Origin of the sequence: Janthinobacterium sp. KBS0711 (genome assembly GCF_000988085.1) — a bacterium.
Lineage (GTDB): Bacteria > Pseudomonadota > Gammaproteobacteria > Burkholderiales > Burkholderiaceae_D > Janthinobacterium > Janthinobacterium lividum_E.
Map to the genome: position 1 here is coordinate 112,350 of NZ_LBCO01000011.1, position 57,012 is coordinate 169,361.

General features: G+C 63.4%; 54 protein-coding genes (2 of these 54 running past the window's edge). 23 read left to right on the forward strand and 31 right to left on the reverse strand.

Annotated elements, in window-relative coordinates:
- The 8 genes from VM94_RS06890 to queE all read right to left on the reverse strand — a co-directional run.
- Positions 1-150: the 5' portion of a DUF418 domain-containing protein gene (locus tag VM94_RS06890; RefSeq protein WP_052755591.1), read on the reverse strand. The gene continues 993 nt to the left of window position 1, outside the view; the window shows 150 of its 1,143 coding nt (coding positions 1-150); it begins with the start codon at positions 148-150; its stop codon lies off the left edge, out of view.
- A gap of 41 nt (positions 151-191) precedes the next feature.
- Entirely contained in the window at positions 192-1,109 is a 918-nt protein-coding gene (gene ldcA, locus VM94_RS06895) for a muramoyltetrapeptide carboxypeptidase (RefSeq protein ID WP_046682798.1), read from the reverse strand.
- 32 nt (positions 1,110-1,141) lie between these two features.
- On the reverse strand, positions 1,142-2,059 hold the full coding sequence (locus tag VM94_RS06900; RefSeq protein ID WP_046682799.1) for an alpha/beta fold hydrolase: 918 nt from the start codon (positions 2,057-2,059) through the stop codon (positions 1,142-1,144).
- Between the two features lie 153 nt (positions 2,060-2,212).
- Positions 2,213-3,370, reverse strand: a complete 1,158-nt coding sequence (locus VM94_RS06905; protein ID WP_046682800.1) for a hemin-degrading factor — start codon at positions 3,368-3,370, stop codon at positions 2,213-2,215.
- Between the two features lie 61 nt (positions 3,371-3,431).
- Positions 3,432-5,795, reverse strand: coding sequence for a TonB-dependent hemoglobin/transferrin/lactoferrin family receptor (locus tag VM94_RS06910; RefSeq protein WP_046682801.1), 2,364 nt, complete (start codon positions 5,793-5,795; stop codon positions 3,432-3,434).
- 202 nt (positions 5,796-5,997) lie between these two features.
- Positions 5,998-6,507: a tRNA adenosine(34) deaminase TadA gene (tadA, locus tag VM94_RS06915; protein ID WP_046682802.1), complete on the reverse strand. Its 510-nt coding sequence runs from the start codon at positions 6,505-6,507 to the stop codon at positions 5,998-6,000.
- The gene (gene queD, locus VM94_RS06920) at positions 6,500-6,946 is read right to left on the reverse strand and encodes a 6-carboxytetrahydropterin synthase QueD (protein ID WP_034755997.1); all 447 of its coding nucleotides are present in this window, start codon (positions 6,944-6,946) and stop codon (positions 6,500-6,502) included. Before queD ends, tadA begins: the two co-directional genes overlap by 8 nt.
- A gap of 9 nt (positions 6,947-6,955) precedes the next feature.
- The gene (queE, locus tag VM94_RS06925; RefSeq protein WP_034785949.1) at positions 6,956-7,591 is read right to left on the reverse strand and encodes a 7-carboxy-7-deazaguanine synthase; all 636 of its coding nucleotides are present in this window, start codon (positions 7,589-7,591) and stop codon (positions 6,956-6,958) included.
- Between the two features lie 289 nt (positions 7,592-7,880).
- Here queE and VM94_RS06930 point away from each other — a divergent pair, with 289 nt between their 5' ends.
- The 4 genes from VM94_RS06930 (at position 7,881) to VM94_RS06945 (ending at position 16,373) form a co-directional block, all read left to right on the forward strand.
- Positions 7,881-8,780: a sensor histidine kinase gene (locus VM94_RS06930; protein ID WP_052755592.1), complete on the forward strand. Its 900-nt coding sequence runs from the start codon at positions 7,881-7,883 to the stop codon at positions 8,778-8,780.
- 89 nt (positions 8,781-8,869) lie between these two features.
- Entirely contained in the window at positions 8,870-9,856 is a 987-nt protein-coding gene (locus VM94_RS06935; protein WP_046683084.1) for a sensor domain-containing diguanylate cyclase, read from the forward strand.
- Between the two features lie 157 nt (positions 9,857-10,013).
- Complete coding sequence (locus VM94_RS06940) at positions 10,014-12,878, forward strand: M16 family metallopeptidase (RefSeq protein ID WP_046682803.1); 2,865 nt, start codon at positions 10,014-10,016, stop codon at positions 12,876-12,878.
- A 645-nt stretch (positions 12,879-13,523) separates the two neighbouring features.
- A complete protein-coding gene (locus VM94_RS06945; RefSeq protein WP_160309277.1) occupies positions 13,524-16,373 on the forward strand; it encodes a TonB-dependent receptor in 2,850 nt (949 codons plus the stop codon).
- Positions 16,374-16,426: 53 nt separating this feature from the next.
- Here the strand turns inward: VM94_RS06945 and VM94_RS06950 are convergent, their stop codons facing one another.
- Together VM94_RS06950 and VM94_RS06955 are read right to left on the reverse strand one after the other, a co-directional pair.
- Positions 16,427-16,681, reverse strand: a complete 255-nt coding sequence (locus tag VM94_RS06950) for a hypothetical protein (protein ID WP_046682805.1) — start codon at positions 16,679-16,681, stop codon at positions 16,427-16,429.
- A 21-nt stretch (positions 16,682-16,702) separates the two neighbouring features.
- Entirely contained in the window at positions 16,703-17,488 is a 786-nt protein-coding gene (locus VM94_RS06955) for a DNA/RNA non-specific endonuclease (protein WP_046682806.1), read from the reverse strand.
- A 217-nt stretch (positions 17,489-17,705) separates the two neighbouring features.
- Between VM94_RS06955 and VM94_RS06960 the strand changes: the two genes are divergently transcribed.
- Positions 17,706-18,233: an SRPBCC family protein gene (locus VM94_RS06960; protein WP_046682807.1), complete on the forward strand. Its 528-nt coding sequence runs from the start codon at positions 17,706-17,708 to the stop codon at positions 18,231-18,233.
- A 77-nt stretch (positions 18,234-18,310) separates the two neighbouring features.
- On the opposite strand, the gene VM94_RS06965 is transcribed toward VM94_RS06960, so the two are convergent.
- The 6 genes from VM94_RS06965 to VM94_RS06990 all read right to left on the reverse strand — a co-directional run bounded on the left by VM94_RS06965 (position 18,311) and on the right by VM94_RS06990 (position 25,494).
- A complete protein-coding gene (locus VM94_RS06965) occupies positions 18,311-19,324 on the reverse strand; it encodes a response regulator (protein ID WP_046682808.1) in 1,014 nt (337 codons plus the stop codon).
- Entirely contained in the window at positions 19,317-20,414 is a 1,098-nt protein-coding gene (locus VM94_RS06970; RefSeq protein ID WP_046682809.1) for a hybrid sensor histidine kinase/response regulator, read from the reverse strand. The genes VM94_RS06965 and VM94_RS06970 overlap by 8 nt, the downstream gene beginning before the upstream one ends.
- A gap of 1 nt (position 20,415) precedes the next feature.
- Positions 20,416-21,759 carry a sensor histidine kinase gene (locus VM94_RS06975; protein WP_046682810.1) on the reverse strand — a complete coding sequence of 448 codons (1,344 nt, stop codon included), beginning with the start codon at positions 21,757-21,759 and terminating at the stop codon, positions 20,416-20,418.
- Positions 21,759-23,153: a class I SAM-dependent methyltransferase gene (locus VM94_RS06980; protein WP_046682811.1), complete on the reverse strand. Its 1,395-nt coding sequence runs from the start codon at positions 23,151-23,153 to the stop codon at positions 21,759-21,761. Before VM94_RS06980 ends, VM94_RS06975 begins: the two co-directional genes overlap by 1 nt.
- A gap of 413 nt (positions 23,154-23,566) precedes the next feature.
- The gene (locus tag VM94_RS06985) at positions 23,567-24,592 is read right to left on the reverse strand and encodes an AraC family transcriptional regulator (RefSeq protein WP_046682812.1); all 1,026 of its coding nucleotides are present in this window, start codon (positions 24,590-24,592) and stop codon (positions 23,567-23,569) included.
- Positions 24,592-25,494: a GGDEF domain-containing protein gene (locus VM94_RS06990; protein ID WP_046682813.1), complete on the reverse strand. Its 903-nt coding sequence runs from the start codon at positions 25,492-25,494 to the stop codon at positions 24,592-24,594. The genes VM94_RS06985 and VM94_RS06990 overlap by 1 nt, the downstream gene beginning before the upstream one ends.
- A gap of 306 nt (positions 25,495-25,800) precedes the next feature.
- On the opposite strand from VM94_RS06990, the gene VM94_RS06995 reads away from it, so the two are divergent.
- Both VM94_RS06995 and VM94_RS07000 read left to right on the forward strand, forming a co-directional pair.
- Entirely contained in the window at positions 25,801-28,338 is a 2,538-nt protein-coding gene (locus VM94_RS06995; RefSeq protein WP_046682814.1) for a TonB-dependent receptor, read from the forward strand.
- A gap of 11 nt (positions 28,339-28,349) precedes the next feature.
- The gene (locus VM94_RS07000) at positions 28,350-30,215 is read left to right on the forward strand and encodes a phytase (protein WP_052755657.1); all 1,866 of its coding nucleotides are present in this window, start codon (positions 28,350-28,352) and stop codon (positions 30,213-30,215) included.
- A gap of 60 nt (positions 30,216-30,275) precedes the next feature.
- On the opposite strand, the gene VM94_RS07005 is transcribed toward VM94_RS07000, so the two are convergent.
- Together VM94_RS07005 and VM94_RS07010 are read right to left on the reverse strand one after the other, a co-directional pair.
- Positions 30,276-30,692: a hypothetical protein gene (locus VM94_RS07005; RefSeq protein WP_046682815.1), complete on the reverse strand. Its 417-nt coding sequence runs from the start codon at positions 30,690-30,692 to the stop codon at positions 30,276-30,278.
- An 82-nt stretch (positions 30,693-30,774) separates the two neighbouring features.
- A complete protein-coding gene (locus VM94_RS07010) occupies positions 30,775-31,260 on the reverse strand; it encodes a hypothetical protein (protein ID WP_046682816.1) in 486 nt (161 codons plus the stop codon).
- 213 nt (positions 31,261-31,473) lie between these two features.
- Here VM94_RS07010 and VM94_RS07015 point away from each other — a divergent pair, with 213 nt between their 5' ends.
- Both VM94_RS07015 and VM94_RS07020 read left to right on the forward strand, forming a co-directional pair.
- Positions 31,474-32,352 (forward strand): EamA family transporter, encoded by an 879-nt coding sequence (locus tag VM94_RS07015; RefSeq protein ID WP_046682817.1) that lies wholly within the window; start codon positions 31,474-31,476, stop codon positions 32,350-32,352.
- A 129-nt stretch (positions 32,353-32,481) separates the two neighbouring features.
- Positions 32,482-32,889: a c-type cytochrome gene (locus VM94_RS07020; RefSeq protein WP_082127602.1), complete on the forward strand. Its 408-nt coding sequence runs from the start codon at positions 32,482-32,484 to the stop codon at positions 32,887-32,889.
- 87 nt (positions 32,890-32,976) lie between these two features.
- On the opposite strand, the gene VM94_RS07025 is transcribed toward VM94_RS07020, so the two are convergent.
- The 4 genes from VM94_RS07025 to VM94_RS07040 form a co-directional block, all read right to left on the reverse strand.
- Positions 32,977-33,327: a hypothetical protein gene (locus tag VM94_RS07025; RefSeq protein WP_046682818.1), complete on the reverse strand. Its 351-nt coding sequence runs from the start codon at positions 33,325-33,327 to the stop codon at positions 32,977-32,979.
- 12 nt (positions 33,328-33,339) lie between these two features.
- Positions 33,340-33,603, reverse strand: a complete 264-nt coding sequence (locus VM94_RS07030) for a DUF378 domain-containing protein (RefSeq protein ID WP_051991725.1) — start codon at positions 33,601-33,603, stop codon at positions 33,340-33,342.
- A 176-nt stretch (positions 33,604-33,779) separates the two neighbouring features.
- Positions 33,780-34,310, reverse strand: a complete 531-nt coding sequence (locus tag VM94_RS07035) for a GNAT family N-acetyltransferase (RefSeq protein WP_046682819.1) — start codon at positions 34,308-34,310, stop codon at positions 33,780-33,782.
- Positions 34,311-34,317: 7 nt separating this feature from the next.
- Positions 34,318-34,890, reverse strand: coding sequence for a helix-turn-helix domain-containing protein (locus VM94_RS07040; protein ID WP_046682820.1), 573 nt, complete (start codon positions 34,888-34,890; stop codon positions 34,318-34,320).
- Between the two features lie 116 nt (positions 34,891-35,006).
- On the opposite strand from VM94_RS07040, the gene VM94_RS07045 reads away from it, so the two are divergent.
- Complete coding sequence (locus VM94_RS07045; RefSeq protein ID WP_046682821.1) at positions 35,007-36,095, forward strand: flavodoxin family protein; 1,089 nt, start codon at positions 35,007-35,009, stop codon at positions 36,093-36,095.
- Between the two features lie 12 nt (positions 36,096-36,107).
- On the opposite strand, the gene VM94_RS07050 is transcribed toward VM94_RS07045, so the two are convergent.
- Positions 36,108-37,010: a LysR family transcriptional regulator gene (locus VM94_RS07050; RefSeq protein WP_046682822.1), complete on the reverse strand. Its 903-nt coding sequence runs from the start codon at positions 37,008-37,010 to the stop codon at positions 36,108-36,110.
- Between the two features lie 107 nt (positions 37,011-37,117).
- Here VM94_RS07050 and VM94_RS07055 point away from each other — a divergent pair, with 107 nt between their 5' ends.
- Together VM94_RS07055 and VM94_RS07060 are read left to right on the forward strand one after the other, a co-directional pair.
- Positions 37,118-38,194, forward strand: coding sequence for a YeiH family protein (locus tag VM94_RS07055; RefSeq protein WP_046682823.1), 1,077 nt, complete (start codon positions 37,118-37,120; stop codon positions 38,192-38,194).
- Between the two features lie 106 nt (positions 38,195-38,300).
- A complete protein-coding gene (locus tag VM94_RS07060) occupies positions 38,301-38,942 on the forward strand; it encodes a LysE family translocator (RefSeq protein ID WP_034755914.1) in 642 nt (213 codons plus the stop codon).
- On the opposite strand, the gene VM94_RS07065 is transcribed toward VM94_RS07060, so the two are convergent.
- Positions 38,943-39,704, reverse strand: coding sequence for an alpha/beta fold hydrolase (locus tag VM94_RS07065; RefSeq protein WP_046682824.1), 762 nt, complete (start codon positions 39,702-39,704; stop codon positions 38,943-38,945).
- An 86-nt stretch (positions 39,705-39,790) separates the two neighbouring features.
- Between VM94_RS07065 and VM94_RS07070 the strand changes: the two genes are divergently transcribed.
- A complete protein-coding gene (locus VM94_RS07070; RefSeq protein WP_046682825.1) occupies positions 39,791-40,549 on the forward strand; it encodes an AraC family transcriptional regulator in 759 nt (252 codons plus the stop codon).
- Here the strand turns inward: VM94_RS07070 and VM94_RS07075 are convergent.
- The 7 genes from VM94_RS07075 to VM94_RS07105 all read right to left on the reverse strand — a co-directional run bounded on the left by VM94_RS07075 (position 40,546) and on the right by VM94_RS07105 (position 45,762).
- Positions 40,546-41,187: a CatA-like O-acetyltransferase gene (locus tag VM94_RS07075; RefSeq protein WP_046683087.1), complete on the reverse strand. Its 642-nt coding sequence runs from the start codon at positions 41,185-41,187 to the stop codon at positions 40,546-40,548. The genes VM94_RS07070 and VM94_RS07075 overlap by 4 nt on opposite strands.
- 37 nt (positions 41,188-41,224) lie before the next feature.
- On the reverse strand, positions 41,225-41,773 hold the full coding sequence (locus VM94_RS07080; protein WP_046682826.1) for a DUF6714 family protein: 549 nt from the start codon (positions 41,771-41,773) through the stop codon (positions 41,225-41,227).
- Positions 41,774-41,834: 61 nt separating this feature from the next.
- Positions 41,835-43,055 carry an MFS transporter gene (locus VM94_RS07085; RefSeq protein ID WP_046682827.1) on the reverse strand — a complete coding sequence of 407 codons (1,221 nt, stop codon included), beginning with the start codon at positions 43,053-43,055 and terminating at the stop codon, positions 41,835-41,837.
- Between the two features lie 167 nt (positions 43,056-43,222).
- Entirely contained in the window at positions 43,223-43,495 is a 273-nt protein-coding gene (locus tag VM94_RS07090; protein ID WP_046682828.1) for a pentapeptide MXKDX repeat protein, read from the reverse strand.
- Between the two features lie 83 nt (positions 43,496-43,578).
- Entirely contained in the window at positions 43,579-44,310 is a 732-nt protein-coding gene (locus VM94_RS07095; RefSeq protein ID WP_409929627.1) for a molybdopterin-dependent oxidoreductase, read from the reverse strand.
- A gap of 49 nt (positions 44,311-44,359) precedes the next feature.
- A complete protein-coding gene (locus VM94_RS07100) occupies positions 44,360-44,956 on the reverse strand; it encodes a cytochrome b/b6 domain-containing protein (protein ID WP_046682830.1) in 597 nt (198 codons plus the stop codon).
- Entirely contained in the window at positions 44,956-45,762 is an 807-nt protein-coding gene (locus VM94_RS07105) for a DUF1223 domain-containing protein (protein ID WP_235432866.1), read from the reverse strand. The genes VM94_RS07100 and VM94_RS07105 overlap by 1 nt, the downstream gene beginning before the upstream one ends.
- A gap of 144 nt (positions 45,763-45,906) precedes the next feature.
- Here VM94_RS07105 and VM94_RS07110 point away from each other — a divergent pair, with 144 nt between their 5' ends.
- From VM94_RS07110 to VM94_RS07155, 10 genes are all read left to right on the forward strand, one after another.
- Positions 45,907-46,503, forward strand: a complete 597-nt coding sequence (locus tag VM94_RS07110; RefSeq protein WP_046682831.1) for a sigma-70 family RNA polymerase sigma factor — start codon at positions 45,907-45,909, stop codon at positions 46,501-46,503.
- Complete coding sequence (locus tag VM94_RS07115; RefSeq protein WP_046682832.1) at positions 46,500-47,147, forward strand: NrsF family protein; 648 nt, start codon at positions 46,500-46,502, stop codon at positions 47,145-47,147. The genes VM94_RS07110 and VM94_RS07115 overlap by 4 nt, the downstream gene beginning before the upstream one ends.
- 375 nt (positions 47,148-47,522) lie before the next feature.
- The gene (locus VM94_RS07120) at positions 47,523-49,022 is read left to right on the forward strand and encodes a DUF4331 domain-containing protein (protein ID WP_046682833.1); all 1,500 of its coding nucleotides are present in this window, start codon (positions 47,523-47,525) and stop codon (positions 49,020-49,022) included.
- Positions 49,023-49,035: 13 nt separating this feature from the next.
- Entirely contained in the window at positions 49,036-49,281 is a 246-nt protein-coding gene (locus VM94_RS07125; protein ID WP_046682834.1) for a hypothetical protein, read from the forward strand.
- 66 nt (positions 49,282-49,347) lie between these two features.
- Positions 49,348-50,559, forward strand: a complete 1,212-nt coding sequence (locus VM94_RS07130) for a hypothetical protein (RefSeq protein ID WP_046682835.1) — start codon at positions 49,348-49,350, stop codon at positions 50,557-50,559.
- A complete protein-coding gene (locus tag VM94_RS07135) occupies positions 50,556-51,674 on the forward strand; it encodes a HupE/UreJ family protein (RefSeq protein WP_046682836.1) in 1,119 nt (372 codons plus the stop codon). Before VM94_RS07130 ends, VM94_RS07135 begins: the two co-directional genes overlap by 4 nt.
- Before the next feature lie 128 nt (positions 51,675-51,802).
- Positions 51,803-52,312, forward strand: coding sequence for a sigma-70 family RNA polymerase sigma factor (locus VM94_RS07140; protein WP_046682837.1), 510 nt, complete (start codon positions 51,803-51,805; stop codon positions 52,310-52,312).
- The gene (locus VM94_RS07145; protein ID WP_046682838.1) at positions 52,309-53,295 is read left to right on the forward strand and encodes a FecR domain-containing protein; all 987 of its coding nucleotides are present in this window, start codon (positions 52,309-52,311) and stop codon (positions 53,293-53,295) included. Before VM94_RS07140 ends, VM94_RS07145 begins: the two co-directional genes overlap by 4 nt.
- Before the next feature lie 94 nt (positions 53,296-53,389).
- Positions 53,390-55,858, forward strand: a complete 2,469-nt coding sequence (locus tag VM94_RS07150; RefSeq protein WP_046682839.1) for a TonB-dependent siderophore receptor — start codon at positions 53,390-53,392, stop codon at positions 55,856-55,858.
- Positions 55,858-57,012, forward strand: the 5' portion of a protein-coding gene (locus VM94_RS07155; RefSeq protein ID WP_046682840.1) for a PepSY-associated TM helix domain-containing protein. 45 nt of this gene lie beyond the right edge of the window; the window shows 1,155 of its 1,200 coding nt (coding positions 1-1,155); its start codon is at positions 55,858-55,860; its stop codon lies off the right edge, out of view. The genes VM94_RS07150 and VM94_RS07155 overlap by 1 nt, the downstream gene beginning before the upstream one ends.

A 57,012-nucleotide genomic window follows, 5' to 3' on the forward strand; every position in this document is an offset into this window, starting at 1 on the left:
TTGCGCCAGCGCCGCCACACCAAAAATGACGAGCTGGTCCAGCACGGGCGGCTGGGCCGGCAAGGTGCCGTAGCGCAGGGACAAGGTGCCCCAGGCAAAGCCCCAGATATTCACCAGCAAAATGCCAAACACGGCGATGCCGCGCAGCACGTCGAGCTGCAGCAGCCTGCCGGGCTTGGCGCTAATGGCGTTCAGGGGCGCGCCAGGGTCGGGTAATCGGTTACCTGCAGGCTGAAGCCGGACGCATCCGATTGCAACCGCGCATGGCCGCCGAACGGCAAGGTGACACGGCGGCGGATATGGCCGAATTCCAAGCCCGTCAGCACGGGCACGGGCAGGCGTTCACGCACGTAGGCCAGCATGGCATCGAAATCGTAGCCGTTATCCATGGGACTCAATTTATAGGCGGAAAAATCGCCAAGCACCACGGCTTGCTGACGCTGAAACACGCCCGCATGCAGCAATTGCAGCAGCATGCGTTCGACCCGGTACGGGTGTTCGTTGACGTCTTCCAGGAACAAAATGCCGCCATCGATCTGGGGGAAATACGGCGTACCGAGCAGGTGGACCAGCATGGCCAGGTTGCCGCCCCACAGCTTGCCTTGCATCTCGACCTGCGGGTTGCCCGCCGCCGTGCCCGTGACCGTGTGCGTGGGGCCGGCCAGGCACGACCACAGCTGATCGAGCGTAAACTGCTCGGGCTCATCGCGGATGAAATCGTCGCAGATCATGGGGCCGGCAAAGCTGGCGCGGCCCGTTTTCGCCAGCAAGCCCATGTGGAAGGCCGTGAAGTCGCTGTAGCCGACAAACAGTTTGCCGCTGTCCGCCATGGCAGTAAAGTCGATCTCGGGCAGGATGCGGCTGATGCCGTAGCTGCCGCGCAAGGCGATCACCACCTGCACGTCCGGATCGGCAGCGGCCGCGTTCAGCTGCGCCAGGCGGCCCGCATCCGTGCCGCCGAAGCGCTGGAATGTGTGTTCCGGGTCGTAGTAATTGTGGACGGTGGCGCCTTGCGCCTGCAAGCGGGCGATGCCGCGCTCCAAAGCCGCCGCGTCGGGCGCATAACCGCCCGGCGCAACGATGGCGATGCCAATCTCAGGTGTCTTCAAAATGCCCGTGCCTTCAAAAGTTGTGGGCGCGCCTAGGCTGGCTGGGAGCGCATCTGGGGCGCCATCTTACCTTGCAGATGCACATCGATCAAGGCAAGCAGGCGCTCGATCAGCTGGGGCGGCATGTCGTGCCCCATGCCTTCGATCACCTCGAGCCGGGCGCCCGGGATCAGCGCCGCCGTATCGATGCCGCAGGCGACGGGGATCAGGGGATCGGCCGCGCCATGGATCACCAGCGCCGGGCAACTGATGCTCGGCAACAAGGTTGTGCGCTCGCCCGAGGCGGCGATGGCCACCATCTGCCGCGCCACGCCTTCCGGGCAACTGCCCCGCTGCAACGCCGCTTCGATGCGCTGGTACAGCAGTTTTTCCGACACGGGATAGGCGGGACTGCCGATGACGCGCACGGTGGCCGCCATGTGCGCCATCAATTCGGCGCGGCTGGCGTTGCGTTTCGGGCGTTGCAACAAGGCGTTGCGCGCGGCCCGCGTGGGGCCGGGCAAGCCGCGCCGGCCGCTGCTCGACATGATGGACGTCAAGCTGAGCACCTGTTGCGGCGCGCGCGCCGCCATCACTTGCGCGATCATGCCGCCCATCGACACGCCGATCACGTGCGCCTGGGCAATGCGCAGGGCCGCCAGCAAGCCGAGCGCGTCGTCAGCCATGTCATTGAGGGTGTAGGAAGTTTTCAGGGGCCAGCCCAGCAGGTTTTTCACGTAGGCCAGCGGCAGATACGGTTTGCCCGCCTGCGCCATCTTGCTTGACAGGCCGCTGTCGCGGTTGTCGAAACGTAGCACCCGAAACCCTTGTTCGACGATGCCTTCGACAAAGTCCGCCGGCCAGGCAATCAGTTGCATGCCCAGGCCCATGACGAGCAGCACGCACGGATCGTTGGGGTCGCCGTGGCTTTCATAAGCTATGTTGAGGCCGTTCGCCATGATGGTTGCCATGATTGCCTCTTTTCCAGGAACCAGCACGCAGGCACGATCGCTGCGGCCTTGCAACCAGCATACCACTATTGTGCTTCAGACATGAGACCGGCACGCGGCACTCACACTGAAGTGTTGCCGCGCCGGTACGGCGCGCGGCAACTGTGCTGCAACTTACTTGGCCTTAGGCAAGGAATCGGCCAAATCCACCCACGCTTGCGGCTGCGGTTTACCGCGCTCGCGCACGCCGAAGAAGGAGACCACTTGCGTGCCGTCCTTGTCGAAGAATTCAACGGAAGTCACACCGCCACGCTTGACGACCCAGCCGCTGCGCAGGGCCGTGTCGCGGATGTGCAGGTTGAAGTCCGGGTCCAGCACGTTGAAGAAGCCGCCTGCGGCCATGGTTTTCTCGATCTTGCCGCTGTAGATCTGCGTCAAGCCGTCATTGCCCAGGAACACCATGATGGCGACCTTGTCCTTGGCCGCGTTTTCCAGCAGGGTGCGCAGCGCTTCAGGCGTCACGCGCTCGACCACGCCGGCCGGCGCAAGGCGCAAGGCCTGTTCGCGCGACAGATGGAATTCACGCATGATTTGCGCAAACTGGTGCACGTCCGTCATGTCTTTCCAGGCCAGCTGGAATTCCTTGACGTCGATCTCGGCGTCCGGCTTTTCAGCGGCCTTGGGCGCCACGGCCAGCACGTTCAAATCCGCGCTTTGCTGGGGCATGCGGAACGTCGCCACCAGCTTGTCGTAGACGGCCACGCCCGGCTCGTTGCGCAGGTAGATCTTGTGCACGGCCGTGCCGTTGGCGTCAAAAAATTGCAGGCTGCGCGTCGGCTTGCCATCGCGGCCCGCCTGTTCCACGGCAAACGCGTATTTCCAGTTTTCAAAGTGGAAACGCAGGTCGATCTGGCCGCCCAGGTAGCCGCCCGCGATATTGCGCTGGCGCGCTTGCGTTTCCGGATCCTGCTTGGCGTCGGCCTGTTCCGACTTGTCGCCCGCCTGCTTGAACTTGCTGGCGACGCCCGTCGTTTCGATGACGCCGTTTTCATTGCGCGTGATCGCTTGCACGATGCCCAGGTCCAGCGCGGCGCGCATGATTTCGCGCGGCTGGTTGCCGTCGGCCTGCAGGCGCGTGACGCCCTTGCCGATATTGGTTGCCAGCAATTGCGCTTCGGACACACCCAGCGCGCGCGCCGCGTCGCGGATCTGCAGCTTCGGCTGTTCCGTGCGCAAGGTGGACCAGCGTTCCGCCAAAGTGGCTGGGGCCGCGCTTGCGTTTGCGATCAGCAGGCTGCCTAGCAGGGATAGAACGAGTTTGGATAACTTCATAGAGAGACCATTCAATCAAACATGGAAAAAAAGAGGGGCAAGCACCCCTCCCCGGTAAAACCTAGAAATTGACGCTGAGGCTGGCGGCCACATTACGGCCCGGCTTGGCGTAACGCTCGATCTCGGCGCGGCTGGCGGCCGTGGTGCCGGCGGCCAGGCTGCGCGAGGCGGCGTAATCCCAGTACTTGCGATCCGTCAAGTTATAAACGCCCACGACGATCTTCGCGTTCTTGTGCACGTTCCAATAGGTCGACAAGTCGAAGATGGTGTACGACGGCACGCTAAACAAAGGCCCGGCATCGCCGATCAGCAGGTTTTCCGGCGCCTGTTTGGCGCCCGCATGCACGGCCGTCAGCGCCAGGCCGAACAGCTGGTTCGCATGATCGTAGCCGAAGGTCAAGGCCGACTTGGCCGGCGCCACCGAGTTCAGGCCGCCGCTCTCGCCCGTCTGCGTATTGAAGGAACGGCCCTTGGCCACGCCGGTCGCCAGGTCCACGTGGTAGCCCTGCATGGCCGGCGCCCAGGCGCCCAGTTCCGCGCGCAGGGTCAGCTCGGCGCCCCAGGTGCGGGCATTGCCGATGTTTTCCGGGCGGAACAAACCACGCGTGATGGTCGGGTAGTTCACCGGATCATCTTTTTGCATCACATAGTCGACCATGTCCGTATATTCCGTCTGGTACACGGAGGCGTGCATGCTCAAGCCCTTGACGACGTCGCCTTTCAGGCCCAGCTCATACGCCTTGCTGGTTTCCTTGCGCAGGTTGGCATTGCCAAGTACGGCATAGCCCTGCCCCGTGCCCGTATAGCTGAAGGAGTCGTAGGTGCCGGTGCGCTCGGCCGCCGTCGGCAGGCGCGTGCCGCGCGTGAAGGTGGCGTAGGCGTTCATCTGCGGCAGCACTTCCACGGACAGGCTCAGGCTCGGCGTGAAATACGTGTCGCTTTCTTTGCGCACTTCCCTGGCCGCGTTCGGCACGGCGATCGCATAGGTTTGCAGGTTTTTCGGCTCGTTCTTGCGGTAATCGGCACGCAAGCCCGGTGTCAGCACGGCTTTCTTGCCGGCCAAATTGAAACTGAGATCGTCGCGCACGTACAGGGCCAGCTTGGTCGTGTCCATGTCGGCCATGCGGTTCTTGTTGGTGATTTGATGCTGGCCCGTGGCAACGATGACACGGTCTTCACGCCACGGACGGCGCGTTTTCAGCTGTTCCAGTTGCACGCCGTACAGCAGCGCGTTGTCCGCATTGAGCTGCTTGAACGCTTCCGAGCTCAAGCCGATGCTGTCGTTCTTGAAGCTGGTGTCGATGGTACGCTGTGCCGGGCTGCCAAACGTGTAGAGGCCTTGCGTCTGGTCTTCGGTTTTCGCATTCTGCAGATACACTTTCGACGTCAGGCGGTCGAACAGGGCGAAATCCTTGAGCACCACGTCGTGGCCCAGGCTGACGCGCGTGCGCTTGGTGGTGGAATCTTGCTGCACGCCGGTCGGATAATACGTGCTGACCTTGCTGCGCAGATCGCGCTTGTTCTTGCGCTCGAACATGTCGACCGTCAAGTCCAGCTTCTGCTCGCCAGGCAAGGTCCACACCAGCTTGGACAGCAAGGCGTTCGAACGCCAGTCGTCAGGATTGGGCGGCGTGGTGCCGCGGCTGTCCATCTGCTCGCCATCGCGGTGCACGTACACGGCCAGGCCTTGCAAGCTGGCGCCGATCCTGGCGGCGCCCGTCAAGGTGTGCGCATTGCTGCGGTCGGCCGTGGCGCGGCCGTATTTGTAGGCCACGTAATGGTCTTGCCCCTCGCCCAGGTAATCCTCGGGCGACTTGGTGACGAAGGCCACGCCGCCGCCCAGGCCAGGGCTGGCGCCGCTGACGGCTGTCGTGCCCGAATCGATGCGCACTTCGCGGAAGGTTTCAGGATCGAAATAGTCACGCCCCGTGCCGAAGGCGTTGAGGGTATTGGCATCGGGCTTGGGCGCCGCGTCGGGCAGGGAAATGCCATCGACATCGAGGCTGACCCGGTTGCCTTCCAGGCCGCGGATGTTGTAGCCCGTATTGCCAGAGCCATCCCACACGCTGCCGCTGCCCGAGGCCGCCGCTGGCGCGCTGATCAAGGGCAAATAGCGCACGATGCCGCCCATCTCGGTGACATTGCGGCGTTCCAGATCTTCCGCCGTCACAACCGTCCTGGTGCCGGCGCGGCGCGCATAATCCTGCTGGGCGTTGACGACGATTTCCGGGAAGACTGGCAGCTTGGCCGGCTCTTGCGCCGCCACGCCCGCATTGATGGCGGCAGTTTGTGCGGCAGCAGGCAGCAAGGGCGCCGCGAACAAGCCCAGCAAGGCCGCACGCAGCACCAGGTTATGGCGGCGGCCAGGCAAATGAGCTGGGGATACGACAGTTGCAGCGGTGCGCTGCGGAAGCACAGTAGTCATGATGATCCGGTCTAAGAGTAAAGGCTGGCTCTTGAACCCGGATCGATAACGATGCGCAAGGGAAGTTTGCTGGCGAAAACAATACTGTAACACGAATCATTCTCATTTGAGAATGACAAATGGTCTAGACAGATGTTATTTCGCAACAATTATAAAAAATGCCAGCCAGGATGGCTGGCATGGCTGACATCTTGGGTTGATGTCAGGCTGGCGGATTGGCCAGCTTGCGCGCTTCCGCCTGGGCGCGGCGGCGCTCGGCAAAGAACCGCTTGAGAAAAGCGCCGCACTCATCGGCCAGCACGCCGCCGACGATGGCCGTCTGGTGGTTCAGCGCCGGCTGTTCGAACAGGTTCAGCACGGAACCGCAGGCGCCCGTCTTCGGATCACCCGCGCCGTACACGACGCGCGTCAGGCGCGCATGCAGCATGGCGCCCGAACACATCACGCACGGCTCCAGGGTCACGTACAGCTCGCAGCCGGGCAAGCGGTAGTTGCCCAGCTTTTCGGCGGCCGCGCGCAGCGCCATCACTTCCGCGTGCGCCGTGGGGTCGTGGCGGCCGATGGGCTGGTTGTAGCCGACGGCGATGACTTCGCCATCCTTGACGACGACGGCGCCAACGGGCACTTCACCCAGGTCCCACGCGTGCTGGGCCTGCTCCAGGGCCAGCCGCATGTAGCGCGCGTCCTGCGCGCCAGCGTGCGTTTCAGTCATCGGTCACTTCTGCCCAGCAATTTGGCGTTTCATGCAGCACCAGTTTATGCAGGTGCAAGCCCGTGCCGAAATGGTCGGTAAACGCGGCCTTGAGGATGTCGAAGGCGATGCGCGCCAGGTTTTCCACGGTCGGGATGCGGTCGATGACGACGGTCTTATGGTCGGGCAGGCTGGCCAGGAAGTCGCGCACGGCCGTGTCTTTTTCATAGACGAGGAAGGCGTGGTCCCAGACGTCGACCAGGTGCTGCTTGGCCAGGGTTTTCACGTCGGAAAAGTCCATGATCATGCCATTGTCGGAATTACCTTCCGCTTCGATGACCTTGCCGACCAGGGTGATTTCCACCGTGTAGCGGTGGCCGTGCAGGTTGCGGCACTGGCTTTTGTGGTCGGGAATGCGGTGGCCCGCGTCGAATTCGAGCTTGCGTGTGATAGTCAGCATATTGTTTTGTTAAGGTATTTGCAGGAGTTTATGGGTTTGCAGGCTCAGCTTCCACTTCGGGTTGCTTTTGCACGTTTCGATGGCCAGCTTCATGTTGTGCGCGGCCAGGGGGCCATCCATCGCCTGCACGAAGAAGTTCTCGAAGTCCAGTTGTTCGTAGGCGGCAAGGTCTTGCTGGAACTGGGGAATCACCACCTTGATTTCATTGCCTTTGTGGACGACCAGTGTCGAGCCCATCTTCGGGCTGACGCAGATCCAGTCCACGCCGGCCGGCACGGGCAAGGTACCGTTGGTTTCGATGGCGATGGTAAAGCCGACCGCGTGCATGGCGTCGATCAGGGCCGTGTCCAGCTGCAGCAGCGGCTCGCCGCCCGTAAACACCACGTATTTGCTCGGCGCGTAGCTGGCTGGCCACAGGCTGTCGATCAGCGCGGCCAGTTCCTGCGGCGTCTTGAACTTGCCGCCCAGTTCGCCGTCCGTGCCGACGAAATCCGTGTCGCAGAACTGGCACACGGCCGTGGCGCGGTCGCTTTCGCGGCCCGTCCACAGATTGCAGCCGGAAAAGCGGCAAAACACGGCCGGACGGCCCGCGTGCGCACCTTCGCCCTGCAGGGTGTAAAAAATCTCTTTGATGCTATAAGTCACTGTATTTCCTAAGAGCTGGCTGGCGTCATCGCGCAGGGCGTACGCACCGGTGCCGGCGCACAGCGCCGTCACCGCAAAAGCCGATTGACAACCCTCTATTATATGCCGCCATGACACTTCCCGTGCAAATGCCGTGCCCGCCACCTGGCCATGCGGCGGTAAAGGACCGGAAAGCCACAGAGAAAGACGTAACTGCGCGGCTTTTGCGTTTAGACAATATAAATAGCCTCGAGTTAATATATTTTCCGTAATAACATTGCCTGTTGGAAAACATTTAGGGAGCGAGGAAATGATGCAACGCTGGCTACGCCTGCCGTACCGCCTGAGCATTCTGGCCTGCCTGGCGGCCGCTGCACTCGCTTCCCTGCACGTCGGATACGCGGCCGGGCCGATGCTGCCAGCCGGCGCACCCTCCCCCTTGATGCTGGTTTGCGCCATCCTGCTCGGCGCGCTGGCGCTGCTGCTGTGGCGCCAGCACCGTCTGGCGCTGCGCCTGGAGGCGTTGGAACAGCTGCGAGAAGAGGCAGAGCAGGTGCGCCTGAGCAGCGGCCAACAACAGGCGCGCGAACAGGAACGCCTGCGCATCGGGCGCGACATCCACGATGACCTGGGCCAGCATCTGCTGACCCTGAAAATCGACCTGTCCATGCTGCAAACCAGCACGCATGGCGCGGCCCCCCAGCTGGCGCAACAGCTGGCCGTGATCGCGCGCAATGTCGACCTGACCATCGCGGCGCTGCGCTGCGTCATCCATGACCTGCGCCCGCCGGCCCTCGACGCCGGCCTGCAAGCAGCCTGCGAAGTACTGCTGGCCGACTTTGCGCGCACCACCGGCATCGGCTGCGGCTGCGACTACCGGCTCGACGCCGACGCCAGCCGCGCGCATGGCACCTTGCTGTACCACGTGGTGCAGGAAGCGCTGGCAAACATCGCCCGCCATGCACGCGCCACGCATGTCCAGCTGTGCCTGCAGCAAACGGGCGCCACCGTCGCTTGCAGCATCAGCGACGATGGCATCGGGCTGTCGGGTTCGCCGCCGCGCCTCGGTTGCGGCCTGTCCGGCATGCATGAGCGCGTGGCTGCCGCCGGCGGCAGCCTGCACATCGACAGCCGCAGCGGCGCCGGCACCACCTTGCGCGTATCGCTTCCCCTGCCGGTCTGCCACGACGAAGCAATGGTCCATCACTGAAAATATTGCTCAATATCAACACCATCGCTACCCCACGCTGCATCATGGCCAACGAGCCAGCCCCATTCACGCCCAAGAAGGATGCTTTCATGCCGGATAGCCACGCACATGCCAGCGCATCGCCGTATGGTGAAGCCCAGGGTTTCGCCGTCAAGATGATGGAATTGCTGGTCGTGCCCACTTTTGTACTCGACGTGCATGGCAGGGTGATGATCTGGAACCGCGCCTGCGAGCAGTTGACGGGGGTGCCGGCGGCCGAAGTACTGGGCGCGAGCGAGCCGGGCCGCTGCTTTTACAACGACGAGCGCCCCACCCTGGCCGACCTGCTGCTGGCCGGACGCGGCGGCGACATGCGCGTCCTGCATACGCAGCAGCAATACCGCAGCAGCACGGGCAGCAATCTGTGCGCGGAAAACTGGTGCGACATGCCGCGCACGGGACGGCGGCGCTACCTGGCCGTCGATGCCAGCCCCATCTACGGCAATCACGGCGAGCTGATCGCCGTCGTCGAAACCCTGCGCGACATGACGGACGAAAAGCGCGCGCACGTGGAGCTCGAACGCCTGGCCACGCGCGATGGCCTGACGGGGCTGGCCAACCGGCGCTGCTTCGACGACACCATCCTGGCCGAGTGGCAGCGCGCCCAGCGGCAGGAGCAGCCGTTGTCGCTGCTGATGGTCGACGTCGACAACTTCAAGGAATACAACGACAACCACGGCCACCAGGGCGGCGACCTGTGCCTGCGCAAGGTGGCCGGCGCCGTGGCCAGCGAAATGCGCGCCAACGACCTGGTGGCGCGCTACGGCGGCGAAGAGTTTGCCGTCATCCTGCCGAACCAGTCGCTCAAGGGCGCGGCCATCGTGGCCGAGCGCATCCGCCAGCGCGTCGAGCGGCTGCAACTGCCGCGCAAGCGTGCCGACGGCGCCTGCGTCACCGTCAGCATCGGCGCCGCCACCGCCCTGCCCGGCCCCGGCACGGAACTGGGGCAATTGATCCATACGGCCGACTGCGCCCTGTACCGCGCCAAGCACCTGGGCCGCAACCGCATCAGCTTGCCGGAAACGACGCTGACCTGACCACCCGCCGCTGCGGCACGCCATGCTCGTCCTGACGGGGCCGCCCCTTCCTGCCAAAACGCCTTGCCCCTATGCAGGGCGGCACGAATCTTCTATGCTGCGGCGTTGCACTTTCCACATGCCCAAAAAAAGAAGGAGCCCCCCCGTGTCAAGAATCATGCCCGTTTTATTACCCGCTTTCGCCCTGGCCCTGTCGGCCATGGCCTCGTCGAACCTGGGCGCCGCGCCCGTCAAACCGGCTGCTACCCACAGCGCCGCCGCCAGCAAGGCCGATCTGCTGCCATTCAAGGCAACGGAAAAGACCCTGCCCAATGGCTTGAAGATCATCATCGTGCCGACCGGTTTCCCGAACCTCGTCTCCTTGCAGATTCCCGTGCAGACGGGTTCGCGCAATGAAGTCGAGCCGGGCAAGTCCGGCTTCGCCCATTTCTTCGAGCACATGATGTTCCGCGGCACCAAGGCGTACCCGCCCGAAAAATACCAGGAAGTCATCACCCGCGCCGGCGCGCGCCAGAACGCGTATACGAGCGACGACCTGACCAATTACCACACGACGTTTGCCAAGCAGGACCTGGAAACCGTGCTGAAGGTGGAAGCGGACCGCTTCCAGCACCTCGACTATGCGGATGACGCGTTCAAGACGGAGTCGCGGGCCGTGCTGGGCGAGTACAACAAGAACAGCGCCAATCCCGTCTCGAAACTGTTCGAAGTGATGCGCGACAGCGCCTACACGACGCATACCTACAAGCACACGACGATGGGTTTCATCCAGGACATCGAAGACATGCCGAACCAGTACGCGTATTCGAAGATCTTCTTCGACCGCTGGTACCGTCCCGAGCGCACCACCATCATCATCGCCGGCGACGTGGAACCGCAGCAAGCCATCGCGCTGGTGGAAAAATACTGGAGCGGCTGGCAGCGCGGCAAGCAGCAGGCGGCCGTGCCCGTGGAACCGGCCCCGCGCGGCCCCGTCTACAAGCACGTGGCCTGGCCCACGCCGACCCTGCCCTGGGTGGCCGTCGGCTTCCACGCGCCGGCGTTTTCCGTGAAGGACAAGGACCAGGCCGCGCTGGCAACGTTGCTGTCGCTGTCGTTCGGCCGTACCTCGCCGCTGTATAAACGCCTGGTGCAGAACGAGCAAAAGGTCGATCAATTGTTCGACATGACGCCGGAGCGGGTCGACCCGACCCTGGCCGTGCTGGGTGCGCGCGTGAAAAACATCGATGACGCCGTCTACGTGCGCGATGCCATCCTGGCTACCGTGGCGCAGCTGCGCGACACGCCAGTGAGCGAAAAAGACCTGGCGGACGCCAAGTCGGCTGAAAAATACGGCCTGATCCGCTCGCTCGACAACACGGAGCAGATCGCCGGCACCCTGGCGTCCTTCGTGCATTTCGACCGTTCCTACGCCACCATCAACCAGTACTACCGCCTGATCGACACGCTCACGCCGGCCGACCTGCAGGCGGCCGCGCGCAAATACCTGACGGACGAGGGCCTGGTGGTGACGACCCTGTCGCACCAGCCGATGGCGGCCGCCATCGCCACCACGCCAAAACTGGCCAGCCTGCTGCCGGCCGCCTCGAACGCGAAGTTCGACGTGCTGGTGCAAAAGTCCGCGCTGCCGCAAATCCGCTACAAGCTGCTGTTTATGGCAGGTTCCGCGCAAGACCCGCAAGGCAAGGAAGGCCTGGCCGCGCTGACGGCCGCGATGGTGGCGTCGGGCGGCTCGTCCGAGCGCAAGATCGACGAAGTCAACCAGGCCCTGTTCCCGCTGGCCGGCAGTTTTTCCCAGCAGACGGACAAGGAAATGACGACGTTTACGGGCTCCATCCACAAGGATAACTGGACCCAGTTCAACGCCATTGCCCTGCCGCTGCTGCTGTCGCCCGGTTTCCGCGAAGACGACTTCCGCCGCCTGAAGGACGCGCAAAAGAACGCGCTGCTGCAGGACCTGAAGGACAATAACGAAGAGGAATTCGCCAAGGAACGCCTGCAAACGAATGTGTATGCGGGTACGCCGTACGGCCACCCCGTGCTGGGCACGGTCGCCGGCATCGACGCCATCACCCTCGACGACGTGAAACAGTTCTGGAAGAGCGCGTACGCGCAAGGCGCCGTCAAGGTGGGCATTTCCGGCGATGTATCGGACGCCATGACGGCTTCCCTGACGCAGGCGCTGGCAAGCTTGCCGGTAGGCCCAGGCTTGCCAGCCACCGTGAAACCCGCAGGCCGCAAGGCGAATGGCCTGCAAGTGGAAATCATCGAGAAAAACACGCGCGCCACGGCCATTTCCTTCGGCCTGCCTTTGGAGGTGACGCGCACGCACCCGGACTTCCCCGCCCTGTGGCTGGCGAAAACATGGCTGGGCGAACACCGCGCCTCGAATTCCTACCTGTACCAGCGCATCCGTGAAATCCGCGGCATGAACTATGGCGATTATGCGTACATCGAAGCCTTCCCGCGCGGCATGTACCAATTCTTCCCGAACCCGAACCTGGGCCGCAAGGCGCAGCTGTTCGAAATCTGGATCCGCCCCGTGGCGCCGGACAACGCCCACTTCGCGCTGCGTGTGGCCCTGACGGAATTGGGCAAGCTCGTCGACAACGGCCTGACGCAGGACGACTTCGCCACCACGCGCGACTATCTGATGAAGAACGTCTTCGTCATGACGTCGACGCAGGACCAGCAACTGGGCTACGCGCTCGACTCGCAATGGTATGGCACGCCCGAGTTCACCAAGCTGATGCGTGATGGCTTGTCGAAACTGACGGTACAAGACGTCAACCGCGCCATCAAGCAGCACCTGTCGGCCAAGAACCTGTTCGTGGTGATCGTCGCCAAGGATGCGGCCGGCTTGAAGGAAAAGCTCGTCAGCGACGCGTTTTCTCCCATCAAGTACGACGGCAACAAGCCGCAGGCCCTGCTCGATGAAGACAAGGTCATCGGCGCGATGAAGCTGGGCATCGAACCGGCAGCAGTGACGGTGACGCCGGCGGCGCAGGCATTCGCCAGGTAAGCGCAGCAGAAAAAATAACGCACCAATTAAATGCAATCAAGGCCGCCAGCATAAAGCTGGCGGCTTTTTTTATGCACGAAAATGGCGCAGCGCAGCATCCATTGGCGATTATCTGCCGATATTATCTCGCCTTACCGGAGACTCCATAGAGGCGCTTTCGCCGCACCAGAACGGTGCATCCACAACATATTACAAATGTAAAAGTTTGCAACTTAAGTGGACTTCCGCAGAATATAAAAATGCCATTTAAAACGAGAATAATTATAAATTATTCCTTACAAAACAATATCTTACCATATTTACGGTGTATTTTTTTCATTGCTTATTTACTAATTTTCAAACATTTCTTAGCATAGAATCTTTTTCCTGCCATCAATTTTTTACCGAATATGTAAGCATAAAAATATTCTGGATAAACTGTTGTGTCAACGTGACAATATTAAAAAAAAGCATGGCGCAACTTTTCCGAAGATGTTTTTATAAAGGTCTAGGCAAAACTGTTTATACGGTTCTGCAACAAAAATCGCTGAAGCGATCCACTAGACCGGGAAAGCCGCACATCGCACAACGATGGTCGGCCATGTGTTCAGCAGTTGAAATTCGATGGAGAATATTTTGCTTAAAAAAATAGTCTTGAAACAAAGCGTGATCGCAGTCGCCCTGACCTTGTCTTCCTCGCAGCTGGTCTACGCGCAACTGGCACCACAGGAGCCGGCGCTGCAAAAAATTCTCATTACAGGTTCGAACTTGAAGCGGGCCGACAAGGAAGGCACCTCTCCTGTCGACGTGATTACCGCCAAGGATATCAAGGACAGCGGCGTATCGACCGTTGCCGAACTGATGAAACTGGTGCCATCCATGGGCTCCGACACCAACCAGGACCAGGCCAGCGGCAGCGGTTTTGCCAAGGGCGTCGCCACGGCTTCGCTGCGTGGACTGGGCTCAAGCTCCACCCTGATCCTGCTGAACGGACGGCGCATGACGCCTTCGGCCTACGCCGACCCGAACAACGGCAACTCCACCCTGTATGACTTGAACAGCATCCCGCTGTCCGCCCTGGACCGCGTCGAAATCCTGAAAGACGGCGCATCGGCCGTCTACGGCTCGGACGCCATCGGCGGGGTCATCAACTTCATCACCAAATCGAACTATCGCGGTGCGCAAATCGCCGGCAACGCGGGCGCCAACGACGATGGCTTGTTCCGCCGCAAGAACGTAAATGGCTTCTTCGGCACGGGCGACCTGGACGTCGATGGCTACAACGTCTTCGTCGCAGCCGACTTCTCGCAACGCGACCGCGTTGCCCGCCGCGACGCCAAGGATGTCGCCTACTCGACCTATCAGGATTTGAACGGCCGCTTCCGCTCCAACTACTCGAGTTCCGTCTCGAAATACGCGACCGTGTACCGCGAATCATCGCCAGGCTCGCGCAACTTCGGCGTGACGCAAGCGACTGCGCCTGCGCGCGTAACCTTCAACCTGGGCTGCGACCCGTCGGAACGCATTACGGGCGGCACCAAGGATGGCCTGCTGCCAACGAGCATCCTCATTGGCCGCACCTTCTGTAACTATGACCTCGATCAATTCCTCGAAAGCCAGGGCGACGGCCGCGATGCCAGCGTGTTAAGCCGCGGCACCTTGAAGCTCAGCAGCAGCGTCACCGGCTACGCGGAAGCGGCTTACACGCGCTCCTCACGCTCGTACACGGGCGCGCCGATCTCCCTCGGCACGACCTCCGTCACCAATTACATGGCGACGGGCCTGGCCGATCCATTCCAGGCCATCCTGCCGATTGGCCATCCGGACAACCCGCTGACGAATGCCCGCGCATCGGTTGCCTACCGCTTTGAAAACCTGCGTGGCGGATCGGAAACGGTCAACCAGAACATGCGCCTGCTGACGGGCCTGCAAGGCGATCACTTCGGCTGGAGCTGGGACACCGGCCTGCTGTGGAACCGCTCGGAACGCGATGAAACGCAATATGGCCGCCTGTACCTGCCAACCTTGCGCAAACTCAATACCGGCACCTCGCTGGCGCAGCTGGCGGCCGATCCGACCATCGGCTACGATCCGAAAAGCGAAGGCGTAGCGGAAATCGTCCAGCTGGACGGCAAGGCCAGCACGGAATTCGGCAAGCTGGGCGGCGGGGCCATGGGCCTGGCTATCGGCTTCGAACTGCGCCAGGAGAAAATCCGCATCGATCCGGACAGCAAGGTTGCCAACGGCGAAATCTACGGACAGTCCAATACCATCATCGACGGCCAGCGCAACGTCAAGTCGGCCTTCGTCGAACTGCGCACGCCATTCACCAAGAGCTTCGAGATGGACTTTGCCGGCCGGGTAGACAAATATCCTGGCATTAAAACCAACTTCGTGCCGAAAGTGGGCGCCAAGTGGACCGCCACGGATACGCTGGCCTTCCGCGGCACGTATGCCGAAGGTTTCCGCGCTCCCGCACTGTCGCAAGTGACGCCAGGCGGCGCGCAATTCTTCCTGCAAGGCGTGTGGGATCCGAAACGCTGCCAGGAAGATGAAAGCACCCCGCGTCCCGGCGGCGTGACGGCCGACTGCAGCAAGTCGATCTCTGGCGTCGGTGGCGCCAATCCGGACCTGAAGCCGGAAACGTCGAAAAGCTACTCGCTGGGCCTGATCTACTCGCCAACCTCCAACATCGACGTGGTCGTCGACGTGTACCGCGTGCGCAAGGAAAAAGAAGTGGCGCTCGGTACGGCCAGCGAAGCACTGAAGAACGAAGACCGCTCGCCGGAAAACGTCCTGCGCGACCAGAACCCGGCCAACTTCATCACGGACGCAAACGGCAATCCGATTCCCGGCACGGGCACCTTGTTGTCGGTCAAGACGCCTTGGTCCAACCAGGGTTCGACCGAACTGCGCGGCGTCGATTTCGAAGGTCGTCTGCGTAACAAGCTCGGTGAATGGGGTTCGCTCAGCACCGCCTTGCGCGGCACGTATGTGTACAGCTACAAGCTGGAGCAGCACGAAGGCGACACCGTCAACAACGTCGCGGGTACCCGTCCTAACCTGTACGACTGGCAATTGTCCACCGGCACCGACATGCCGAAGGTCAAGGCTTCGCTGACCACCAACTGGACGCGTGGCGACCATAGCGTCAACGCTTCGCTGAACTTCGTTGGCAGCGTATCGCTCAAACGTAGCCGCGACGGCGCCGAGATCTACGACCAGCCTTTCTGTTCCTTTGGCACGAAGAAGCCTACCGATGCGGCGCCGGATCGCAATACCACGATCCCTGGCTACGAAACGGCCTTCCCGGACTGCAAGGTCGCCAGCTGGACCACGGTGGGCCTCGGTTATACGTACACCGGCTTCAAGAACCTGAGCCTGGGCATCAACATCCAGAATCTGTTCGACCGCGCCGCACCGTATGATCCCGACTACCCAGCCGTCGGCTACAACGAAGGCTTGCATAACGCCTATGGCCGCTACTTCACCTTCAATGCGCGCTACACGTTTTAATTAACGCCATGCAAAGGCAAACGCCTCCTCCGGGAGGCGTTTTTTTTTGACCACTACTCGAAGGGATTGGCTATGGAGGTCACCTCGGGCGGCGGCAGCTGGTCCGGCAGTTCCTGCTTTTCCAGCTGCGCCACTACGTCGGCCAGCAGTTTTTGCAGCTGTTTGGCCAGGGCCAGGCCCGGCTTGTCCAGGGTCAGGTCGATGTCGCCGCTGATGCTGATGCGGTCGATCCGGTTTTCGATGGTCAGGCTGCCGATTTCCAGCACATCGCTTTCATTGGCATACGGGACGAATTTCTTTGCGCACATGGGATTTCCTTTTTGACGGTCTTATTTTTTGGACTTGCTCTTCACCTTGGGCAAACTCAGCATGCGCAGCTTTTGCTGGCGCGTCAGCGACGGTAACAGATCGATGCCGATCCTGTCTTCCAGTTGTGCAATGCTCAACACTTCATACGTCTTGGTGTCGACGTTTTCAATGAAGTAGGCAGCGCCGGCGCGCTGGCGCGGACTGTACACGGCCTTGTACAGATGGCTGGGCACGATCACCCGGCCCACCTTGCGCAAGTTGCCGCCAATAAAAGCCGGCCCCGTGATCACGTACAGGTCGCCCTCTTTCTTGGCCATCTTGCGCACGGCGCCTTCGATGCCGGCCCACACATAGCGGTTGTTGCGTGAGTCTTGCGGCACCATGTTGGCCAGGGTAAAACTGTCGCGCTGGCTCTGGCGGTCCGGCATGTCGCCGTTGGGCGCCATGTGGCCACGGTCGAAGCCGCTGCGCGCATAGTCGGCCAATTCCGCGCGCTGGGCGGCGGGCAGCTTGCGTTCGGCGTGGAAGGAGTTTTCGCGCGACAAATCCTGCGCCGCGTCCAGATTGTTCGCCGTCAAGTGCTCGGCCGACCACAGCGGCGTGCGGGTGATACCCGAATGCATCACGCCAAACACGTTGTAGCACAGCTCCTTGGTCGCCACGTCCAGCTTGGGGTTGGTGATTTCCGGCTTGCGGCCATCGACGTAATGGGCGGGACAGACATCGGCATGCGCCAGGTTCGCGGCAAAGGCGGAAGCCAGCAAGCCGCACGCCAGGGTCAGCCTGGCGATCGATCGTTGAATCATATTTCCCTAAGTGAAATCTTTGCAGGCCAGCATTCTAGCGGACGCGGGCCATCACCACAAACCCGCACCAGCCTGGCGTGCGCGCCTGGAAACGGGCAGGCAGGCGGGCCTGCGCAGAGCTGGCGCAAATAAAGGCCAACAGGCCGCGCACAGCCATTCATATCTGCTAAGATTGCCTAGATTCGTTCGCATCGACCATTCAAGATTTGGAGAGCATATGATCAAAAAAACCCTGCTGCTGATCGTTGTCGTCGTCGCCGCCATCCTCGGCTATGCCACCACCAAGCCCGATACTTTCAGTGTCCAGCGCGAAATCACCATCAAGGCCCCGCCCGAGAAAATCGCCGCCCTGATCACGGACTTCCATTACTGGGCCGCCTGGTCGCCGTGGGAAAAGCTCGATCCCGCCATGCGCCGCACGTTTGCGGGTCCGGCCAATGGCCTGGGCGCGCAATATGCATGGCAAGGCAATGACAAGGTGGGCGCCGGCCGCATGGAAATCACGGAAGCGGCCCAGCCCGAACGCACCGTCATCAAGCTGGACTTCCTCAAGCCGTTCGAAAGCCACAATACCACCACCTTTACCATGACGCCGGAGGGCGACGGCACCAAGGTGAACTGGACCATGACGGGCCCCAGCCCTTACGTCAGCAAGGTCATGACGGTCTTCGTCAGCATGGACAGAATGATCGGCAAGGATTTTGAAAAAGGCTTGAACAACCTGAAGGCGGCCGCGGAACGCTAAGCCCGCTCGCAGCAAATGCAAACAGGGCCCGCGCGGCCCTGTTTTCTTTGGCGCCGGCCCCTTGCGGGCCGGACTGATCAGAACTGCTCGATCCAGGCCGCCAGGTGGTCTGGCGTGAGCGCCGGCTCAGCCTGCACCACCTTGCCCTGCAAGCCCAGTTCCGTCTTGCTCAACTGCAGAGACCAGCCGCGCCGCGCCAGCCACAGCAAGCTGGCCAGCCAGAACGAGTGGATGGCCGAGACGGGCGACGTGGTCGGCGTTTCCAGGAATTCCGTCAGCAGCCGCCCATCGAGGAACAGCGCCGTGCCGCCCTGGTTTTGCAGCGCCGCGCCGAACACGGGCAGCAGCATGTCGATCGCCTGCTCCACGCCACGCCCCGGATGCTCGCGCTCGAGCGTGTCGAGCTGCTGGCGCACGGCGGCGGCAAAGGCCGTGCCGCGGAAGGCTTCCGAACTGACCAGGTCGGCATAATCCATCAGCAGCCAGTTCGGCTCGGGCGGCGTGACGCCGGCCGTCAGGGCCGCCGACAAATACGCTTCCACGGGCAGCTGCTGCTCCGGACCGGCCAGGCTGGCGCACAAGGCGTACAGGGTGCCGATACGGTTGGCGACGGCTTGCCGCTGGCGCACCATCAGCTTTTCGCGCAGCAACTGGGCGTGTTCGTTGCGCAAGCGCGCCAGTTCCAGCGCCTGTTTGAGTTCCATGCGCAGCGCCGCGATATCCCATGGCTTCTGGATGTAGCGGTGGATCTGCCCCTGGTTGACGGCTTCCACCGTGTGCTCGAGTTCGGAGTACGCGGTGGTCAAAATGCGCACGATGTGCGGATGGCGGTCCCAGGCGTACGACAGCAACTCGTTGCCGTAAGCGCCAGGCATACGCTGGTCCGACACCAGCACGGCGATGCGGTCGGCCTGCTCGTCGAGGATGCGCTTGCCCTCCTCGACCGAGGTCGCCGTCAGCACGTCGGCCAGCGGCGCGATGGCGCGCTGGAAGTATTTGAGGGCGTTGGCCTCGTCATCGACATAGAGTATCGTCGGCAAGCCTTGCGCCGGCTCACGCTGAGCCGGTAAACGCAGATTGGCGTCAATCATGCTCGTTCCTTATATGTACTGGAAAATTCAGGGTTACCGTGGTGGAGGCGCCAAACTCGGTGGCGATATCGAGGTTGCCGCCGAACGACTGCATCATGCGGTGGCAAAACACCATGCCCCAGCCCTTGCCTTCGCCGCCGCTGGCACTGACGGGGTCGATCAACAGCTGCTCGACAATCTCGGGGGCGATGCCGGCGCCATTGTCGCGCACCGTGATGCGGCCGGCATCGATGCGGATGCCGATTGCAGGATGGGCTTGCTCACCGGCCGAACGCAAGGCATTTGCCAGCACGGACGATAATATCAGCGCAACGCAATTGGGCGACTCGGCAATGGAGAAATCTTCGCCCACTTCGACCGTGATGGCGGCGCGCTGGGCCGTGCTCAAGGGATAGCTGTCGAGCAAGGCGTCCAGCAACTGGCGCGCGCTGCCGGCGCGGCGTCCGCCCTGCATGCCGGGCCCGGCGCTGGCCAGGCGCACCGTGTCGATAAAGCTGGCCAGCACGGACAGGCAATAGCGCGCATTGTCGTGCATCAGAGCGGCCGCTTCGCCGATCTCGGCCTGCGGTGCGGCGTCCGCCTGCGCGCGCCGCGCAATGCCGCGCGCAAAATTGGCGATGGCCGCCAGCGGCGTATTCAATTCATGTGCGAGGAAAGCCAGCGACTCTTCCATCGCCACCAGGCCCTGGCGGCGCGCGGCCCGTTCGCGGCCCGTCTGCACGGCCAGCTGCAGCGCCGTTTGCATGGCGGCCAGGTCGAGCGGCTTTTCCAGCAGGCGGAACAAGGTGCCGCCATTGATCAGCTCTAGCAGCACGTCCTTGTCCGCATACGCGGTCACCAGCATGCAGACGATGTGCGGATAGCGCTGCGCCACTTCCTGCAGCAGCTCGCTGCCCAGGCGGTCCGGCATGCGGTAATCGGTGACGAGCACGTCGATCTGGCCGGCCTCGTCTTCCAGCAGAGCGAGCGCCGCATCGACGCTCTGCGCCGTCAATACGCGGTAACGGGGACCGACGGCGCGCTCGAAATACTTGCAGGCGAGCGCTTCGTCGTCCACGTACAGCACGCTGGCGCGGCTATCGCTGTCCATGCTAGCGGCCCTCCCAATCGGAGCGCTGCAAGTCGAAATTCATGCTGGCCCATTCGCCCAGCTCGCTTTCGGCGCTCAATGTTCCGCCGTGGCGCTCGATCACGCCATAGCTGATGCTCAGGCCCAGTCCCAGCCCCTGCCCCACTTCGCGCGTGGTGAAGAACGGCTCGAACACGCGCGCCAGGTTTTCCGGGGCGATGCCGGGACCGTTGTCGCGCACGCTGATGCGCAGGCGGTTGTCGTCCCAGTGGGCCGTGATGCGGATCTCGAACGGCGGCGCGTTGCCCTTGCGCATGGACAGCACGGCATTGCCCAGCAAGTTGATCAGCACGCCCACGATGGCCGCCTCGTCGCCGCGCACCAGGGTGTCGACCGGCAAGTCGTGGCTGATGCTGACATTCTTCGTTTCATGGCCCACCAGGCGGATGGCCGCGTCGAGCGCGCTGCGGAACTGGAAGTGTCCCGTTTCCAGCTGGTTGCCGCTCTTGCGGTAGGCAAACGTCTTCAAGTCGGACACGATGTGCTGCACGCGCAGCATGCCCTGCTTGGCGTCGGCCAGGCATTCGCTGACGAGCGCGCTTTGCTGGGCCGCCGGGTCTTCGATGGCCACTTCGATGGCCATCATGCAGAAATTTACGGGGTTGTTCACTTCATGCAGCATGCCGGCGGCCAGGGTGCCGATGGCGGCCATTTTCTCTTGCTGCAGCATCTGCCCCTTGATATCGGCCAGGCTTTTGTTGGTTTCTTCCAGCTGCGTGTTCTTTTGCGCCACTTCCGCCTTCAGCTGGAACAGCATGAAGCGGGCGCGCTCGTTGAAATAGGTAAACACGGCGCTTATGCTGGCCGACATGATGAGGAACAGACAGTTGACGACAAAGGTGCCCGGCAAGTCGAAGCCGCCCGCATGCCAGGCGCAGGCGACCACGTACAGCAGGCAGGAGATGGCGCCGAAGACCATGTTTTGCCACAAGCCGAACGCCAGCACGATGCCCGACGAATAAATGGCCAGGGTCATGCCCACGTAATAGATCGAGGTGGCGCCTTCCGTGACGGCGATCATCCAGGCGATCATGATTTGCGGCAGGATCAGCCAGACAAAAGTCAGCCCCTGGATGCGGTCTTGCGCCCAGCGCGTGCGCATGGCCAGCACGACGCAAAAAATCAGCACGGACACGACAATGCGCGCGCTGGTAAACGCCGACTGCTTGTCCGGGTACAGGGCTGAATCGAGGCCCATGCCCAGCAGGATCAGCACGATGCCCGTGTACGCCCCGCCGCGGCTGAATTCCAGGCGGAAGTCGCGCAAAACGGCCGTGTAGCCGGCGTGCAGGCCTGGAGTATCCATCAAGGAATGCTCACTTCCGCGAACACATTCACGCCCGTCGCGTCGACATAGATCAGCGGATTCGTCGCATGCTCGGGCAGCAAGGCCGACAGGCCCTCTTCATTGCGATAGATCAGATGCCACTCGAGCAAATGCTCCATGCCGAACTTGCCCGGGTTATTCGCATGCACATTGGTGACGAGCAAACGTCCACCCGGCCCCACGCGCGAGGCAAAGTGCATCAGCAGGCGCGCGCACACCTTGTCGGACAGGTAGTCGAACAGGCCGGCGCAATACACGGCGTCGAAACTGCCGGGCAAGCCCGTGATGCCCGAGCCATGGCGGCGCTTGAGCAGGTTATGCACGGAATCGTGCACATAATCGATCTCGACCACTCGTCCCGTGCGCTGCATGATGGTCGTCAGGCGCGCGCGCGTCCAGTCCAGGGTCTCGCTGCTGAAGTCGACCAGCTCGAAGGCCAGCCACTGCGCGTCGGGGCACGTCTCGAGGAAACGCTGCACCTCGATGGCGGGACCGCAGCCCACGTTGAGCACTTTATACACGCGCCCGGCAGCACGCGCCGCGGCGGCCTTTTGCGACAGGAATTCCGTCAGGATATCGATGCGGTTGCGGTGCGCCGTGGCGACGGCCGCCTGCAGGAAAGCCGCATTGACGATCTGAAAATACGTGCTCGGCCCCTGGCGCGGATCGTCGAGCAGCTGGTTGACCATCTGGTAGTCGCCTGCATAGCCGAGCGGCTTGGTAAACGTGCGAAAGACGAACGGTGCGCGCAGGATCAAAGGATGCAGCGCCGCCTGGGCGAACGCGCGGTGGGCCGGCGCCCGCTCTTCCTCGACGAGCGAGGCTTCCACCTCGAGCTGGCGCAAGTAAAGCTGGGTCTGCTCCATCAGCGGCAAGGCCAGCTCGTCGAAGATATCGGGGCGCAACCGGCCGTTTTCCTTGGGCAGCGAGTCGGACAAGTCGACCTGCTCGACCCAGCGCGCCACTTCCGACAGGAAGGCGCGCATTTCGTTGACGACGATCTGGTAATCGCGGCGGATGCGGAAGCGTTCGCCCCAGCCGGCGACAAAGGCGCTGGACTCTTTCAGTACGGCGCCCTTGACGACGACCACGTCGCTCAGCTCGCGCCACTCGTCGATCAGGGTCACGGAAACGATGGCGGTCAGGCCCGTGTTGACGCTGCTGATGACGACGGCCTTGCCCACGTAGGCGTTCTTCGCCCCCATGCGCACCGTCACGTCATTGAGCACCTCGCTGACCTGCACAATCGAGTATGGATTGTAGATTTCCATGACGAGCGAATTGCGCTGCAAGTTGAAAATCGTGCCGCGCACCGCCTCACCTTGGGTGTTGCGGAAACTGACGACTGGATCGATCTGCGATTGTGAATACACGATTGAGCATTATCAAGTTGCCCGGTTTCCGGCGCACCACACTGGTGACACCCGATTCCAGGCTGGGTTAAGGCACGGCACACCAGTCGTTTGCCGCCGGCGCCGCCATCGCAATGGCGGTATTGCGGCGTCGCGCGACGCCGTGCCGGAGCGCCTCAAAGCGCGTCTGTTCGCTCTCTGATCGAGTGTACTATGGATGTAGCAGAACGGGCAATTGTTCCCTCAGGAACAACTGCCCGTGGCGCTGGCGCGCAACGTCCGACAAAACCCGCGCGCCCCACATGGAATGGGCGACGCCCATCAAAACCGTAGCGAGCGGAAGTGAATTGCGGCCGAGAAGCGCAACTGTGCTCTAGCACAGTGAGCATCGCAGGCCGTAAGTCACGACGCGCAGTAGGTTTTGATCGGCGTTCTCATCCAGCGACGAACAAGGCCAGCGCATGACGCAGCAACTGTGGCGTTTGCCCCGTCCAGCGCTTGAACGAACGGCGGAAGTTGGTGGCATCATGAAAGCCGAGGTAAGCGGCCACGGCGTCGTTGTCGTAGCCATGCGCCTGGAACAGGTAAATCGCCTTGTGCGCGCGCACCTGGTCCAGCTCGGCCTGGAAATGCGTGCCATGACGCGCCAGATGGCGTTTCAGGGTAGCGGGACTGACGCCGAATTCCTGCGCCGTGCGCTCCAGGGTCGGTGCGCAACGGATATTGGCCAGCAGGTAGTCGTACAGCGCACCGAGCAGGCTGGCCGCCGGCACGGGCGCCAGTGCCGCTGCGCGCAAGGCCAGCGCGGCCGCCGTGGCATTGCCGCGCGGCCAGGGTTTATCCAGCCAGCTGGAATCGATGAGCATGGCGTCGACCTGGCAATCGAAACGCAGAGCCTGGCCCAGGTGCACCTCATGCTGCTCCACGTGGCGGGGCCGCGCGCGGTTGAAGCAGAAGCGCCACGGCAAGGACTCTCCGGCCAGCCAGCGGCACATGGCCGCCAGCGCCGTCATGTGCATTTCCACCAGAAATGGCAACTGGCTGGGCGCGCCGAACGCATCGACCCAGTACAGCACGTGCATGTCGCCCGCTTCGCGCAAGCGCGGTTGCAGCAGCGGACACAGCAAGGTATGAAAGTCGCACAGCATGGTCAAGGCCTGGCGCAGATTCTGCGCCTGCAGCAAGGCATGGCTGGCCGCGCCGTAATGGCCGGGCAGCATTTGCTGGCCCAGCATGAAACTCGTGTCGGCACTGTCCAGGCCGCGCGCCACGTTGGCCAGCAATTGCAGGTATTGCGCGGCGCTGACCTGGCTTTCCGCGGATGGCAGCGCGCCCCCATCGAGGCCCGTGCCCTTGAGCAGCGGCGCCACAGCCAGCTCCCGGCTGCGCGCGTAATCGAGCACCAGCGCCGGCTGGTGATGGGCCGCGATGCTGGGGTCGCCTTGCTGGTTCAGCGGCATCAGGCAGGCGCGGCGGAACTGATCCCGGCACCGGAGCGTGGCGTCTCCACGGCCCGGCTCAGCTCGGCCAACACCACTTCCGGCACGCCATCGGTGAGCGAGCACGCATGCCGCAAGCTCAAGCGGATTTCGCGGTTGTCGTTGGCGTAGTGGCGCATCTGCCCCACCATGGCGCACAGGTGGCGCGCCTTCACGGCCGCATCCTCGCGCGACACGCCCGGCATCAGCACGGCGAAGCGGTCGCCCGCATAGCGGCACAGCAAATCGTCATTGCGCAAGTTCAAGAGCAGCATGTGGCCCACGGCTTGCAGCACGCGGTCGCCTTCGCGGTGGCCGTATTCGCGGTTAATCAAGTGAAAGCTGTCGATATCGAGCAAGACGAGCGCGCAATCGAGGCCGGGCCGACGTTCCTGTTCCAGGCGCATCTGCGTGCGCAAATAGCTGGCGTCGGCCAGCTGCGTGATGCGGTCGAAGGCGCGGTGGTCGCGGAACAGGCGTTCGCGCTTTTGCAAGTGCTCGTTCAGGCGAAACTGTTCCTGGCGCCAGTAATACATGCCGATCGTCACCAGCAGCATGCCAAACGGAATCAAGCCTTCGAGCCAGTTATCCCACACGGCGCTCTTGTCGACGGCGAAAAATTCATCGAGGCAATCAGCCCAGGAGCCCAGCATGATGGCGCACAGGCCGCCGGCGATCAGGCTCGTCACCAGCCCGCGCGGGCGGCTGCTGAGGGTAAACAAAAACCAGATGCCCGCCATGACGGCCGTGCCGCCTTCGCAGACGATATCCATCCACTTCCAGATGGCAATCGGTTTAGGGTGCCCTAACGTGGCGTACAGGAACAAGAACAGGGGCAAGGCCAGTGCGGCGGCAATCAGGCTGTTACGGTGCAATGGCAGCATGTGGGAAAACCTTTAAAAGTGGTGCTGTCGCCACGATAGCGCCCGCCCATGACGGCACGATGACATGCCCCACGCCCGTGCGGCAGGTGCAAACGGCTCAGCATTACCATGGCCTCCCATGCAAATCCGGCTAGCCATTGCCCATGCGCCCTGCCGTGGCAGGTCATTTCAGCTCACCAGGGTTCATTTCCGGCCGGAAAGCGTTCACGGGCCGTTGTTTTCAGGGTGGCAAGCCCTTGCCTGTCACGCAACCGTCATATTTGCTGCCTAGAATCCGCCCGGTTCCTTCCCCTAACCGAGCTCTTCATGAAAACCATGCACACTTCGTTCCCCTCCCCGCTGCGCCTGACGGCCCTGGCCCTCGGCATCATGGCCGGCTTCAGCGGTCAAAGCCATGCGCAAGCGCAAGATGCGGACGGCCAGCCGGCCGCCACCGTGGTCGTCAGCGGTCAGCGCGCCAGCCTGCGCAACGCCATTGCCGCGCAAGAGAAAGCCGACAACATCATCAGCGTCATCAGCAGCGACGATATCGGCGGCTTGCCCGACAAAAACGCGGCCGAGGCGCTGGCCCGCTTGCCGGGCGTGTCCGTGCAGCGCGACCAGGGCGAAGGCCGCTACATCACGGTGCGCGGCCTGGGTCCGGACTTGAACGCCGTCACCATCAACGGCGCGCTCGTGCCGTCGCCGGAAGCAGGCCGCCGCGCCGTGGCGCTCGACATCCTGCCTGCCGGCCTGATCCGCACGCTGGAAGTCTCGAAGACCTTGTTGCCGGAAATGGACGCCAACTCGCTGGGCGCCACGGTCGAAGTCAAATCGCTGTCCGCCTTCGACTTGCCGGGCAAGCTGCTGTCGGCCAACGTGGGCGCCAGCTACGATGAAAAGACGGGCAAGACCAGCCCCAGCGGCGGCGCCCTGTGGGCCCAGCGCTTCCTCGACGGCAAGCTGGGCGTGGCAGCGGGCCTGAGCGCGGAAAAGCGCTCGTTCGGCTCGGACGACGTGGAAACGGGCGGCGCCTGGAGCAAGGGTAAATTGTCGGGACTGGAATTGCGCGACTACTTGCCCGTGCGCAAGCGCGGCGCCCTGGCCGTCAACCTCGATTACCGTCCCGAAGCGGGCAACAGCTGGTTCTTGCGCTCGTTCGTCAGCGAGTTTTCCGACAATGAAGTGCGCGACCGCCTGACCATCAGCAATATCGCAGGCGGCAGCCTGGCCGAAGACCAGACGGCCAGCGCGCGCGCCGAGCGCCGCATTCGCCAGCGCAAGTACACGCAGCAAGTGCGCTCGCTCGTGCTGGGCACGCAGCAGAAATCGGGCGACTGGACCCTGGACGTGAAAGGCGGCCTGAGCCGCGCCACGGAAGACACGCCGGAATCCCTGAACGATGGCCGTTTCCGCGGCACCAGCAATTTCGCCGGCATCAGCTTTACGGATACGCAGGAGCCGAAACTGAGCGGCCCCGCTTCGCTGTACGATCCGGCCAGCTACGCGCTCAACGCCATCACCCTGCAAAAGCGCTACTCGAAGGACAATGAACACCATGCGCGCATCGACCTGGCGCGCAAGTTCGACATCGCCACCCTGAAATTCGGCGCCAAAGTCAGCCGCCGCGAAAAGAGCAATGACACGGATCAATGGGCGTATAACAGCAACAAGGCCACCAGCGGCAATTACTGGGGCGCCGGCTCCACGTCGATGAGCAATTTCGTGCAAGGCCATAACCTCGACTACGACCTGGGCAACATTGGCGTGGCGCTGGACCCGGCCCTGATACGCGCCCGCGTGGCGGGACTCGACCGCGCCAAGGCGCGCCTGGCCACGGAATCGATCATCAACGATTACCGCATGCATGAAGACATCAACGCCATGTATGTGCAAAACAGCTATGACTTCGACGCCTGGCACATCCTGGGCGGCGTGCGCGCCGAACGTACCAGCTTCGAGGCGGCCGGCTCGCAAGTGGACAGCGCCGGCGTCGCCACGGCATTGACGCGCGAACGTTCGTACACCAACTGGCTGCCGAACCTGCAAATCCGTTATGACGTCGATCAAAAGACCAGTGTGCGGGCCGCGTGGACGCAAGCCGTCGTGCGCGCCAACTTCAGCCAGCTGGCGCCAGGCATCAGCCTGGCCAGCAATACGGAAGCCGTGATCGGCAACCCGGACTTGAAACCGCTGAAGGCGAACAACCTGGACCTCGGCATCGAGCGGGTCTTGGGCAACGACGGCGTGATGTCGGCGTACGGCTTCTACAAGGACATCAAGAATTTCACGTACACGACCAACCTGGCCGGCACGGGTCAATGGACGGGCTACACGACGGCAACGTCGTATGCGAACGGCGACGCGGCCAAAGTCAAAGGCATCGAACTGGCCTACATGCAGCCGCTGCGCATGCTGCCGGCGCCATTCAATAAATTCCTCGTCGGCGTGAACGGCACCCTGAGCACCTCGAGCGCGCAAATCGGCCGTTTCGACAAAGCCAGCAACAAGCAGATGAACCGCGACATCCGCCTGCCGGGCCAGTCAAACCAGGTGATGAACTTGATGCTGGGCTATGAAACGGGACCGGTCAGCGCCCGCCTGGCCCTCAACTACAAGTCGCCGTATCTGCTGGAAATGGGCGGCGATATCCTCGACCCAAGCCAGGACCATATCGTCGCCAGCCAGAAGCAGCTCGATTTCTCGCTGTCCTACCAGATCAACAAGCAGTTCCAGGTACTGTTCGAAGCTGCCAACCTGAACAACGAGAAATACTATGTCTATCAAGGCACGAAGCAATACAACGTGCAGAACGAACAATACGGCCGCACTTTCAAAGTGAGCCTGAAAGCCAGCGCCTTCTGATGATGATTTCAATGAACATAAAAAAAACCGTACTTTGCAGCGCCTTGCTGGCTGCCTTTTGCCTCGCGGGCACGGCGCAAGCCGCGCCTGTCCAGGCTGTCCCTTCCTTCACGCAGGAAGCGGAAGAACTGGCGCGCCTGCCCGGCGGCGGCTGGCTGCTTCTCGACAAGCATGGCTTGCGCCTGTTCGACGCCAGCGGCCAGGAACGGGACCGTATCACCGTGCGCGCCAAGCAGCTCGACACGCGCATCGATGGCGGCAAGGTCTTGGCCGTTTTCCTGGAAGCGGACACGCAGCGTCCGCTGCCCGTGTCCGTCGACGTGCAGGCCGGCAAGCTCAATCGCCTTACGCCATTTCCCGTCCCCACGTTTTCCGTGGAAGCGTCCTGCCTCTACCGCGACGCCCAGCAGCTCGATCATCTGTTCTTGATCGGCAAGGATGGGCAGGCGGAACAGTGGGTGATGCAGGGTGAACAGCGCAGCCTGGTACGCAAACTCGCCTTGCCGCCCCATGCAAAACATTGCAGAGTCGACGATGGCGCCCAGCGCCTGCTGGTGAGCGAGTCAAACATGGGCGTGTGGGCGTATGAGGCCGATTCGGAAGGCATGGGCAAGCGCGAAGTAGTGGCCCTGCGCAAGCCGTATGGCCAGCTGGACGGCGGCGCCGGTGCGCTGGCCGTGCTGCCTGGCGGCGTGGCCGTGCTCGACGGCAAGGCGGAAAAGCTGCACCTGCTCGCCCATCAGGCGGGCAAGTGGACGGCCCAGCCGCCGCAAGCCGTGGCCTTGAACGTGCGCAAGGGCGACAGCCAGCTGGCGCTCGATGGACATTCCTTGATGCTGCGCGGCAAGAAAGGTTGGCAAGCGCGGCCATTGAAGTGGAATGGCAAGGCGGAAACATCGCCAGCGGTGGCCATCATCGCCCCGCAAGCCCAGACGGAACCGATGGCGCGCCAGGGCGACGCGGCCGACGACCCGGCCATCTGGCTGTCCAGCAACCCTGCCGACGCGCGCATCCTGGGCACCAACAAAAAGCAGGGACTGCTCGTCTACGACCTGCAGGGCAAGCAGACCCAGTTGCTGGAAGTGGGCCGCCTGAACAACGTCGACGTGCGGCAAAACATCAGCCTTGGTAGCGGCAAGGTCGACTTGGCCGTCGCCACCCAGCGCGACGACAACAGCATGATGCTGTTCACCATCAATGCCGATGGCGTCGTGGTGGAAGCGGGCCGTTTCCCGACGGGCCTGAAAAGCATCTACGGCATGTGCTTGTACCAGCCAGCCAGCGGCGGCGTGGAAGCGTTCATCAACGATAAAGATGGCACCTTCCAGCAATACAGCATCGGCTTGAGCGGCAACAAGTTCAGTGCCACCCTCTTGCGCAGCTTCAAGGTCGCCACGCAACCGGAAGGCTGCGTGGCGGACGACGCCAACGCCAGATTGTTCCTCGGCGAGGAAACGCGCGGCATCTGGACCACCTCGGCCGATGCCGCCAAGCCCGATGCCCTCGCCATGGTCTTGCCCGTGGGCGCACAGTTGACGGCCGACGTGGAAGGCATGGCCATCTACCGCAAACCGGGCGGCAAGGCTGATTCTGGCTACCTGGTCGTCTCCAGCCAGGGCGACAACAGCTACGTGGTGCTCGACGCGCAAGCGCCGTACAAGGTGCGCGGGCGCTTCAAGGTCGGCTTCAACTTGGCGGCCGGCATTGACGGCACCTCGGAAACGGATGGCCTGGACGTCACGGCCGCCAACCTGGGCGGCGCGTATGCGCAAGGCATGCTGGTGATACAGGACGGCTACAAGCGCCTGCCAGATGGGCCGCAGAACTTCAAGTATGTGGCGTGGGGGGATGTGGCGAAGGCCTTGAAGCTGGAGTAATGAGCATGGGGCGGCCAGTCAAGGCTGCCCCGTGTCCGATAGCGATATTAAAAATTGCCGCTATCTTGTAAGCGGCATATCGATGGCAAAAGGCAGGCTTTTGCCAAAAAAGTCCACCTTGCCTGTGACGGCCAGGCGTTGCGCCGACAATTCCACCAGGCGCAGATCCGCGACATCACGGTATTCCATCATGTAGAGCGCGGATTCACACTGCGGATTGTCGGCATCGATGGCAAGCATCTGCACGGGCGCGGCATCCGGTCCCGCAACGAGCAAGCCCTGCAAAGAGAAGGACGGCGGATACAGCGCCCACGACCAGGGCGCATCGTCGTCTTCCGTCAGCCGCATGAACACATCGTCGTCGGCTTCGACCTTGATATTGATTTCCCGCATCCCATCGGCGCGTGCCTCCAGGCTGACCCGGGATTTCGCGACATCCACTTCGAAATTGGTGTCGCCGATACTGAATACATGCATTACGCTGTTACTCCTGACTGACGCATGAATCTGCTGCCCGACAGACCGCTGGCGTCAGCCAGCAGACCTGCGCGGGCACGCCTCAATCGCCCTGCTGTTGCCAAACCGCCTTGCCACCCTTGATATAGATCAAGGCACTGGCAGAGCCCTCTTTCGCCACCACGATCCCGTCCGTTTTCAGCTTGAGCGACTTTTCATGATAACTGTGCTGGAGCGAGCCCTTGTCTTCCACTTGCCAGATTTCCAGCCAGGCAAAATCATCACCGCCGTTGGACAAGGCATGTCCCGCACCGACGATCAGAGGCGCCGTCTTCTGTCTGAACAGGAAGACGATACCCTCTTTTTTGCTGTCCTTGTTTTTGACGAGCACAGCAAGGTCGCCCTTGCCGTCGCCATCGAAGTCGCCGCGCAAGACGAAGGGATTGAGGCGGGCGCTGACTTCAATGCCTTCGCGTTTGGCCAGGCTATCGAGCTGTTGCGTCGCCCAGGCCGGCAATTGCGCCTGCGACGGCAAGGCTTGCGCACCAGCCATGCCGGTGGCGAACACCAAAGCGACTGTCACTGCCATGCTTCTGCAATTCATGGGACGGCTCCATCGAGACGAAGAATCGGGTGGCACCCGGCGGTTCCGGGTGTGCAGGCAGAATAGCATTATCAGAAAATACTTGCACTGCCTCAACTGTATCCGCTTCGCATTCGATGCCCGTGCAGACGGATAAGTTACCGTCGCTTGCTGATCTGCCAGCGACTGGCGGCCTGTGGCGTATTAAAATACCGTCCCATGACCTCCCCCGCCTCGACCTCTTCCCTCCCCGACAGCATCTTGCTCCCTTCCCTGGCCGTATTGGGAGGGCAGATTTCCGTCAACCTGGGGGCGGCGATTGCGAAGAATCTGTTTCCCGTCATTGGCGTGGAAGGCATTACGGCGTACCGGGTGGGGTTTTCAGCGCTCATCCTGCTGGCCATCTTCCGGCCGTGGCGCTACCGCCTCACGCGCAAGGATGTGCTGAACTTGCTGGTCTACGGTTCCGTGCTGGGATTGATGAACTTGCTGATTTACCGGGCGTTTGCACTGATACCGATCGGCATTGCGGTCGCCATCGAAGTAACGGGGCCGCTGGCCGTGGCCATGCTGTCGTCGCGCCGGCCGCGCGATTTGCTGGCCGTGGCGTGCGCCGTGTTCGGCTTGTATTTGCTGCTGCCGCTGCAAGGCAGTCCGGGCAGCCTGGATCCTGTCGGCGTGGCGTACGCGCTGGGGGCGGCGCTGTGCTGGGCGCTGTACATCATCTTCGGCAAGCGCGCCTCGACCCTGCAGGGCGGCCAAGCCGTGGCCTGGGGCATGACGGTGGCGGCCATGGTAACGGTGCCCATCGGCGTCGCGTATTCGGGCGCGGCGCTGCTGGCGCCATCGATTGCCTTGATGGGCCTGGCCATCGCCATGCTGTCCAGCGCCCTGCCATACTCGCTGGAAATCTTTGCCCTGCGCCGCTTGCCGCAAGGCGTGTTCGGCATGTTCAGCAGCGCGGCACCGGCCGTCAGCGCGCTGGCCGCCATGGTGGTGCTGAAAGAAATGCTGAGCCTGACCCAGTGGCTGGCCATCGCCTGCATCGTGTTCGCGTCGGCCATGGCGGCGCTGGGCGCACAGGGCGGCAAGCGCTAGCGGTATTCAGTGCATTCTGCAGCGACTCCTGCACAACTGCCTGGCATCGCTGCCCAACTGGCGGGCAGGTTTTGATGCCCGCCTGTAAAATGCGTCATCGCTTGCCATATCATGCATTCTGCCTCACCGATGACATCCACACTTCTTTTTCGCCTGCTCTCCCCTTTCGCTACCGCAGCCGTGCTGCTGGCGCCAGCCGCCGTCGCGCAGGCTGCCGCTCCGGCCGCCCTCAAGGGCAATGCCGAAGCGGGCAAGGCAGCGTTTCGCAAGTGCGCTTCCTGCCATCAGGTGGGGCCATCGGCGCGCGGCGGCTTCGGCCCCAAGCTGACGGGCGTAATCGGCCGCAAAGCCGGCGCCACCACCGACTACAAGTATTCGGCGGCCATGAAAAACGCGAATATCGTCTGGAGCGAGCAAAACCTGGCCAGCTTCCTGAAAGCACCGAGCGATTTCATTCCTGGAAACAACATGCGTTTCTGGGGCATCGGCAATGCGCAGCAGGTGGCCGATTTGCTGGCTTACCTGCGCACGCAGTAAACGCGCCCTAGGTTGCGCATGCCATCCGCGCAGACAACACGCCGCTACCGATGTGCACTCGCACCGCATCCAGTCCATGACGCCAGATCAAGCCTCCAGCGCTTGCAGCACGCCCTTGCGCTTCTTGTGCGCTGCTTCATAGGCACGCAGCCGCTTGCGCTGGGCGGCGGACAGGCCATCGAGCTTGTCGCGGATCTGCGCCACCGTCAATTGCTGGTAGCCTTCGATAGGCAAGTCCGGCGGTGACGCATCCGAAGCAGCGCCGCCGGCTTTTTTCCGCCCCTGAGCTTCCTTCGTTTCACCCGATTGCGCCCTTTGCTTGTTCACGATGCGCGCCGCGACTTCCTCCTCGCGGCCCGGATAGCGTCCTTCCTGCTTGAAATCCCGCTCCAGCTTCTTGAATTCGCGTTCACGCTTGGGGCTTGCACCAACAGGCATGTGTCCTCCCGTCTAGGGTTTGGCCGGCAACTTGCGCAGGCACAAATAAATGGAATACAGCGCCGCCAGCCCCACCAGTACATACACGCCGCGCGAAGCGGCCGTCATGGCGCCGAGGATGCTGGCCACGATATCGATATCGAACAAGCCCACCAGCGCCCAGTTCAAGCCGCCCACGATCAACAGGATCATGGAGATCCAGTCGACCACGTTCAAGCGCTTTGCCGACATTTCCTGTTTTGCCGCACCATCCGATCCTGCCTGGATATTCGCCATATCAGCCTCCTGTAAGAAAGAACCCGCCGCCGGGTCTATCAAGGAACAGTGTAGGCGCGGCGCCGGCATGCGCCAGTCGGACGATGCCGGGCATTGAAGTAGGAAGACTCTGTAATCAAGCGGGTGATTTTATCTGGCAACACGCCAGGCGGCTGCGCGCATCGGGTAACTGCAGCTCATTGCCGCAGCTGCTTGTACATGATGGTGGTGGCGTCCAGGCAGTCGCCGTCCGGCGCCAGCGCATAGGCGGGGATGCTGCCCGCCACCACGTAGCCGAGCGACAAATACAACGGTTCCGCATGGTCGCCGCTGCGCGTGTCCAGGGTCAGCAGGCTGCGTGGCAAGAGGCGCGCCTGTGCTTCCAGCGCCTGCATCAGCTGGCGGGCGATGCCGTGCCGGCGGAAAGCGGGCGCGACCAGCAGCTTGCGCACTTCGGCCCGGTGCGCCTGGTTGGGATTGGTGTCCCAGTCCAGCTGCACGGCGCCGGCCACGCAGCCATCGACTTCGGCCACCAGCAGCAGGCGCACCCCGCGCGTGACGGCCGGCAAGACGTTATCCATCCAGAACGCCTGGCTGGCCGCCGTGTCGAAGGGCAAGATAAAGCCGATGCTGGCGCCGTCGTGCACGCAGTCTTGCAGCAAGGCGCCCAGTTCCGGCAAGCGTTCACGAATATCGGTGGCTGAAAAATGGCGTAGCAATGCGGGCATGGCGACCTCAGACAAGAAAGAGAAAATAGCGGGCGCCGCTGTCTGGCGGCGTCACGAACGCGCTGGCGCCATGTAGCTGATAGCGCAGGCAGTCGCCGGCCAGCAAATCGTGCGCGCGGCCGTCGACGGTCACGTTCAGCTTGCCTTCCTGCAGCAACAGATGGTGTTCCATGCCGGGCCGGGGCGAGGCGGCATAACTGATCGTCACGTCCGCATCGAGTTCGCATTCGAGCGCTTCGCCGGCCAGTGCGCGTGACGGGGGCGAGACGGAGCGGCGCCGGAAACCCGTGTCCGGGTCCGTCCACACGCTTTGCTGTGCCCGCCGCAACAGCGGCGGGAAATCGTCTTCCACCATGCGCAGCAGGCGCGACATGGCCAGGCCATACGCGGCGCACAGCTTGCCCAGCACGCTAGTCGTCGGGCTGACTTCGCCATTTTCCAGGCGTGACAGGGTGGCGCGGCTGACCTGGCTGGCACTGGCCAGCTGGTCCAGCGACCAGCCCTGCTCCACGCGCAACTGTTTCAAACGCGCCGCCAGCCGCTGTTCCGTCTCGTTAGCAGTCACTATTGTATTTTCCATATATGGGAATTTATCCCACAAAAGAGAATTTTGCAAGCACTTGCTGCACAGTTGTTCAGCGCACAGACCAGCAAGCCCTCCCCAGGCACGATACGCCATCACTTCAAGGAAAAGCCATGGCCTCCACTCCCGCCACTCCCAAGCCGCGCCTGGGCCAGGCGCCCGCACCGCTGGGCAGGGTCGAATTCCATTTGCAGTTCATTCGCTCGTATGCCGATCCCACATTCGACGCCGTGCGCGGCGCCCTGGTGCAGGTGGAGGAAGTAGCGTGGAAGAATTACCAGGATGGCCGCAAGGCGCCCGTGACACAGAAGGCTGGGCCCGGTTTTCTGGACCCCGACTACGACTTGTCCGTGGAGTGGAAAGCCACGCGCGACCGTCTGCTGGCCGCCGAAGCGCGCCAGAAAGACCCCGCCACGGCGTCGCGCGTGCTGCTGATCTGCGGTGCGGCGCGCAATGACGGTTCTTGCCCTGGCGAAATGTCGAAAACGTGGCGCATGACGCAATGGGCCAAGGAAGTGCTGCAGGCCGACAATATCGAAACGGACGTGCTGGACCTGAGCCTGCTGACCTCCTCGTATGATTTGCACATTCATCCGTGCAAGGGCTGTGTCTCGACGGCCATGCCCCTGTGCCACTGGCCATGCAGTTGCTACCCGAACCATGGCGAACGGCAGACGAATGACTGGATGGCGGAGATTTACGAGCGCTGGACGGCCGCGCACGCCGTCATCCTCCTCACGCCCGTGTACTGGCACCAGACGCCCAGCGTACTCAAGCTGATGATAGACCGGCTCGTCTGCGCCGATGGAGGCAATCCCGATCCCACGTCCACGCACGGCAAGAAAGCCGCGGAAGCAAAGGCGCTCGAACTGCAAGGCTGGAATTACCCGAAACACCTGGCCGGGCGCGCCTATGGCCTCGTCGTGCATGGCGACGTGGCCGGCATCGAAGGCGTGCGGCGGGGCCTGTCCGACTGGCTGGACTGGATGGGCCTGGTTGACGCAGGCGCCAAGGCGCGGCTGGACCGCTACATCGGCTATTACGACAGTTACGCGCAAAGCCACGATGCCCTCGACCATGACGCTAATCTGCAGGAAGAAGTGCGCAACGTGGCGCGCGCCGTGGCCGTCGCCGTCCAACGGCTGCGCGCAGGCACGCTGACGCCACCGGATGCGGAACTCCAGCCTCCCCGGCCAAAATGAAACCCGGCACTACTACCCCGCCATACGCGAGGCGTGGCGACACAGCTCCAGGAAACCGGCCAGGCGCGGCGAGAGTATCTTCTTGGACTGGCGGATCAGATAAAAGTTGCGCTCCAGCGGTGGCAGCATGGTCTCCAGTTCCACCAGTTGTCCGCTGGCCAGCAGATCGGCCACGACGACGCGCGACAGGCAGGCGATGCCCAGCCCCGCCGCCGCGCCATATTTGATGGCTTCCGAATTGCTGAATTCGCCTGCGGCGCGCAGGTAGTGCAGATACGGCACCAGCGCCTGCTCGACGGCTTCGCGCGTGCCCGAGCCCGCTTCACGCAGCAGCCAGCCCGCCTGGTTCAGTTCCGTAAAGCTGAGCAGATGGCGCAGCTGCGCCAGCGGATGCGTGGGCGCGGCCACGATCAGCATCTGGTCCGTCAGCCACGGTTCCACCAGCAAGCCCGCTTCGTGGCACGGCCCTTCGATCAGGCCGATATCGACACGGAACTCCGCCACGGCGGCCGCGATGTCGGCCGTGTTGGCAATCGTCACCTGCGGAATGCTGCGCCCGTATTGCTGCGTCGCTTGCGCGAGGATCTGCGGCAACAGATAGATGCCGATGGTGGTGCTGGCGCCGATCTGCAGGCTGACGGGCACGGACGGGTCGGCGCCCGCGAACTGGCGTTCGATGCTGGCGGCCCCGTCGCGCATCTGCCGCGCTTGCGGCAACAGCAGGCGGCCATTGTCGTTGAGCAGCAATCGCTTGCCCACACGGTCGAACAGTTGCGCGCCCAGCAAGGTTTCCAACTCGTTCAGGGACGCGCTGGTGGCCGATTGCGACAGTGCAATCAATTCACCGGCCGCGCTGGTGCTGCCCGTGTCCGCCACGGCGAGGAAAATCTGCAACTGCCGCAAGGTCAACGCCATCCAATTTACCTATTTTTTAGGTTAAACATACAAAAACAATCCGTTTTACCATTTAATCAGCGAACTGTACAGTCATGCCATACGAACCAAGAACCATGGAGTACGGCATGTCATCCCTCTCAACAACGAACACAACAAGTTTCAGCGACCGCTATGGCCGCCTTCTGCCGGGCCTGCTGCTGAGCGGCCTGATCGCCTGGGGCGCCATTCAGTTGGGCAAGCAGGAATGGATGCAAAGCCACGGCATGAGCGCCCTGACCCTGGCCATCATGCTGGGCATCATGCTGGGCAACAGCGTGTATGGCCGCCTGGCGCCCACTTGCGGCGCGGGCGTGGCCTTTTCCAAACAGACTTTATTGCGACTTGGCATCATCCTGTACGGCTTCCGTTTGACCTTCCAGGATATCGGCCAGGTCGGCCTGGCCGGCATCGCCATCGACGCGCTGGTGCTGGCGTCCACGTTTGGCCTGGCCATGTTCCTCGGTACCAAGGTCTTCAAGCTGGAACGCAACAGCGCCATCTTGATCGGCGCGGGCAGTTCGATCTGCGGCGCGGCGGCCGTGATGGCGACGGAACCCGTCGTCAAGGGACGCAGCGAGGATGTGACCGTTGCCGTCTCCACCGTTGTTGTGTTCGGCACCATCGCCATCTTTTTGTACCCATTGCTGTACCAGCTGAATCAAGGCTGGCATGTGCTGGGCGCCACGCCTGCCGCCTTTGGCGTGTATATCGGCTCGACCGTGCATGAAGTAGCGCAAGTGGTGGCAGCCGGGAAGTCGATCGGACAGGAAGCGGCGAATGCGGCCGTGATCGCCAAGATGGTGCGCGTGATGATGCTGGCGCCGTTTCTCGTCATCCTGTCGGCCGTGCTGGCGCGCGGCAAAGTCAAGGCCGGTGGCAAGGAAAAGGCGACCAAGCTGGCCATCCCCTGGTTTGCCTTCATCTTTATTGCCGTGGTGGCATTCAATTCGCTGGGCCTGCTGCCAGCGGGCGCCGTGGCCACCATCACCGATCTCGACACGGCCTTGCTGGCCATGGCCATGGCGGCCCTGGGCTTGACGACGCACATGTCGGCCATCCGCCGCGCCGGCATCAAGCCCCTGCTGCTGGCAGGCATTCTCTTCTGCTGGCTGATCGCCGGTGGCGCCGCCATCAACCATGTCGTCGCAAGCCTGTTTGCCTGACCACGAGCCTGATTCAAGCCGGGGCCACTGACGCGAGAGCCGAAAACTTCGTACAATACAAGTGTTTTGACTCTCAAACCGGCTTCGGCCCCATCCAGGAACATCCATGCACCTCTCGAACTGGCTGCTTTTCTGCAGCGTCGCTCTGCTCGTCACGTTTTCTCCCGGCCCGGCCGTCTTGCTGGCCATCTCGAATGCCATCGCCGTCGGCCCGCGCCGCGCGATGATCAGCAGCATGGGCAATGGTTTTGGCCTGTTCATCATTTCCGGCGTGGCCATGGCCGGCATGGGCGTCGTGCTGGCCACCTCGGCCACGGCCTTCATGCTGCTGAAACTGGCTGGCGCCCTGTACCTTGTGTACCTGGGCATCAAGCAATGGCGCAGCAAGACCAGTGTCGTGGCCGATGCGCCCGTGGTAGCCGGCGCGGCGAATCCGAATTCGTTCTGGAAATTGTTCCGCCAGGGCTTGACGGTGGCGCTGACCAATCCGAAAGCCATCCTGTTCTTCTCGGCACTGTTCCCGCAATTCATCACGCCAGGCGAACCCGTGGCCATCCAGTTCACCGTGCTGACGACCTCGTTTGTCGCCTGCGCCATGCTGGCCCACTTGTTCTACGCCAACCTGGCGCGCCTGCTGAAAACCCAGTTGGCCACGCCGGGCCGCGCCAAGTTGTTCAACCGCATCACGGGCGGCGCCTTCGTCTTGCTGGGCCTGAGCCTGCTGCGCCTGCGCAGCAAGGCAGCGTAACTACTGTAGTAAAAACGCCTCGATGCTGGCCGCCAGGGCCAGCGGCGTTTCATTCATCGGATAGTGTCCCGCATTGCCCAGCACCTCCAGCCTGGCTTGCGGGTACCACGCCAGATAGGTGCGGCGCATCAGGGGCGCATCAAAACGCGGGTCGTGCTCCCCCACCAGCGCCAGCAAGGGCAGTGCCACGCGCGCCGCCTTGATTTCCTCACTGAAATCCGTCCCGCTCCACGCGAGGAAATAAGCCGCAAACGCGGCCGGATCCGCACTTTCCCACGAATATTGCGCCTTCCAGTCCAGCCAGGCGGCTGGCAAGCGTTCGCCCGTGCTGCGGTTGATGATGGCGCGCCGCGCATCGACGTGCCCGCTGGCGTCGAGGAACAGCTGCCGCGCCGCCCCATCGAACGCCACGCCGCAGCTGGGCACGGGCGCCACGGCCACGAGTTTGCGCAGGCGCAAGGGCGCCAGCAAGGCCAGCCGTTCCAGCGCCATGCCGCCCATCGAGTGTCCCACCACGCTGAAGGTGGCCAAGCCCAGCGCATCGGCCAAGGCCAGCGCATCGCGGGCCACCTCTTCCATTGAGTATTCTCCTGCCGCGCCACGCATGCCGCCATAGCCGCGATTGTCCATGAAGACATAGCTGAAAGCGCCGCCATCGAGGGCCGCTTCCATCGGCGCGAACGCGTGCGCGTCGCCAAACCAGCCGTGCAGAACGATGACGGCGTGGGGACCGTGGCCCACGCGATGACAGGTATTGTGCATGTTCACTCCTGAAAAAGAGCGTGATGGTAAGCGGCCGGCAAGCGGCCCGCTTTCACTAGCAGGTCAAATACTGTAGAGTATGGGCCATGGATGATTTTTATACGGAAGTGCCGCGCCCTTTGATCGCCACGGCGCGCGACTATGTGGCAGGCGCAATGTTTCCCAGCCACAGCCATGCGCGCGGGCAATTTGCGTATGCGGCGCGCGGCGTCATCAGCGTGCACACGCCGCAAGGCAACTGGCTGGTGCCGCCGCAACGCGCCTGCTGGGTACCGGCCCAGCTCGTCCACTGCATGCGCATGCATGGCGCCGTGACCATGCACAATGTCTTTATCGACGCGCCCGCCATCGCCGGGGCCGGCTTGCCGCCCCACTGCCAAGTGCTGGACGCCCAGCCGCTGATGCGCCAGTTGCTGGCCGAGGCCGTGACTGTCGACGCCTTGTATGCGGAACAATCGCGGGCCGGACGATTGATGGCCTTGCTGCTCGATGAGATTGCCGCCGCCCGGCCCCTGCCCCTGAGCGCGCCCCTGCCGCAGGAACCGCGGCTGGCGCGGCTATGCATGGAGATGCTCCAGCGACCGAGCGTGGACAGCAACCTCGATGCCATGGCGGCGCAGGCCGGCATGAGCCGGCGTACCTTTACGCGGCAGTTTCGCGCCCAGACGGGGCTGGGCTTTGCCCAATGGCGCCAGCAAGCATGCCTGCTGGCGGCCATCACGCGTCTGGCCGAGGGGCAAGCCGTCACCCGCGTGGCGCTCGACCTCGGCTATGCCAGCCCCAGCGCCTTCACGGCCGCCTTCCGCCGCGTGCTGGGCCAGGCGCCCAGCGACTATTTAACCTAGGAAATGATGGCGGCGATGCGCTGCGCCAGCGCCTGCACCAGTTTCTGCACATGGTAGCCGTCGACAAAGCCATGGTGGGCTTGCGCGGAAAACGGCACCCGCATGCGGCCATCGTCCTGCGCGGGACCGAACTTGCCCCAAGTAAAGGTCGGGATATCGGCGGCGCCGTGGCGGTAGACAGGATGCTCGATGGCCGCCAGTTCCAGCCAAGGCAGGCAGGTGATGAAGATATTGTTGCGCTGCTCGCGCTCGGTCTCTCCCTCGCCCGTGTTGATCAGCGCGCAGCTCGCTTCGGCCAGGCGTTTCGCTTCCAGGCTGCGCGCGATGAATACATCAAGCTGGTCCGTCATCGTGAAACGCGTGTAGTTGAGATTCTCGTCGCCGTTGATGACGGTGTAGGAAGCGGGAAAATCGTCGATCTTGATCACTTCGCCCTGGTAGATGCGGTACATGAAGTTATCGATTTCCCTGACCGTATTGAGCAGGCAAAACAGGAAAAAGTGGAATACGGGGATTTTCCGTTCCTTGCACCAGGGACGGAAATCCGGCACGTCGAGCTGGAAGTTGATGTTGACGAGGGGATTGTCAAACGCGCGGAACAAGTCGTAGCGGTCGCGCCGCTTTTCAAAATTTTTCATGCGGCGAGTGTAGACGATGGCAGTGCTGGCGGGCAAGTCATGCCGTATCGGCTTGCCAGTAATTTGCCAGGGCGTCCAGGGCATACTGTCCGGACAGGCTCTCATCCACCTGTGCGACAAACGTCAGGAATAGCACGACGGTCTGTCTTTGCGCCGCATTGAAGCCGGCGTATTTCGCGATAGCATGCGTGCGCAAATCCCGGTTCCGTTCAAACGGAGAAAGCGCATGCACCGTCATTCCAAGCACATCTGTTTCCCAGCTTGTCCGATGCTGATATGCCACGGCGTAACGCATGTATGCCGGCAAGTAATACAGAAATTCCTCAGCCTCCATATGGGCGAGCAAACCTTCGCACTCCTCGATTTCAGCATCGGGAATCTCTTGCCAGATCGAATCGACTCGATCCTTGCCACTTGCAGCCCATTCCCTCTCGCTGATGTCCTCCGACATACCGTATTTATCCGTCAAGAGAAATTGGCGCAAAGATGTTTCCGCGCGCTGCGTACCAGCGAACTCGCGTTCAATGCAGGCGATCAGGCTGGCCGCGTCCGCCGTGGCCGTCGATAAATTATCTGAACAATTCATTCAAAATCCTTGGATATCCCCAAAATGGCCCGGGCCACCTCCGCCACGCCCTCTTGTGGTGTCATGTGGCGCCGCCGTGCGCCAAGCCCCGCTGCACTTTCCACGCCAATGGCAAAGTCAGCAGTAATACGGCCGCCAGCGCCAGCAAGGCCGTGGGAACGCTCGTATGGTCGCCCAGCGCGCCGAACAGCACGGGCGACAGCGCCCCGCCGCCGATGCTGCCCGTGTAGAACAGGGCAAATGCGTGTTCACGCTTGCCGGGCTCGGCCAACTCCGGCACGGCGCCATACAGCACGGACGAGGTACCGTTCAGCGCCAGCCCCAGCAGGGGCAGCATGGCCATGACGCCGGCCAGCGGCAGCCACAGGGCCAGCACGATCAGCAGCGAGGTCATCGATTCCGTCAGCCATACGGTTTTCATCATGCCGATGCGCGCGCCCAGATAGCCGCACAGCAGCTTGCCGAAGGCGCCGCCCACGAACAGCAAGGACAAAGCCACGCCGATGCCGGCCGTGCCCGCCCCCTTGCTTTTCAGCAGGAATGGCAGGAAAGTGAGAAAACCCATGCGCACGGCGCTGTCCAGGGTGCCCGTCGCCAGCAGCGCACGAAAGCTGCCTTTCGAGCCGCTGCCGGCGATGGTCTTGCCCGCCTTCTTTGCGCCGGCTTGCAGCTCACCCGGTTTCGGCAGCAGCCACCACAGCAAGCCAGCCGCTGCCAGGCCCAGCAAGCCCAGCAGCGAGACGCTCGCTTGCCAGCTGCACACGAGCAACAACAAGCCCACCAGCGCGGGAATCAGGGTCTTGCCGATATCGCCGGCAAAGTTGTAGTGCGACAGCGCCTCCTTCACGCCGCCGCCCGCCTCGTACGTGTCGGTGACGATGGACGAGGCCAGCGGATGCTGGGTGCTGGCGCCCAGGCCGCCCAGCAGCAAGGCAAACAGCAGCACAGCCAGGCCGCCCGCCTGCCCCGCGACCAGGTAGGCGACGCCGGCCAGCGCCGTGCCGCCCACCAGCAGGCGCTCGCGTCCCCAGCGCCTGGCCATGCGGCTGGCCAGCAGCTGGAAACCGGCCATCATGCCCGAGTACGAGCCCCGCAGCAGGCCCACCATGGCATAGCTGATGGCAAACTGCGCCTGCCAGATGGGCAGGAGCACATAGATCACGTCCGTCAAGCCGTCATGCACGGCATGTGCACTGCAGGCGGCGAACAGCGAGCGGCGGCGTATCGGTTTGTCGGAGGGAGGTACTTCGGGGGACAGCGCGGCAAGCGATGGTTCGTTCATGATTCTGCAAGCGGGGAAAACGCGAGACAGCCAGCTTACACCAATTGGCAACTTCGCATCTTGAAGCGTAGCAAGAATAATGTTATTGCAAGATTGGTCTAACGCAAACGCAGGGGGAGCGCAAACCAGGCCCGGCGCCGTCACGTTGACGGCGCCGGGCTTCCACCTTACTTCGCCATCGCATCCTTGGCCATGCCATCTTTCTTCATTTCATCCTTTTTCATGCCGTCTTTCGCCATGCCATCCTTGGCCATGTGATCTTTTTTCATGTGCTTCTTGGCCATCGGCTTCTTCATGCCGTCCTTGCCCATCGCATCCTTGTGCATGGCGTCGGCCGAAGCGTCCTTGGCCATCGGATCTTTTTTCATGGCGTCCTGGGCGAAAGCGGCGCCCGACATGAGGATGGCGGAAGCGATGATGGCGGTGATGGTGGTTTTCATGATATGTCCTTGTCTCAGTGTGGGATGGGCAAGATTGCCCGGTGGTAAAGCTGTTGCTGTGCTACAGGTGTTACTAAAAGTGATCAAGAGCCGCCGAACCAGTTGTATCCCTGATTCTCCCAATACCCTCCCGGGTAGGTATTCGTCACGAAAATGGCCTGGATGTGTTTTGGATTCTTGTAGCCCAGCTTGGTCGGCATGCGCAGTTTCATCGGGTAGCCATATTTCGGCGGCAATTCCTGGCCGTCGTAGGTCAGGGCCATGATGGTTTGCGGATGCAGGGCCGTAGCCATGTCGATGCTCGTGAAGTAATCGTCGGCGCACTTGAAGCCGATGTATTTCGCCGTTGTATCGGCGCCCACCCGCCTGAGGAAATGGGAGAACGGCACGCCGCCCCACTTGCCGATGGCGCTCCAGCCTTCCACGCAGATGTGGCGCGTCACCTGCGTTTCCTGCGGCAAGGCGCGCAGCTGCGGCAGGGTCCAGGGCTTCTTGTCGGCGATCAAGCCGATCAATTCCAGGCGCCAGGCGTCGCCGTCGACCTCTTCCACTTCATCCTCGCCGTAATACGCGTTGAACGGAAACGGCCGCGTGATCATGGAATCGGGATAGGTCGGCGCGAGCTTGCTCGGGTCAAACAGCCAGCCTTGCACCTTGTCATTGAAGCGCGACACCGCCGTCAGGGCCGTTTCGATGCCGGCCGGATCGCTGGCATTGCAGCCCGTCAGCAGGGACAGGCCGCCCAGGGTCAAGCTGCGCTGCAGGAACAGTCGCCGCGACGGCTGCTTGATCTGGCGCAAGGCGTCGGCCAGCATGGCCTGGCCCTCTTCTTGCACGATGATGGATTTTTTCATGACCGTCTCCTTAGCGGCCGCGCAGCATGGCGACCAGGGTGCGCGGCACCAGCGCCACCATCAGCAGGTGCACGCCGACAAAACCCGTCAGCAGCGCCATGGCAATGAAATGCACGCGGCGCGCACTCTCGTAGCCGCCCATCAGCTCGCGCAGCAGGGGGAATTGCACGGATTTCCACAGCACCAGGCCGGACAGCACCAGCACGATGCAGTCCAGCATGACGAACAGGTAGGCGGCGCGCTGCACCATGTTGTAGTGGCGCGGGTCCGCATGGGCCAGCTTGCCCTTCAGCGCGGCCGCAAAATCGGCCAGCAGCAGTCGTGGCGACAGGGGGAAGAACTGGCGCCGCAGCCGTCCCGAGACGATGTTAATCACCAGATACAGCAAGCCATTGGCCACCAGCAGCCACATGGCGGCAAAATGCCACTGCAGGGCGCCGCCCAGCCAGCCGCCAAGGGTCAGGGCGCGCGGCAGTTCGAACGGGAAAAACGGCGCCGCGTTATAGATGCGCCAGCCGCTGGTGGCCAGCACCACGACGGCCACGGCATTGAGCCAGTGCGTGATGCGCAGCCAGGCGGGGTGGATCACGTTTGCTTGCCCGTTCATCACATCGCTCCCTTCGCGCAGGATGCCGTGCTGACGGCTTGCAGGATGGCGCTGCTGTCGCTGCGCTGCACGAAGGCCACCACTTGCAGCTGTTCCGGACGCCAGCTGGCGGGCAGCTTGACTTCGCGGCGCAGCTGGGCGCGGCCTTGCGCCAGCGCAACCGGTCCCAGCCACAGGCGCACGGCCGCATCGTGCCGCAAGGTGGCGCCGCGGTTTTCGCCGCGCAGTACTTTCGAGACGATGGCGCTTTCGCTGATGGCCACATATAGCTGGCCGCCCGTCCGCGCGTCCGGCGCGCTGGCATCAGCTTCCAGCAGCAGCTTGCTACCCGGCCCCGGCGTGGCGGACAGGTCAATCTTGACGGGCGCGGCGGTCGCGTTGATGCGGCGGATGGCAGCCGGCAGCTGCGTATCCCAGCTGCGCAATTCCGTGCCGCCCACAAAAAACTGGGGCGTATAGGCCACGTGGCGCGGCTGGTGGCGCAACAGCTCGGCCTGGCGCGCATCGAATTGCGCCTGCGCCAGCGGGTCCGTCCAGCCGATCTGGTCCCAGTAGGTGACGTGCAAGGCCAGCGGCACGATCAGGCTGGCCGCTCCCGCTTCCTTGCGCAAGGCGCTCAGGCGCTGGTCGGCGGGCGGACAGCTGGAGCAGCCTTCGCTGCTGTAGAGCTCCACCAGCGCCGCCGTCTGCGGCCCGCTTTGCACGGCGCAGCGCTGGCCAGCCGCCATTTGCGCCATGGCAGGGGCTGCCACAGCCGCGCTCAGGACGGGTAAAAGCAGTGTTGCAAGGCGGTGCTTGATGTCCATGGTCTTTACCCGGTATATTGAAATAAGAAGCGTGAATTAAGAAACGTGCTTGCCTGTCAATTCGCCGCATGCTGCGGATTGGTTACAGCCGCCCTCCATTATTTTTCAATTTATTTTTTCCAACGCCTGTCACCAAAGGCCTGCATGCAACGAATACCTGTAAGCGAACACCTGCATGGCACGGAATTGCGGCTGCATGGCCTGATGCTGCGCGGGCTCGATGGCGATGCGGCGGCCTACCGCAGTTTCTTGCAGGCCACCAGCGGCCATTTGCGCGCGTTCCTGCGCAAGCGCCTGCAGCGCTGGCCGGACGAGGTGGAAGACCTGGTGCAGGAGTGCCTGCTGGCCATCCACAACCAGCGCCTGACCTACGATACGGGTGTGCCGCTGACGTCGTGGATTCATGCGATCGCACGGTATAAATTGATCGACTGGCTGCGCCGCCATGCGCGACGCGAGGCGCAGCACTTGCCGTACGACGAAGAAGATGGCGCGCAGGAACTGTTTTCCAGCGCCGATGCCGAGGCGGCCGAGGCCAGCCGCGACCTGGGCAAGCTGCTGGCCACTTTGCCGGCGCAGCAGCGCGACGCCATCGTGCATACCAAGCTCGACGGCTGGTCCGTGCGCGACACGGCGGCCGCCATGGACATTTCGGAAGCCAGCGTCAAAGTGGCCGTGCATCGCGGCTTGAAGGCACTGGCGGCCAATTTAAGAACCGGCAATGAAGGGATAGCACCATGAAAACCGATGACTTGATCGCCATGCTGGCCAGCGGACCCGACGTGGCCGCAGCGCCGCCTCCGGGCATGCGCTGGCGCGCCGCGGGCACGTTGGGCGCCGGGCTGCTGGCCAGCGTGGCGCTGATGGCCATGCTGCTGGGCGTGCGGCCCAATTTGGAACAGCTGGCCCTGCTGCCCGACTTCTGGATCAAGGTCGGTTTCGTCATCTGCCTCTCCCTGGCGGCCTGGCATGTCAGCCGCCGCCTGTGCATGCCGGGCGCCGCCACCCGCGCCCTGCCCCTGTTGCTCGCCATGCCCCTGCTGCTGATGTGGGCGCTGGGCGCCATCATCCTGCAGGAAGCCCTGCCCGGACAACGCGCCGAGCTGTTCTGGGGTGCCACCTGGCGCAGCTGCCCCTTGCTCATCGCCCTGCTGTCGCTGCCCATCCTTGCCGCCGTGCTGCGCCTGATGCGCCAGCTGGCGCCCACGCGCCTGCGCCTGGCTGGCGCGGCCGCGGGATTTGCCGCCGGCGCCATGGCGGCCCTCGTGTACTGCCTGCACTGCCCCGAGCTGGCCGCCAGCTTCGTCGGTTTCTGGTACGTGCTGGGCATGCTGGCGCCGACTGCCATCGGCGCGGCCATCGGCCCCAAAGTGCTGGCCTGGTAAGCGCACTCTCCCCGCAAGCGGTTCGCCGGTCAAGCGGATTTCGAGCGTCTATCGTCTCCATATCCGCATACTCACGCATTCCCACGCGCCCCGTGCACGCCTTCGCAGACACTGCGACATAGCGCAACAGGCTATCGCCATCACTGATGGCGGCGTCTCTTCGTGTCCACAAAATATTTTTTCTTGCCGACGTGCAATATCCACGTAGATTCGACCTCGTGCGCCAGCCCCCTGACGATCGACGGCCGTTCATTCCGCTGCCTAAAAATAATTTGCAAGAAATGAATCCGATCGTGCTGGCGCCCCGTACAACTGATGCAGCCCCGTAATTCCCGCTAGTCCTACGTATGCACATAACAATCAGGGAGAATCGACATGTCATTGTTACACTCGAAAACCGCACTGGGCGCCGCCCTCCTGGGCAACCTGCTGGCCTTGGCCATCGCGCCATCCGCCTACGCGTCCAGCCACCGCGAAGCGCCGTTCATCACGCAAAACCCCAAGGTCGACGCCACCGACTTCTATATGTTCCGCAGCTATGAAACGGGGCGCGGTGCCTACACCACGCTGGTGGCCGACTATATTCCCCTGCAGGATGCTTACGGCGGGCCGAATTACTTCGCCATGGACCCGAACGCCCTGTACGAAATCCACATCGACAACAACGGCGACGGCAAGGAAGACCTCACCTTCCAGTTTCGCTTCACCAACACCATCAAGGATGGCCAGTTCACCGTGGGTGGCAAGAAAGTCTCGATTCCGCTCGTCATCAACGGCGGCGCCATCGACACGGTCAACCCGGCCGGCCTGAACGTACGCGAAACCTACAGCGTCACCGTGGTGCGGGGCGACCGCCGCACGGGCACGCGCAGCAGCGTCACGAATGCCACGGGCGGCGGCACGACCTTCGACAAGCCGGTCGACAATATCGGCAACAAGGCCATCCCCAACTACGCCGCGTATGCCGCGCAGCATGTGTACGCCGTCAACATTCCCGGCTGCGCCACGCCGGCGCGCATGTTCGTCGGCCAGCGCAAGGACCCGTTCGTGGTGAACCTGGGTGAAACGTTCGACTTGATCAACATCAAGGCGCCCGCCACGGAATTTGCCGCGAATGCGGAATCGGCAGCCAAGGATGACCTGGCCAAGAAAAACGTCACGGCCATCGAGATGGAAGTGCCGACCGCCTGCCTGACAGCGGGCAGCGATCCCGTCATCGGCGGCTGGACCACGGCCAGCCTGCGCCAGGGGCGTTTGCTGAACCCGGCGCCGGGCACGGCCACAGCGGCCTCGAAGGAAGGCGGCGCGTGGGTGCAAGTGTCGCGCCTGGGCATGCCGTTGGTAAATGAACTGGTCATCGGCCTGAAGGACAAGGACCGCTTCAACGCCAGCAAGCCGTCGGGCGACGCGCAATTTGCCGACTACGTCACCAACCCCACGGCGCCAGCCCTCGTGGAAGTGCTGTACGGCTCGGCCGGCGCCAAGGCGCCCACCAACTTCCCCCGCAACGACCTGGTCGCCACCTTTTTGACGGGCATCAAGGGCGTGAACCAGCCCGTCACCGTGACGGCGTCCGAAATGCTGCGCCTGAACACCTCGATCGCGGCCACCAACGTCGGTGCGCAAAACCGCCTCGGCGTCATCGGCGGCGATAACGCGGGCTTCCCGAACGGCCGCCGCCCCGGCGACGACGTGGTCGACGTGGTCCTGCGCGTGGCCATGGGCAAGCTGTGCACCCTGAACATCGGCTGCGCCCCGGCCGACGCTCCCGCCGGCGGCCTGCATTTCACGGATGGCGCCTTCCTCGACGAAACGTCGTTCACGGCAGGTTTCCCCTACCTGAAAAACCCCGTGGCCGGTTCGCCGCAACTGTAACGAGGAGAACGCGATGAAAAAGCTCTATGTAATCGGCACCCTGGCGCTCACGGCCCTGCTGGCCGGCTGCGGTGGCGGCGGTAGCAGCAGCCACTCCGGCGATAACGGTGGCGTCAATCCCCCGCCCGTCGTGCTGCTCGACTCTTTTTATGTGGCCGTCAGCAACGTCATCTTGACCACCAGCGATGACAAGGATGGCGTGGGCATCGACGCCATCATGGCGACGTCTCCGGACAATACGGAGCCGGTACCGTTGTAAACCACCGCGGGCGCCGGGGAGTCAGCTCCCCGGCGCCCTTGTCAATTCCCGTCAACGGCGACCACGATGAAAACACCGATTTCCCTGCTGTGCGCCTGCCTGCCCTTGCTGGCATGGGCCGCGCCCTACACGCCGAAAGACGGCGGCGCCGTCATCGAACAGCTGCCGCGCCGCGCCGACGCCACGCAACTGGCCCTGCGCGGCCTGCGCCAGCAACTCGACGCCGCGCCGCAAGACCTGTCCCTGGCCAGCGGCCTGGCGCAGCGCTACATCGCCCTGGCGCGCAGCGACACGGATCCGCGCTACCTCGGTTATGCGCAGGCGGCGCTGGCGCCCTGGTGGCGGCAAGCTGCGCCGCCCGTCCCCGTGCGCCTGCTGCGCGCCACCATCTTGCAAAGCACCCACCATTTCAGCGCCGCCCTGCAAGACCTCGACGCCGTCATCGCCCAGGAACCGGGCAACGGCCAGGCCTGGCTGACGCGCGCCACCGTGCTCACCGTGCAAGGCGACTACGCGCAAGCGACGGCCAGCTGCGCCCGGCTGTCGGCCCTGAGCACGCAGCTGGTCACCGTCACCTGCCTTGCCAACATCGCCAGCGTCACGGGCCGCGCCGCCGCCAGCGAGCGTTTGCTGGACCTGACCTTGCAGCGTAGCGCCGGCGCGGCGCCCGAACTGGAAAGCTGGGCAGCAACCCTGCTGGCGGAAATGGCCACGCGGCGCGGAGAGTGGGCGTTGGCGGAGGCGCGCTACACCAAGGCGCTGGCGCAGCAGCCGCGCGACAGCTATCTGCTGGGCGCCTACGCGGATTTCCTGCTCGACCGGCAGCGCCCGCAGGAAGTCGTCAAGCTGCTGAAAGAGCAGCAGCGCATCGACGCCCTGCTGCTGCGCTACGCGCTGGCCCTGCAGGCGCAGCCTGGCCAGCAGCCGGCCTTCCTGGCGGCGAAAGCGGAACTGGCGGCCCGCTTCAACGCCGCCATGCAGCGGGGCGACACCGTGCACCAGCGCGAACAGGCCCGCTTCGCCCTGTTTTTGCAGCAGGATATCCCCGCAGCCCTGCAACTGGCGCAGAAAAACTGGGCCATCCAGAAGGAAGTGCCCGACATGCGCATCTTGCTGGAAGCATCGCTGGCCGCACGCAACTATACGGCGGCACAGCCCGTGCTGGCCTGGATAGCGGCCAATGGCGTGGAAGACGTGGCCTTGCAGCGCCTCGTCAGGCAGCTGGGGCCGCAGGATGGCGCAAAAATCAGTGCCGCGAAGAAGGCAGGTGTACTGTGAAGCGATGCCTGTTCATCCTGCTGCTGTGCGCCTGGCTCGCGCCCGCGCAAGCCCACAAGCCCAGCGACAGTTACCTGAGCCTGGCCGTGCATGGCCAGCAGATCGAGGGGCAATGGGATATCGCCCTGCGCGACCTCGATTTCGCCATCGGCCTCGATGGCAACGGCGACGGCGCCCTGACCTGGGATGAAATCCGTGCGCGCCACGACGCCATCGCCGCCTACGCCTTGCAGCGCCTGCAAGTGGCCAGCGACCAGGGCGTCTGCCCCTTGAAAGCCGTCGAGCAGTTGATCGACCACCACACGGACGGCGCCTACAGCGTGCTGCGCTTCCAGGCCAGCTGTCCCAGCGCCGCGCCGGCCAGTCTGACCATCGGCTACACCCTGTTCGCCGACCTCGATCCGCAGCACAAGGGTTTGCTCAAGATTGATAGCGGCGGCGCCACGCAAACGGCCATCTTCGACCCGGACAGCCCGCGCCAGACGATTTCCCTGGCAGCGCCCGACCGCCTGGCGCAGTTCGGCGCCTATGTGAAACACGGCGTCTGGCATATCTGGATCGGCTACGACCATATTTTGTTCTTGCTGTCTTTGCTGCTGCCGGCCGTGCTGCTGCCTGGCTTGCGCGAGCAGCAGCAAGGTTTGAAAGCAGCGTTCTATGACGTGCTGAAAGTCGTCACGGCGTTTACTTTGGCCCATTCCATCACCCTGAGCCTGGCCAGCCTGTCGCTCGTCTCGCTGCCATCGCGCTGGGTCGAATCGGCCATCGCCGCTTCCGTGATCCTGGCCGCGCTGAACAACTTGCTGCCGCTGTTCCGCGGCAAGCGCCCCGTGGCCGCCTTCGCGTTTGGGTTGATCCACGGTTTCGGCTTTGCCAGCGTGCTGCGCGACCTGGGCTTGCCGCAGGGTTCATTGCTGGCCAGCCTGCTGGGCTTCAACGTGGGCGTGGAATTGGGCCAATTGGCCATCGTCGCCGCCTTCCTGCCCGCCGCCTGGCTGCTGCGCAAGACGTGGTTGTACCGGCAGGTGCTGACCGTCGGTTCGCTGGCCATCGCCCTGGTGGCAGCCGTCTGGCTGGTGGAGCGGATTGCCGATATCAAGCTGATTTCAGCTTAATGACGTTGCTGGCCCGCCACTAGCGAACCACTAGTCAGCCACAAGCGCACACAACCGGGCTACAATACGAACAATTCTCAATCGCATCAAGGCCTGTTTGTCCGCGGACCATGGCATGGAAAGGTTGCATGCTACGCCCCGAACTGGAACTGCACCGGCAAATCGAAGTGCTCTACAGCGACCACCACGGCTGGTTGCAGGGCTGGCTGCGCCGCAAGCTGGGCAACGCCTTCGATGCGGCCGACCTGGCGCACGACACGTATTTGCGCATCCTCGCGCGGGGCCGCGCGCCCGGGCGCGACGAATCGCGCCAGCACCTGGCGCAGATCGCCAACGGCCTCGTGGTCGACCTGTTCCGCCGCCGGCATATCGAAGCAGCCTACGCGGACGCCGTCGCCGCGCAGCCGGAAGCGGCCGCACCCACGCCGGAAATGCGCGCGCTGATCGTCGAGGCACTGATGGAAATCGACGCCATCCTGGCCAGCCTGCCCGCTAAAGTGCGCGACGCCTTCTTGCTGTGCAAACTGGAAGGCATGGCCTACGCCGACATCGCCGCGCGCCTGGAGGTGTCCGTCTCGTCGGTGGAAAAATACATCGCCCGCGCCTTGCTGGCCTGCTGCGCGGCGCAATTCGCATGAGTTCCCAGCTCGATAGCGCCCCCATCGCCCCCGCCGTGCTGCAGCGCGCCGCCGAGTGGATGGCACGGCTGTGGGCGGAAGACGCCAGCGCGGCCGATGCCGACGCCTGCGCCGCCTGGCGCGCCGCCCACCCCGAGCACGAACGGGCCTGGGCCCGGCTACAGCGTTTTGCCCGCCAATTCGACGCACTGCCGCGTGAGGTGGCGCGCGGCGCCCTGGCGCCGGTTCAGCGCCGTGTGACCGGACGCCGGCGCGCCTTGCAGCTGCTGGGCCTGATCGCGGCGGGTGGCGGCACGGCCCTGCTGGCGCACGAAACGGGCCTGTGGCAGCGCGCCGCCAGCGACTACCGCACGGCTGTCGGAGAGACGCGCGCCATCGTGCTGGCCGATGGCACGCACGTGGTGCTCGATACAGCCAGCGCCATCGACGTGTGCTACGGCGCCAATGAACGGCGCATCGTGCTGCGCGCGGGCGCCATCCTCGTCACCAGCGCGCATGAAACGACGCCCGTCTACCGTCCGCTGCTGGTGGAAACGCCGCAGGGCACGGCCACGGCGCTGGGCACGCGTTTCAGTGTGCGCCTCGATGACGGCGAGAGCCGTGTCGCCGTGTTCCAGGGCGCCGTGGCCCTGCAGCCGCTGCAGGAGGGCGCCCCCTCGCTGCACCTGCAGGCGGGCCAGCAGGCTGGCTACACGCGCCTGGATGTGCAAGACGTGACGAACGTCGAAAACAGTGCCGCCGCCTGGGCCGATGGCAGCCTGGTGGCCGAGCGCATGCGCCTGGACGAGCTGCTGGCCGAGCTGGAGCGCTATCGTCACGGCGTATTGCGCTGCGACGAATCCATTGCCGGCCTGCGCGTGACGGGCGTGTATTCGCTGCGCGACACGGACCGCTCGCTGGCCAACCTGGCCGCCAGCCTGCCTGTGCAGCTGGTTTATCGCACGCGCTACTGGGTCAGCGTGGGGCCGCGCCGGGCCGCCTGAAAAAATAAGTAAAAAAACCTTGAGGGTTTTGGCTTTTCGTTCGGAATACGGGAAGAACCGATTTTTTCCCTGCCACTTTCCAAGGATTTGCACCATGCCCCCTCGCCTGACCGCCCCCGCGCACAAGCTGCGTCCGTTCCCCCTCGCCGCCGCCATCCAGGCCCTGTTCCTCGCTGGCGCCGCCGTGGGCGCCAGCGCCGTCACGGCCCCTGCCGCCCACGCCCAGACGTTAGAAAATACGCAAGCGAAGCGCCAGTACGCGGTACCCGCCGGACCGCTGGAGCGGGCCTTGACCACGTTCGCCAGCGCGGCCGGCGTGGAACTGTCGGCCGATGCGGCCCTGCTACAGGGCAAGCGCAGCGGCGGCCTGGCGGGCAGCTACACGGTGCGCCAGGGTTTCGAGGAACTGCTGCGCGGCCAGGGCGTGCGCGTGGTGGCGGGCGCCGACGGCGCGTATGCGCTGCGGGCGGAGACTGCACCGGCACCGGCAGCCACGCCGGCGCAAGCCAGCGCCACCCTGCCCGCCATCACCATCAATGCCAGCAGCGAACGCGAAACGGCGACGGGTCCCGTGCGCGGCTACGTGGCGCGGCGCGCCGGCTCGGCCACCAAGACGGATACGGCGTTGAATGAAAACCCGCAATCCGTGTCGGTGGTCACGGCCGATGAAATCAGCGACCGCAATGCCGAATCGCTCGACGAAACCCTGCGCTACACGGCCGGCGTGACGCCGAACCAGCGCCCGCTGGGCAGCGACGATTCCTCGCTGCTGCGCGGCTTCACCATCGAAACGAACGGCATCCTGCAAGATGGCTTGCGCAATTCGGGCCGCACCTTTGGCGCCTCGATCGAGCCGTACGGCCTGGAACGCCTGGAAGTGCTGCGCGGCCCAGCGTCCGTGCTGTACGGGCAAATTCCGCCGGGCGGCATGGTCAACGCCGTCAGCAAGCGTCCCAGCGCGGACGCCGTGCGCGAAGTGGGAATTGAGTACGGCAGCTACCAGCGCCACCAGCTGAAAGCCGACGTCGGCGGTGCGCTCGATGCGCCAGGCGCCTGGACCTACCGGGCCGTCATGCTGGGCCGCGAAGCCCATACGCGGCTGGACCGCGACCGCGACAACCGCCTGTACTTCGCCCCCTCGCTCACCTGGCAGGCAGGCCCCGCCACGCGTTTGACTTTGCTGGCCCGCTACGAGCAGGACAACCAGCAGTACGCGTTCCCGAACCAGCTGCTGGTGCCCGGCCCGCGCGGCCAGGTCGACCCAAATGTCAACCTGATGGGCGACGATAACCGCTTCAAGCGCCGCAATACCATGCTGGGCTACGAGTTCGAGCACACATTCAACGATACCTGGTCGCTGCGCCAGAACCTGCGCTACACGCGCCTGAAAAACGACCGCACGGACATGTTTCCCCTGGGCCTGAATGACGACGGCACGGTGGAGCGCTATTTCATGCCTGTCGATACGGCGTCGAAAAGCCTGTTCGCCGACACGCAGCTGCAGGCGAAGTTTGCCACGGGCGGCCTGACGCATCAGGTGCTGCTGGGCATCGACTACGCGAACATCCGCAACACGGACGACTACCGCCACCAGCGGGGCTTCATCGAGCTGATCGACCTGTACCAGCCCGTGTACGGCAAGCAGCCCCTGGTCCCGTCCAAGGCGCCCACGCGCGCCGATGCCCCTTCGCGCCAGCTGGGCCTGTACGCGCAGGATCAATTGAAATGGGACCGCTGGGTCGTCACGGCGGGCCTGCGCCGCGACAAGGCGACGCAGTCGCGCGACGTCACGGACCTCCATAGCGGCGCCGTCAAACCGGACTACCACCAGTCGCCATCGGCCACCACGGGCCGCCTGGGCGCCGTCTACCTGTTCGATAACGGCTGGGCGCCGTATGTCAGCTATACCACCTCGTTCTCGCCCGAACTGGGCACGACGATGGGCGGCGGCGCCTTGAAACCGTCGCGCGGCAAGCAGTTCGAAGCCGGAGTCCGCTACGAACCCGTGGGCCAGCGCGCCAGCTATACGGCAGCCGTGTTCGACCTGGTGCGCGACAATGTCTCCACGTCCGACATCGGGAATCCGGGTTTCCTGCTGCAGACGGGCCAGGTCAAGTCGCGCGGCGTCGAACTGGAGGCGCGCACGGAGTTCGCCAGCCGTCTGAGCCTGATCGCCCAATACACCTACCTCGATACGGAAGTCACAAAGAGCAACAATGGCGACCTGGGCTTGCAGCAGGCGGGCGCGCCGCGCCATAGCGCCTCGGCCTGGGCCCGCCAATCGTTCACGCTGGCCGGCAGCCTGCCCGCGTATGCGGCGCTGGGCATGCGTTTTCTCGGCGCCATGCGCTCGAATTCCGACGGCGAAAACCTGAACATCCGCAATGGCGGCATCACCCAGTGGGATGCGGCGCTGGGCGTGTCGCGCGGGCCGTGGCAATTCGCCCTCAACGTCAACAATGTGCTGAACAAGCAGACCCTGTATGACTGCGGCTACCTGCCCAACCTGTGCTACCGCAATGCGGAACGCACGGCCAACGTCAGCGCCATGTACAGGTTCTGATGCGCCCTGTATTGGCGGCCATGCACCGCTATGCCGGCCTGCTGATGGCCGGCTTCCTCATCGTGACCGGCGTCACGGGCAGCGCACTGGCGTGGAAGGATGAACTGGAGGCGGCCATGCTGCCCGCCGTCTTCCGCGTGGCGCCGCCCACGCCGGGCGCTGCGCCGCTCGACGCCCTGCTGCTGCGAGAGTCCGTCGCTGCGCGCTTTCCCCAGGCGCAGCTCAGCTACGCGCCGCTGTCGGCGCCACCCGGCCACAGCATGGTGTTCTACCTGCGCCCGGGCGACGAATCACCGCTGGCCAGCGACGAAGTATTCGTCGATCCCTACACGGGGGCCGTGCTGGGCCAGCGTCGCTGGGGCCAGATCAGCGAGGGCGCCATCAACCTGTTGCCCTTCATCGAGCGCCTGCATTACGCATTGGCGCTGGGCGATACGGGCTTGCTGATGTTCGGCCTGATCGCCATCGTATGGACGGTCGACTGCTTCATCGGCGCCGCCCTGACCTTCCCCGCGCGCCTGAAAAAACGCTCGCCGGGCAGCAAACCATGGCTGCTGCGCTGGCGCCCGTCATGGCTGCTGCGCCGCCACAGCGGCAACTATAAACTCGTGTTCGACCTGCACCGCGCGGGCGGCCTGTGGCTGTGGGCCATGCTGCTGGTGTTTGCCTGGAGCGGCGTCGCCTTCAACCTGTACGGCGCTTATGCGGCCGTCATGCATCCGCTGTTTGCGCACCAGCTGGCCGAGGAAGTGGTGGCGCGGCACACGCCGTCACCTGGGCCGCAGCTGGACTGGCCCGCCGCGCGCGCGCAGGGCCGCCAGTTGATGGACGCGCTGGCGCACCAGCACTCTTTCACCATCATCGAGGAAAATGCGCTGGCCTATGAACGCGCACTGGGCGTGTACAGCTACAACGTGCGCAGCAGCCGCGACGTGCGCGCCCACAAGGGCCTCACCACCGTCTTTTTCGACGCGGCCAGCGGCCGGCAACTGGCCACCTGGCTGCCCACGGGCGCGGCCAGCGGCGACACCATCCGCAGCTGGATCAGCGCCCTGCACATGGCCTCGATGTGGGGCTGGCCCTTCAAACTGTTCATCTGCGCCATGGGCGTGCTGGTGGCGGGCCTGAGCGTGACAGGCGTGCTGATCTGGCGC

Coding starts and splice junctions, on each gene's coding strand:
- tadA (WP_046682802.1), bottom strand. CDS start 6,507: ATGACTGAAACGCACGCTGGCGCGCAGGACGCGCGCTACATGCGGCTG.
- VM94_RS07050 (WP_046682822.1), bottom strand. CDS start 37,010: ATGGCGTTGACCTTGCGGCAGTTGCAGATTTTCCTCGCCGTGGCGGAC.
- VM94_RS06960 (WP_046682807.1), top strand. CDS start 17,706: ATGATCAAAAAAACCCTGCTGCTGATCGTTGTCGTCGTCGCCGCCATC.
- queD (WP_034755997.1), bottom strand. CDS start 6,946: ATGCTGACTATCACACGCAAGCTCGAATTCGACGCGGGCCACCGCATT.
- VM94_RS07070 (WP_046682825.1), top strand. CDS start 39,791: ATGGATGATTTTTATACGGAAGTGCCGCGCCCTTTGATCGCCACGGCG.
- VM94_RS06970 (WP_046682809.1), bottom strand. CDS start 20,414: ATGGACAGCGATAGCCGCGCCAGCGTGCTGTACGTGGACGACGAAGCG.
- VM94_RS07045 (WP_046682821.1), top strand. CDS start 35,007: ATGGCCTCCACTCCCGCCACTCCCAAGCCGCGCCTGGGCCAGGCGCCC.
- VM94_RS07075 (WP_046683087.1), bottom strand. CDS start 41,187: ATGAAAAATTTTGAAAAGCGGCGCGACCGCTACGACTTGTTCCGCGCG.
- VM94_RS06905 (WP_046682800.1), bottom strand. CDS start 3,370: ATGAAGTTATCCAAACTCGTTCTATCCCTGCTAGGCAGCCTGCTGATC.
- VM94_RS07105 (WP_235432866.1), bottom strand. CDS start 45,762: ATGGACATCAAGCACCGCCTTGCAACACTGCTTTTACCCGTCCTGAGC.
- VM94_RS07095 (WP_409929627.1), bottom strand. CDS start 44,310: ATGCTGGCCGACGCCTTGCGCCAGATCAAGCAGCCGTCGCGGCGACTG.
- VM94_RS06940 (WP_046682803.1), top strand. CDS start 10,014: ATGCCCGTTTTATTACCCGCTTTCGCCCTGGCCCTGTCGGCCATGGCC.
- VM94_RS06965 (WP_046682808.1), bottom strand. CDS start 19,324: ATGATTGACGCCAATCTGCGTTTACCGGCTCAGCGTGAGCCGGCGCAA.
- VM94_RS07115 (WP_046682832.1), top strand. CDS start 46,500: ATGAAAACCGATGACTTGATCGCCATGCTGGCCAGCGGACCCGACGTG.
- VM94_RS06900 (WP_046682799.1), bottom strand. CDS start 2,059: ATGGCAACCATCATGGCGAACGGCCTCAACATAGCTTATGAAAGCCAC.
- VM94_RS06995 (WP_046682814.1), top strand. CDS start 25,801: ATGAAAACCATGCACACTTCGTTCCCCTCCCCGCTGCGCCTGACGGCC.
- VM94_RS07065 (WP_046682824.1), bottom strand. CDS start 39,704: ATGCACAATACCTGTCATCGCGTGGGCCACGGTCCCCACGCCGTCATC.
- VM94_RS06910 (WP_046682801.1), bottom strand. CDS start 5,795: ATGACTACTGTGCTTCCGCAGCGCACCGCTGCAACTGTCGTATCCCCA.
- VM94_RS07125 (WP_046682834.1), top strand. CDS start 49,036: ATGAAAAAGCTCTATGTAATCGGCACCCTGGCGCTCACGGCCCTGCTG.
- VM94_RS07010 (WP_046682816.1), bottom strand. CDS start 31,260: ATGGCAGTGACAGTCGCTTTGGTGTTCGCCACCGGCATGGCTGGTGCG.
- VM94_RS07040 (WP_046682820.1), bottom strand. CDS start 34,890: ATGGAAAATACAATAGTGACTGCTAACGAGACGGAACAGCGGCTGGCG.
- VM94_RS07120 (WP_046682833.1), top strand. CDS start 47,523: ATGTCATTGTTACACTCGAAAACCGCACTGGGCGCCGCCCTCCTGGGC.
- VM94_RS07140 (WP_046682837.1), top strand. CDS start 51,803: ATGCTACGCCCCGAACTGGAACTGCACCGGCAAATCGAAGTGCTCTAC.
- VM94_RS07130 (WP_046682835.1), top strand. CDS start 49,348: ATGAAAACACCGATTTCCCTGCTGTGCGCCTGCCTGCCCTTGCTGGCA.
- VM94_RS07025 (WP_046682818.1), bottom strand. CDS start 33,327: ATGCCTGTTGGTGCAAGCCCCAAGCGTGAACGCGAATTCAAGAAGCTG.
- VM94_RS07030 (WP_051991725.1), bottom strand. CDS start 33,603: ATGGCGAATATCCAGGCAGGATCGGATGGTGCGGCAAAACAGGAAATG.
- VM94_RS07060 (WP_034755914.1), top strand. CDS start 38,301: ATGCACCTCTCGAACTGGCTGCTTTTCTGCAGCGTCGCTCTGCTCGTC.
- VM94_RS07005 (WP_046682815.1), bottom strand. CDS start 30,692: ATGCATGTATTCAGTATCGGCGACACCAATTTCGAAGTGGATGTCGCG.
- VM94_RS06950 (WP_046682805.1), bottom strand. CDS start 16,681: ATGTGCGCAAAGAAATTCGTCCCGTATGCCAATGAAAGCGATGTGCTG.
- VM94_RS07020 (WP_082127602.1), top strand. CDS start 32,482: ATGACATCCACACTTCTTTTTCGCCTGCTCTCCCCTTTCGCTACCGCA.
- VM94_RS07150 (WP_046682839.1), top strand. CDS start 53,390: ATGCCCCCTCGCCTGACCGCCCCCGCGCACAAGCTGCGTCCGTTCCCC.
- VM94_RS07090 (WP_046682828.1), bottom strand. CDS start 43,495: ATGAAAACCACCATCACCGCCATCATCGCTTCCGCCATCCTCATGTCG.
- VM94_RS07055 (WP_046682823.1), top strand. CDS start 37,118: ATGTCATCCCTCTCAACAACGAACACAACAAGTTTCAGCGACCGCTAT.
- VM94_RS07085 (WP_046682827.1), bottom strand. CDS start 43,055: ATGAACGAACCATCGCTTGCCGCGCTGTCCCCCGAAGTACCTCCCTCC.
- VM94_RS07035 (WP_046682819.1), bottom strand. CDS start 34,310: ATGCCCGCATTGCTACGCCATTTTTCAGCCACCGATATTCGTGAACGC.
- VM94_RS07110 (WP_046682831.1), top strand. CDS start 45,907: ATGCAACGAATACCTGTAAGCGAACACCTGCATGGCACGGAATTGCGG.
- VM94_RS07000 (WP_052755657.1), top strand. CDS start 28,350: ATGAACATAAAAAAAACCGTACTTTGCAGCGCCTTGCTGGCTGCCTTT.
- VM94_RS07080 (WP_046682826.1), bottom strand. CDS start 41,773: ATGAATTGTTCAGATAATTTATCGACGGCCACGGCGGACGCGGCCAGC.
- VM94_RS06955 (WP_046682806.1), bottom strand. CDS start 17,488: ATGATTCAACGATCGATCGCCAGGCTGACCCTGGCGTGCGGCTTGCTG.
- VM94_RS06935 (WP_046683084.1), top strand. CDS start 8,870: ATGCCGGATAGCCACGCACATGCCAGCGCATCGCCGTATGGTGAAGCC.
- VM94_RS06990 (WP_046682813.1), bottom strand. CDS start 25,494: ATGCTGCCATTGCACCGTAACAGCCTGATTGCCGCCGCACTGGCCTTG.
- VM94_RS06930 (WP_052755592.1), top strand. CDS start 7,881: ATGATGCAACGCTGGCTACGCCTGCCGTACCGCCTGAGCATTCTGGCC.
- VM94_RS06975 (WP_046682810.1), bottom strand. CDS start 21,759: ATGGATACTCCAGGCCTGCACGCCGGCTACACGGCCGTTTTGCGCGAC.
- VM94_RS07145 (WP_046682838.1), top strand. CDS start 52,309: ATGAGTTCCCAGCTCGATAGCGCCCCCATCGCCCCCGCCGTGCTGCAG.
- VM94_RS07015 (WP_046682817.1), top strand. CDS start 31,474: ATGACCTCCCCCGCCTCGACCTCTTCCCTCCCCGACAGCATCTTGCTC.
- VM94_RS07100 (WP_046682830.1), bottom strand. CDS start 44,956: ATGAACGGGCAAGCAAACGTGATCCACCCCGCCTGGCTGCGCATCACG.
- VM94_RS06985 (WP_046682812.1), bottom strand. CDS start 24,592: ATGCCGCTGAACCAGCAAGGCGACCCCAGCATCGCGGCCCATCACCAG.